The organism is Acidithrix ferrooxidans, from assembly GCF_000949295.1.
GTDB classification, from domain to species: domain Bacteria; phylum Actinomycetota; class Acidimicrobiia; order Acidimicrobiales; family Acidimicrobiaceae; genus Acidithrix; species Acidithrix ferrooxidans.
The window spans coordinates 1-46,883 of the sequence record NZ_JXYS01000066.1 but is presented as its reverse complement, the minus strand read 5'-3'; the positions used below and the strand labels follow the sequence as shown (position 1 = coordinate 46,883).

Annotated in this window: 38 protein-coding genes, 1 tRNA gene and 1 pseudogene; 16 read left to right on the top strand and 24 right to left on the bottom strand. The window is 47.4% G+C overall.

Going from position 1 to position 46,883, the window contains the following annotated elements; genetic code table 11:
- The 3 genes from AXFE_RS10030 to uvrB all read right to left on the bottom strand — a co-directional run.
- On the bottom strand, nucleotides 1-680 hold a 680-nt coding region (locus AXFE_RS10030), incomplete at its 3' end, for a transposase family protein (protein ID WP_160291815.1).
- A 434-nt stretch (nucleotides 681-1,114) separates the two neighbouring features.
- On the bottom strand, nucleotides 1,115-1,759 hold the full coding sequence (locus tag AXFE_RS10025; RefSeq protein WP_052605720.1) for a class I SAM-dependent methyltransferase: 645 nt from the start codon (nucleotides 1,757-1,759) through the stop codon (nucleotides 1,115-1,117).
- 151 nt (nucleotides 1,760-1,910) lie between these two features.
- A complete protein-coding gene (uvrB, locus tag AXFE_RS10020) occupies nucleotides 1,911-3,917 on the bottom strand; it encodes an excinuclease ABC subunit UvrB (protein WP_152626017.1) in 2,007 nt (668 codons plus the stop codon).
- A gap of 314 nt (nucleotides 3,918-4,231) precedes the next feature.
- Between uvrB and AXFE_RS10015 the strand changes: the two genes are divergently transcribed.
- Nucleotides 4,232-4,474, top strand: coding sequence for a DUF3039 domain-containing protein (locus AXFE_RS10015; protein ID WP_052605718.1), 243 nt, complete (start codon nucleotides 4,232-4,234; stop codon nucleotides 4,472-4,474).
- Nucleotides 4,475-4,856: 382 nt separating this feature from the next.
- On the opposite strand, the gene coaE is transcribed toward AXFE_RS10015, so the two are convergent.
- From coaE to AXFE_RS09995, 4 genes are all read right to left on the bottom strand, one after another.
- Nucleotides 4,857-5,462, bottom strand: coding sequence for a dephospho-CoA kinase (coaE, locus tag AXFE_RS10010; RefSeq protein WP_052605717.1), 606 nt, complete (start codon nucleotides 5,460-5,462; stop codon nucleotides 4,857-4,859).
- A gap of 188 nt (nucleotides 5,463-5,650) precedes the next feature.
- On the bottom strand, nucleotides 5,651-6,988 hold the full coding sequence (gene rpsA, locus AXFE_RS10005) for a 30S ribosomal protein S1 (RefSeq protein WP_082058648.1): 1,338 nt from the start codon (nucleotides 6,986-6,988) through the stop codon (nucleotides 5,651-5,653).
- A gap of 284 nt (nucleotides 6,989-7,272) precedes the next feature.
- On the bottom strand, nucleotides 7,273-9,957 hold the full coding sequence (polA, locus tag AXFE_RS10000; protein ID WP_052605716.1) for a DNA polymerase I: 2,685 nt from the start codon (nucleotides 9,955-9,957) through the stop codon (nucleotides 7,273-7,275).
- Between the two features lie 106 nt (nucleotides 9,958-10,063).
- Entirely contained in the window at nucleotides 10,064-10,693 is a 630-nt protein-coding gene (locus AXFE_RS09995) for an ANTAR domain-containing response regulator (RefSeq protein WP_052605715.1), read from the bottom strand.
- 1,419 nt (nucleotides 10,694-12,112) lie between these two features.
- Here AXFE_RS09995 and AXFE_RS09985 point away from each other — a divergent pair.
- Nucleotides 12,113-12,823 (top strand): MBL fold metallo-hydrolase, encoded by a 711-nt coding sequence (locus AXFE_RS09985; protein ID WP_052605713.1) that lies wholly within the window; start codon nucleotides 12,113-12,115, stop codon nucleotides 12,821-12,823.
- Nucleotides 12,824-13,468: 645 nt separating this feature from the next.
- Here AXFE_RS09985 and AXFE_RS09975 read toward each other — a convergent pair.
- A complete protein-coding gene (locus AXFE_RS09975; protein WP_052605711.1) occupies nucleotides 13,469-14,710 on the bottom strand; it encodes an enolase C-terminal domain-like protein in 1,242 nt (413 codons plus the stop codon).
- A 599-nt stretch (nucleotides 14,711-15,309) separates the two neighbouring features.
- Between AXFE_RS09975 and AXFE_RS09970 the strand changes: the two genes are divergently transcribed.
- The 4 genes and pseudogenes from AXFE_RS09970 (at nucleotide 15,310) to AXFE_RS09955 (ending at nucleotide 19,431) form a co-directional block, all read left to right on the top strand.
- Nucleotides 15,310-16,137 carry a phosphate ABC transporter ATP-binding protein gene (locus AXFE_RS09970; RefSeq protein ID WP_082058651.1) on the top strand — a complete coding sequence of 276 codons (828 nt, stop codon included), beginning with the start codon at nucleotides 15,310-15,312 and terminating at the stop codon, nucleotides 16,135-16,137.
- A 153-nt stretch (nucleotides 16,138-16,290) separates the two neighbouring features.
- Nucleotides 16,291-17,367: pseudogene (pstS, locus tag AXFE_RS09965) on the top strand (phosphate ABC transporter substrate-binding protein PstS); the annotation flags it as partial.
- A gap of 125 nt (nucleotides 17,368-17,492) precedes the next feature.
- A complete protein-coding gene (pstC, locus tag AXFE_RS09960; protein WP_082058647.1) occupies nucleotides 17,493-18,557 on the top strand; it encodes a phosphate ABC transporter permease subunit PstC in 1,065 nt (354 codons plus the stop codon).
- Nucleotides 18,558-18,561: 4 nt separating this feature from the next.
- On the top strand, nucleotides 18,562-19,431 hold the full coding sequence (locus tag AXFE_RS09955; protein WP_052605709.1) for a PstA family ABC transporter permease: 870 nt from the start codon (nucleotides 18,562-18,564) through the stop codon (nucleotides 19,429-19,431).
- A gap of 171 nt (nucleotides 19,432-19,602) precedes the next feature.
- On the opposite strand, the gene AXFE_RS09950 is transcribed toward AXFE_RS09955, so the two are convergent.
- The gene (locus AXFE_RS09950) at nucleotides 19,603-20,415 is read right to left on the bottom strand and encodes a flagellar brake protein (RefSeq protein WP_052605708.1); all 813 of its coding nucleotides are present in this window, start codon (nucleotides 20,413-20,415) and stop codon (nucleotides 19,603-19,605) included.
- 304 nt (nucleotides 20,416-20,719) lie between these two features.
- Here AXFE_RS09950 and AXFE_RS09945 point away from each other — a divergent pair, with 304 nt between their 5' ends.
- Entirely contained in the window at nucleotides 20,720-21,289 is a 570-nt protein-coding gene (locus AXFE_RS09945) for a maleylpyruvate isomerase N-terminal domain-containing protein (protein ID WP_052605707.1), read from the top strand.
- A 657-nt stretch (nucleotides 21,290-21,946) separates the two neighbouring features.
- Here the strand turns inward: AXFE_RS09945 and AXFE_RS09940 are convergent.
- Nucleotides 21,947-22,029: transfer RNA gene (locus tag AXFE_RS09940), tRNA-Leu, on the bottom strand.
- Nucleotides 22,030-22,644: 615 nt separating this feature from the next.
- On the opposite strand from AXFE_RS09940, the gene fabD reads away from it, so the two are divergent.
- The 6 genes from fabD to AXFE_RS09905 all read left to right on the top strand — a co-directional run bounded on the left by fabD (nucleotide 22,645) and on the right by AXFE_RS09905 (nucleotide 29,511).
- Complete coding sequence (fabD, locus tag AXFE_RS09935) at nucleotides 22,645-23,835, top strand: ACP S-malonyltransferase (RefSeq protein ID WP_268749156.1); 1,191 nt, start codon at nucleotides 22,645-22,647, stop codon at nucleotides 23,833-23,835.
- A gap of 2 nt (nucleotides 23,836-23,837) precedes the next feature.
- The gene (locus tag AXFE_RS09930) at nucleotides 23,838-24,770 is read left to right on the top strand and encodes a beta-ketoacyl-ACP synthase III (protein WP_052605705.1); all 933 of its coding nucleotides are present in this window, start codon (nucleotides 23,838-23,840) and stop codon (nucleotides 24,768-24,770) included.
- Entirely contained in the window at nucleotides 24,770-25,501 is a 732-nt protein-coding gene (gene fabG / locus AXFE_RS09925) for a 3-oxoacyl-ACP reductase FabG (protein ID WP_152626016.1), read from the top strand. The genes AXFE_RS09930 and fabG overlap by 1 nt, the downstream gene beginning before the upstream one ends.
- Before the next feature lie 73 nt (nucleotides 25,502-25,574).
- Entirely contained in the window at nucleotides 25,575-25,868 is a 294-nt protein-coding gene (locus tag AXFE_RS09920; RefSeq protein WP_283770449.1) for an acyl carrier protein, read from the top strand.
- Nucleotides 25,865-27,073 (top strand): beta-ketoacyl-[acyl-carrier-protein] synthase family protein, encoded by a 1,209-nt coding sequence (locus AXFE_RS09915; RefSeq protein WP_052605703.1) that lies wholly within the window; start codon nucleotides 25,865-25,867, stop codon nucleotides 27,071-27,073. The genes AXFE_RS09920 and AXFE_RS09915 overlap by 4 nt, the downstream gene beginning before the upstream one ends.
- Before the next feature lie 764 nt (nucleotides 27,074-27,837).
- Nucleotides 27,838-29,511 (top strand): ABC1 kinase family protein, encoded by a 1,674-nt coding sequence (locus AXFE_RS09905; protein WP_082058646.1) that lies wholly within the window; start codon nucleotides 27,838-27,840, stop codon nucleotides 29,509-29,511.
- A 399-nt stretch (nucleotides 29,512-29,910) separates the two neighbouring features.
- On the opposite strand, the gene AXFE_RS09900 is transcribed toward AXFE_RS09905, so the two are convergent.
- The 5 genes from AXFE_RS09900 to trpC all read right to left on the bottom strand — a co-directional run bounded on the left by AXFE_RS09900 (nucleotide 29,911) and on the right by trpC (nucleotide 33,842).
- Nucleotides 29,911-30,225, bottom strand: a complete 315-nt coding sequence (locus AXFE_RS09900) for a hypothetical protein (protein WP_152626015.1) — start codon at nucleotides 30,223-30,225, stop codon at nucleotides 29,911-29,913.
- Nucleotides 30,226-30,351: 126 nt separating this feature from the next.
- Nucleotides 30,352-31,113, bottom strand: a complete 762-nt coding sequence (trpA, locus tag AXFE_RS09895) for a tryptophan synthase subunit alpha (RefSeq protein WP_052605723.1) — start codon at nucleotides 31,111-31,113, stop codon at nucleotides 30,352-30,354.
- A 47-nt stretch (nucleotides 31,114-31,160) separates the two neighbouring features.
- A complete protein-coding gene (trpB, locus tag AXFE_RS09890; RefSeq protein WP_052605700.1) occupies nucleotides 31,161-32,351 on the bottom strand; it encodes a tryptophan synthase subunit beta in 1,191 nt (396 codons plus the stop codon).
- A complete protein-coding gene (locus tag AXFE_RS09885; RefSeq protein WP_082058645.1) occupies nucleotides 32,348-33,031 on the bottom strand; it encodes a phosphoribosylanthranilate isomerase in 684 nt (227 codons plus the stop codon). The genes trpB and AXFE_RS09885 overlap by 4 nt, the downstream gene beginning before the upstream one ends.
- 13 nt (nucleotides 33,032-33,044) lie before the next feature.
- A complete protein-coding gene (gene trpC, locus AXFE_RS09880) occupies nucleotides 33,045-33,842 on the bottom strand; it encodes an indole-3-glycerol phosphate synthase TrpC (protein WP_052605699.1) in 798 nt (265 codons plus the stop codon).
- A gap of 674 nt (nucleotides 33,843-34,516) precedes the next feature.
- Between trpC and AXFE_RS09870 the strand changes: the two genes are divergently transcribed.
- On the top strand, nucleotides 34,517-35,203 hold the full coding sequence (locus tag AXFE_RS09870) for a response regulator transcription factor (RefSeq protein WP_200891254.1): 687 nt from the start codon (nucleotides 34,517-34,519) through the stop codon (nucleotides 35,201-35,203).
- Between the two features lie 82 nt (nucleotides 35,204-35,285).
- Nucleotides 35,286-36,650, top strand: coding sequence for a HAMP domain-containing sensor histidine kinase (locus AXFE_RS09865; protein WP_052605697.1), 1,365 nt, complete (start codon nucleotides 35,286-35,288; stop codon nucleotides 36,648-36,650).
- A 33-nt stretch (nucleotides 36,651-36,683) separates the two neighbouring features.
- Here AXFE_RS09865 and AXFE_RS09860 read toward each other — a convergent pair whose 3' ends face one another.
- The 4 genes from AXFE_RS09860 to AXFE_RS09845 form a co-directional block, all read right to left on the bottom strand.
- Nucleotides 36,684-37,550, bottom strand: a complete 867-nt coding sequence (locus AXFE_RS09860) for a YgfZ/GcvT domain-containing protein (RefSeq protein WP_160291813.1) — start codon at nucleotides 37,548-37,550, stop codon at nucleotides 36,684-36,686.
- 551 nt (nucleotides 37,551-38,101) lie between these two features.
- Nucleotides 38,102-38,866 carry a 3-oxoacyl-ACP reductase gene (locus tag AXFE_RS09855; RefSeq protein WP_052605695.1) on the bottom strand — a complete coding sequence of 255 codons (765 nt, stop codon included), beginning with the start codon at nucleotides 38,864-38,866 and terminating at the stop codon, nucleotides 38,102-38,104.
- Nucleotides 38,867-39,011: 145 nt separating this feature from the next.
- A complete protein-coding gene (locus AXFE_RS09850; protein WP_052605694.1) occupies nucleotides 39,012-40,379 on the bottom strand; it encodes an aldehyde dehydrogenase family protein in 1,368 nt (455 codons plus the stop codon).
- A gap of 7 nt (nucleotides 40,380-40,386) precedes the next feature.
- Nucleotides 40,387-41,769, bottom strand: a complete 1,383-nt coding sequence (locus AXFE_RS09845; RefSeq protein WP_283770448.1) for a glutamine synthetase family protein — start codon at nucleotides 41,767-41,769, stop codon at nucleotides 40,387-40,389.
- Nucleotides 41,770-42,295: 526 nt separating this feature from the next.
- Between AXFE_RS09845 and AXFE_RS19995 the strand changes: the two genes are divergently transcribed.
- On the top strand, nucleotides 42,296-42,466 hold the full coding sequence (locus AXFE_RS19995) for a hypothetical protein (RefSeq protein WP_160291812.1): 171 nt from the start codon (nucleotides 42,296-42,298) through the stop codon (nucleotides 42,464-42,466).
- 872 nt (nucleotides 42,467-43,338) lie between these two features.
- Here AXFE_RS19995 and AXFE_RS09830 read toward each other — a convergent pair.
- The 5 genes from AXFE_RS09830 to AXFE_RS09810 all read right to left on the bottom strand — a co-directional run.
- Nucleotides 43,339-43,569, bottom strand: coding sequence for a hypothetical protein (locus AXFE_RS09830; RefSeq protein ID WP_052605691.1), 231 nt, complete (start codon nucleotides 43,567-43,569; stop codon nucleotides 43,339-43,341).
- A complete protein-coding gene (locus tag AXFE_RS09825) occupies nucleotides 43,566-44,069 on the bottom strand; it encodes a hypothetical protein (protein WP_152626013.1) in 504 nt (167 codons plus the stop codon). Before AXFE_RS09825 ends, AXFE_RS09830 begins: the two co-directional genes overlap by 4 nt.
- A 428-nt stretch (nucleotides 44,070-44,497) precedes the next feature.
- The gene (locus tag AXFE_RS19990; RefSeq protein ID WP_160291811.1) at nucleotides 44,498-44,653 is read right to left on the bottom strand and encodes a hypothetical protein; all 156 of its coding nucleotides are present in this window, start codon (nucleotides 44,651-44,653) and stop codon (nucleotides 44,498-44,500) included.
- A gap of 607 nt (nucleotides 44,654-45,260) precedes the next feature.
- Nucleotides 45,261-46,106 carry a hypothetical protein gene (locus AXFE_RS09815; protein ID WP_152626012.1) on the bottom strand — a complete coding sequence of 282 codons (846 nt, stop codon included), beginning with the start codon at nucleotides 46,104-46,106 and terminating at the stop codon, nucleotides 45,261-45,263.
- Nucleotides 46,107-46,233: 127 nt separating this feature from the next.
- On the bottom strand, nucleotides 46,234-46,883 hold a 650-nt coding region (locus AXFE_RS09810), incomplete at its 5' end, for an IS1634 family transposase (protein WP_160291810.1).

The window sequence follows — 46,883 nt, the reverse complement described above, 5'->3', positions numbered from 1 at the left end:
CCCCACTTGATATCATCACGCCACTCCTTGGACTGACTGGCTATCCACTTCTTTGGCTCCTTTCCCTCTCTACCAGGCACGACATCAAGAAGGGTTGGACTCGTAACGTCCACGATTGAGGTAGACCACTTCTGGGTCCGATAGCGACCCTCGCGACAAAACAAGGTCTCATCTAATCCGAGTGCACGAACCTTACCAAAGCGACTTGGATCCTCTACGAGGGGAGTCCCATAGGCAATGACAGCGTCATTGATCGTGTGCCAATCACAATCGAGCTCTCTGGCTACCGATGACACCGATCGACCATCTCTACCAACCACTCGGGTTGCGAATCTAGCTGCCCTATCGGTGAGCTTGAGTCTTGGAGCTGCGATCCTAGTGTCCACGTCACTCCACGACGGGGCGGAACAGTTCCCATCCTTGCACTCCCACCTGCGTTTGTGCCAGATGAGTCTGACGGCACGGCCAAAGCTTTGTAGATCAATCAGCTCTACTAGTGAGCCTCCCTTGGAATAACTCATCCCATTACATACTGGGCATTTTGGTCGTTCGCCTCGACACTCGATATGGACCCGAAGGGGTGTCTTTGAACCTTGGTCACCCAGATCCTCGATGCCAATCAAATTGACATCCATAAGATCGAGCAAGATCTCGGCAATTCGAATAGGATTTTCTTCCACAGGGGCCCTCCAGTGATGAGTTGTTGAACTATCCCATTCTGGCAGAGCCCCTGTGACCCTCCCAAACTCACCCCTGGTGCGTGGCTACACCTGACTAAATTCCCCACTTAAATCCGAAGTCCCTCTATCCTCATACAAACAGCTAAAAAATGTATAGCTCGAAGGATTTGGCTTCGGCAAAGGCCTAGGAGACACTTGCATAAGTGGATTGTTACCCGTTTTGGATTTTAAGGTCCGCACTTAATGCCCAACAAGGTATAGTACCTGCATTCTGAGTCAAAAAATGCCACCTGAAAGAGTCGAATTATGAATTGCGCAATTGCCTCCTAGTGACTCTGGTTAGGAAGATTCGTCTGAAGATAAACCAGTCACAAAATCTTCCTTCGAAGATATACCCCAACAGGCAAGGGCGATCTGAAAAAGCCTGAGACCTCCTAGGTCGTCATGGATCTTGAGAACGCCGACCAAATGCCATTCCCAGCGAGCGAGGTGACTCCGTTAAAATCGGCCCCAAGCGCTTTGTGGACATCGTATGGACTCAAATAAATAGGAGTTCGATCTGCGTTTGTAGAGACCCAAAAGAGGGCTCCACTCGGACGTAGTAGTCGCAAAACTTCGTCTCGAAAGAGAAATGAATTCTGAATCACAATTGAATCGAAGCTTTCGTCGCTAAATGGCAAACAACTGGCATCACAATTGATAACCGGCGGCGATTGAGTGGTCATTTTTAAAAGCATGGACAGAGATAAGTCGATACCAACTACCTCCCCGAAGAAATTACAGAGGAGTTCTAGATTAGATCCAGTGCCACATCCGATCTCCAAGCATCTTCCATTCAAATACTGAGCGCGGTTAAGTCCGTCCAAGAGGGCTTCAGTCCTTTCTGCGCCGCTCCTCTGACTCCAGTCTTCTGCCATTGAATCAAAGAGGTCGCCTACTTTTTTAGCACGCTCTTTCGTCCATCCATCCCTCTCAAAAGCGACCTGCCTGACAACTTTTCGCATCGGATGATCCATACCAACGCCAGGGTTCAGTGCATCAAGAGGTAACAGCGCTCTTTGAAGATAGATAAGAGACAAACCAAGACCTTCCGTAAAAATCGTAGCTAGGAAATTCTATCAACCCAGAATTTCAACTTCCAGGTAACCCGTTGATAAGTGGAATATCTAACAATTAGGACCACAAATCCAGCTACAAGAGTAGTGTCGATTCTTCTATGTTGCAATTTATTCAACCCACATCAGCGAGATACTTACGCAACTCTTTAATCTCATCTCTCAGTCTTCCGGCATATTCAAAACGAAGGTCGGCTGCGGCTTCGGCCATCTCGGCCTCTAGGGTTTGAACAAGCGCTACCACCTCATTCATATTCATAGTTGCATAGTCCGAGATACCCTTATTTCGTCTTGAATTAGATTTGGGAAGCGGAGCAGTCTTGGATGGTCTCAATTGGTCCAATATGTCTGTTACCGCTTTAGTGATTGTTACAGGGTTTATATTATGCTCTAGGTTGTAGGCCTGCTGGAGGGCCCTGCGACGCTCAGTCTCAGAGATAGCTCTCGTCATGGAATTTGTAATTGTATCCGCATACAAGATCACAAATCCCTCCGAATTCCTTGCAGCCCTCCCGATAGTCTGTATCAAAGCTGTCTCAGAGCGCAAAAACCCCTCCTTATCTGCATCGAGTATCGCAACCAAAGTAACCTCGGGCAGATCCAAACCCTCTCGAAGAAGGTTGATACCCACTAAAACGTCAAACTCACCAAGACGCAGGTCTCGAAGAATGGTCACCCTCTCAAGGGTGTCTATATTCGAGTGCAAATAACGAACCCTAAGCCCCTGTTCAAGAAGGTAATCGCTTAGATCCTCCGCCATCTTTTTCGTTAAAGTAGTCACGAGGATACGTTCATTTTTTTCAATTCGAACGCGAATCTCCGAAAGAAGGTCATCTATCTGATGCTGAGTAGGACGCACGACTACCTTAGGATCGAGCAGTCCAGTGGGCCTTACTATTTGCTGGACAACCTGACTGGATTGGGCGATCTCGTATTTCGAGGGCGTTGCAGACAAAAAGACGACCTGATTGATTCTCTCATAAAATTCATCAAACCTAAGCGGTCGATTGTCCAGAGCAGAAGGAAGCCGAAAACCAAACTCAACGAGGTTCTCTTTTCGACTTCTATCGCCTGCATATTGACCATGCAATTGTGGAATGCTAACGTGGGACTCGTCAATCACCAAAAGAAAGTCCTTGGGAAAGAAGTCCAACAGAGTAAAGGGAGGCTCTCCTGGCGATCGTCCGTCTAGGTGTCGCGAATAGTTCTCAATACCATTACAGAATCCGACTTCAGCCATCATCTCAAGGTCAAATTCAGTTCGCATCCTAAGTCTTTGCGCCTCAAGAAGCCTATTGGTACCCTCTAATTCCCGCAGGCGCTCGCCCAACTCGACTTCGATCGACGCGATGGCCCTTGTCATAGTCTCGTTACTAGCTACGTAGTGGGTAGCAGGAAAGACCACATACTCGGCGAGCTCCTCCGTAACCTCTCCGGTCAAAACGTCGTAACCCTGAATCCGCTCCAATTCGTCACCAAAAAACTCAAAGCGATAGGCCCTCTCTTCATAAGCTGGGTGAATCTCTAGTGTATCCCCCCTAACCCTAAACTTTCCGCGTACGAGATTTTGATCATTCCGGTCGTAGTGGATGTCGACAAGCCTTCGTAAAACACCTCTTAGTTCATAGCTCTCCCCGACCTGAAAGGCGAGCATCCTCTCCGAATATTCGATCGGGGATCCTAGGCCATAGATGCAGGAGACAGATGCCACTACAATCACATCTCGGCGCGTCAAAAGAGCAGAGGTAGCGGCGTGGCGCAATCGATCGATCTCATCATTTACAGAAGAATCCTTCTCGATATAGGTATCTGAGGAAGGTATGTAAGCCTCGGGCTGATAGTAGTCGTAATATGACACAAAGTATTCGACTCGATTATCTGGAAAAAACTCGCGAAACTCACTCGCCAATTGTGCAGCCAATGATTTATTAGGCGCAATCACTAGGGTCGGGCGCTGTACCGCCTCTATAGTCCAAGCTATAGTTGCACTTTTGCCCGAACCGGTAATTCCAAGAAGGGTTTGGAACCTCTCGCCGCGCTGAATTCCATCGCTTAGCTCGGCTATCGCCGTAGGCTGATCCCCTGCAGGCTGATAAGGAGAAACAACTTTGAATTTAGTCACAACATCAATCTAGGGCGCCATCCGAAACTACGATTCCCTTACCTATACCTTTAAAGCCGCAAAAGTTCCCACAAAAAAATGAACCACCCCAACGCCAACTCTTGCCGTTCCGACCAGATTAACAAAAACAACAGGGACTCCCTGCGTCAAACTTACCCTGGACCTGCAAACAATGAAAACTAGAGGCGAATTGATAGAAGTAGCCATTGACCTATCAACGAGGCGAGAGAGCCGGTGACAGGTTTTTTAGATCGACTCCAGCCAAAATCAACTATTGTAGCAGTAAAGATATATTGCGCAAGGGGATCTAATAAATGTCTCGAGTTGACGTACTTGAAGATACCAGAACAGACAATAACGATATCGACGAGAGGGACCGAATGGCCCATATCGTTCTACCTGCCTCAGCTGTTACCGAAGCTATCATCACGGGAAAGCCATGCACAGCCCTTTGTGGCAAGACCTGGGTCCCAACTCGAGATCCTCAAAAGTATCCACTATGTCCCACGTGCAAAGAAGTTGCTCAGGCCAAGGGCTGGAAGATACCAAGCAACTAAAGATTCGATCAGACAAGGTGTGCGATCAGAACATCGCCTCGATCATCTTGGTAGCGAAGTCTTCGAAACAGTAAAGCCATCTGGACTTTCATCCCTCAGTCATACCACCGAACATGAGGAAAAGCTTAAGCCAACAAGCATCACTTTGTCTGGCCATTTAATCTGACAAATATATAGACCAACAGACTTTGAGGTCTGTTTCACAAGAGATCCAAAAGGATCTGCAAAAATCGATAGAGGCTGAATTACAAACCTAAACTAGCACTTTTATAGCAAATTCAAAGATCTAATGTAGTTGGATATCGCAATTCAATTTAAATATCCAGATTCATGGATATTTATATTGAAAGCCAAATTAGAAGAGAATTGCTACTCCAGTACCTCAGGCAATATCTAATAGGTCGACCAGATCTTCAACCTGTCTCAAAAGATCTTCCTTGGTCGAAGAGTTATCTAGGACGTAATCTGCTACACCAAGGCGCACCTCCCGAGAAACTTGGGAATTTATCCTTGCAAGAGCCTCTTGCCTTGTAATATCGCGGTTGGCTACGATCCGCTCCAATGCAATAGCGGGATCACAATCTACCACTATTAGCGCTTCAAGACCGTATCTAGCTTTACCTCCTCCCTCGACCAAAAGAGGGATGTCAAGCAGGACTACGCCATCAGGATTACCAGCTCCAATTTTTCCAATTCTTCTCGCGATCTCCACTCCTATGGCTGGATGTGTGATGCTGTTCAAGAGCTGCAACTTATCCGAATCATAAAATACAATGGAGGCAAGCTTTGCCCGATCCAATGCACCACTGGCATCGAGGATAGAAGTGCCAAATTCCCCGACAATCTCAAGCAGGGCTGCCGTACCTGGTTCTACCACATAGCGTGCAATCTCATCGGCATCAATGACTTCAAAACCGCTCCTACCTAAATACGCAGCAACCGTCGACTTACCCGACCCTATACCACCAGTCAAACCAAAGATTCGCATAACTCTATCCTAACCAGCCCCAACAATGATACGAAGATGCGACATTGAACTAGCACTCCCACGATTCATCATGGCTATATAAAAAAATACTGTCCCAAACCAAGTGGTCTGAGACAGTATTTATAGTAATTTCCGTCAGTAATAGCTATCGAGCTGTCGCTTTGATAGGTAACTCCTGATGACAAATATTACTCTTGCGAATCCTCTTCTGAGCTCGCCGAGGTGCCCCGCTGGGACTCTAGGTCTGCAAGCCAAGCCTTTTGGGCTTCGGTTTCGGGTTCAAAGTCAACTGCTGAGTAGTCATAGGTACCAATAAAGTTACCATCGTCATCGTAGGCATGCTCACCGTAGATATCTTGATATTCAGCAGCCACTTCGCCACCATCTGCAGCTTGCTTGATGGAGATGCTAATTCGTCGACGTGCAAGATCGATATCGATGATCTTAATCCAAAGCTCTTCGCCAACTTCCACTACATGGTCAGGCGAGTCGACATGTTGGAAAGACATCTCTGAAATATGGACCAAACCTTCGATTCCTTCAGCAACCTGAATAAATGCACCAAAGGGAACCAGCTTAGTTACGCGACCATAAACCAATTCTCCAGGCTTATGTGCGCTTGCGAACTCTTCCCAAGGATCACGCTGAGTTGCCTTGAGGGAGAGCGAAATTCGCTCCTTGGATCGATCCACTTCAAGAATCTGAACGTCAATCTCATCGCCAACTTGTACTACCGAAGATGGATGGTCGACATGCTTCCATGAAAGTTCCGAGACGTGAACGAGGCCGTCCATTCCGCCAAGGTCCACAAAGACACCAAAGGCAACGATAGACGAAACCACACCTTTTCGAACGTCGCCAGGCTTGAGGTTGGCCAAGAACTCTTCGCGCTGCTCTTTCTGAGTCTCCTCTAACCATGCTCGACGTGAAAGAACAACGTTGTTTCGATTCTTATCCAGCTCGATGATCTTAGCTTCCATCATCTTGCCAATGTATGGAGTGAGGTCTCGTACTCGACGAAGCTCTACCAACGATGCCGGCAAGAAACCGCGAAGTCCGATGTCTACGATAAGTCCGCCCTTGACGACTTCGATTACCGCACCCTTGACTGAGCCATTCTTCTCCTTGACCTCTTCTATAGAGCCCCAAGCGCGCTCATACTGAGCTCGCTTCTTGGAGAGGATTAGACGACCTTCCTTGTCTTCCTTTTGGATGACAAGTGCCTCAACCTCGTCGCCAACTTTGACGACTTCAAATGGGTTGACGTCGTGACGGATCGAAAGTTCCCGCGCGGGGATAACACCCTCGGACTTGAAACCGATGTCGAGGAGAACCTCGTCTTTATCGACCCTTACAACTTTACCTTTGACGATATCTCCATCGTCAAAACGAACGATCGTTTGTGCAATCGCATCATCAAATGAGAGATCGCCGAGATCGTCTGCTACTATTACTCGCGGTGTGCCTTCGTCTTCAAGCTGAATTTCTTCAACTTCAACTTCTGGCGCGCTAACCGAATCGGACATGAATGTAGAACGCTTTCTTTACTTACAATTTTGAAAGCAAATCAAAAAAATGATTACGCTTCATCTCAAAGCATATCCACATTTATGATAAACCTCTACCACAATCTAAGTAATGAAGACATACTTTTTCCTCAAAGCATAATAATAGTTAATAATTACTTTATATTACCTAAACGAAATCAAACAATTAGAAGACATTTTTTGCAACGCCTCTTCGATCTATCTAAAAGTTGCCTTGCACGATCTTTTGATTGAAGTCCATTTCGGCAACTTCCTGTAGCGATTCATTTTGAATCCCCCCACTTGTCAACGATGTAGGAGTTGACCATCAGTGGGACCTTCAGGCTCGCCGCATTCTCCATCACGTCGACGACGACGTCTGCAACCTCTTGGGCAACTGGCGCTCTTACTTCCACCAAAACCTCATCGTGCACCTGAAGTATCAGACGTGCATTTTCGGGATCAAGGCTGGTGTCGAGGTTTACAATCGCAAGTTTGAAGATATCAGCTGCAAGCCCTTGAATTACAGAGTTCATGGCCTGACGCTCTGCCCCTTGACGTAGTCGCCCGTTTGGATTAGAAAGATCCGGAATACGTCTTTTGCGACCGAACTGGGTCTCGGTAAAGCCATTCTTGACGGCCTCTTTAACTACTGAATCCATATATTGGCGCAACTTTGGAAAAGCGCCGAAGAAGCTTTGCAAAATGGAATCGGCCTCCCCAACATCGATGTTCAAACGTGTTGCTAGGCCGTATGCCTCCATTCCATAGGCAAGGCCATAAGCGACCATCTTTGCTTTTGATCGTTGCGCGGAGGTTACCTGGCTCGAGGGGATACCAAATACACGAGATGCCAACTCGGTGTGAATATCTGTCCCCAATGAAAAAGCTTCCACCAGACCGGGATCTCCGCTCAGGTGCGCAATTACTCGCAACTCTATTTGTGAGTAATCCGCAACGATTAATTTGGTTGCTTGTGGCGCAACAAACGCAAATCTAAACTTCTTTCCCTCTTCGGAACGAATTGGTATATTGTGAAGGTTTGGATGATCCGAAGATAGTCGCCCAGTCCGGGCAACCATTTGATTAAAGGTTGCATGAATACGGTCATCACCTCCTACTTCAGCTAAAAGGCTCTCACCGTAAGTCGATCGTAGCTTTTCCACCTCTCGATATCGAATAATCAATTCGATGATTGGGTGGATACCTATCAGCTTCTCAAGCGTCGAGGCGTCAGTCGAAAAGCCCGTCTTTGTCTTTTTAGGTGGAGTTAGACCCAGATCCTCAAATAGAACTGATCCCAATTGCTTGGTTGAATTTACGTTGAAGGTCCTTCTTGCCATCGATTGTATTTGATTCGATAACTGCCTGGCCTGACGGATGAAATCGTCCTTGAGATCGCTCAAGTAGCCGCGATCGACCAACACACCTACCGCCTCCATCTTGGCTAGGACGACTAAAAGCGGATTTTCTATCGCATCAAGTAGCCAATCACTCTTGTCAGCTTCGATTAACCGTCGAATCTCCAAATCGGCGAGCGCAGCCATCGATGCGATCTGCATAGATGAAACATCATCTTTTAGCGTTGAGAAGAGATCTGGTATCAAATCTCCACTTCCTCCTTCAACCTGACGGATAGAAGCAACTATCTCAGGAGTAAAAGCCGCTAAAACCGAAAATGGGTCGTAGTCCCCCAGGGAACTATCGAGCAAATAAGCGCTCAGTCCTAAGTCCGCACCTATTTTTGGAGAAGTAAGCCCTATTGTAAATAGTCTTCGTAAAAACTCTTTGAGTCCAAAGCCAACAAGTGAAAGATCGCCCAAATCTCTAATAAGAGTCTCAAGGCAAAGACGTTCATCTTGGTACTCTAGCGCCACCTTGGTGGTGGCAATTTGGGCAGGTCCCTCTCTTTTTGCCAACCAGATAACATCAATCGAACTTCTTCCTGCCTCGCCTGTGTAGGTAACATCGATGCCAACGGCAAAATCATTCTGCGAAGATCCTATGTCTTTAAAAAACTCTTCACGGGTAACGTCTCTGATCTCTACTGTTGGTTCATTAGTATTGTCATGACCACTGGACAGGTGCCCAATATAGTCAAATGCACCAAGGGTGCGTGAATAAAGTTTCTTCGACTCGATTAGATCAAAAAATTCCTTAGCCTTAGAATCGTCTAGTGGCCCTAGCTCTAAATCCGCAAGCGACAAGGAAAGATCCAAATCTCCACGCAGGTGAGTAAGCTCAAGATTCAGGCGCAGGTTGTCGACGCCAGCCTCAATTGCACGAGAAATCTTGGGGGTCAACGCATCCAAGTTGCCCAAAAGCGAATCGAGTGTCTCGTAGGTAGTTGCCAACTTGGCAGCCGTCTTGTCCCCTACCCCGGCAACGCCCATTAGGTTATCTGAAGGGTCTCCTCGAAGAGCAGCTAGTAACGGATAATTTTTAGGGGTAGCGCCAACTTTTTCCATCACCCCTGCTTCATCGAGCAAGAGATAGTCGCTAACACCCCGACGATTATAAAGCACCTTGACGAATGGGTCTTCTACCAATTGATAGCTATCACGGTCGCCCGTTACAAGAATTGTTTCAATCGAAGCACCCTTGCCTAAATTACTCAGGGTCGCCAAAATGTCATCAGCTTCGAAGCCTGATTTAGAGACAACCGCTATTCCTAGCGAACCTATAGCCAAAGATAGAAGTTCCAACTGCTCAACTAGCGCTTCATGAGTTGGAGGCCTATGACCCTTATAGTTTGGATTTAACTCGTCGCGAAAGGTAGGCTCCGGCAAATCAAGTGCCACAGCCATATGCGATGGCTTCCAATTTTCCAGTAGACCGTCGAGCATGGACACTAGACCGTAAAGCGCATTCGTGCGTAAGCCAGAAGAGTTGTGCATGGTTTCAAATGGAATTGCAAAGAATGCGCGAAACGCGAGGCTGAATCCATCGACAACGACAAGTCTTTTCATATCTACGCCTTATTAAATCTGAGCCAATGAATGGGTGGAATAGGTATCAAATAGAAATGAACCCGCTAGGTTCACCCTTTGGCCGCGGATATATCTCTAGAGACCCTTATTGAGCCAGCGGGGTAAGCTCCCCAGAGATAACTTTGGTTGCGACCTCTGACATTCGCGCGCGGCTGTCCATAGCGGATCGCTGTATAAAGCTGAATGATTCCGGCTCGGTCATATCATAACGCTCCATCAGTATTCCTTTTGCACGATCGAGCAACTTTCGAAGTTCAAGCTGCGCGCTGAGTGAATCCGAGCGATCCGAAAGTGCTGCGATCTCCTCTTCAAGTGCCCGGGCCTGCGCGAACCGAGCGATTGCAATCTCAATCGCTGGAACCAAATCCGCTGGCTGAAATGGCTTAACTAAATATGCCAGAGCGCCAGCATCTCTCGCCTGTTCAATCAAGGCCCTCTGCGAGAAAGCAGTCAAAATAATTACCGGACAGATCTTATCTTCGCCCACTTCATGGGCAACCTGCAATCCATCGAGGCCCGGCATCTTGATATCCAAAATTGCGAAGTCGGGCTTTAGGGATCGGATCATTTCCAGTCCCTCATCTCCAGTACTTGCTGCGCCAACTACCTCGTACCCAAGCTCTTCAAGAGCTTCCTTCAGATCAAGCCGAATTATCGCTTCGTCTTCTGCGATTACCACACGAGCCATTTGAGCCTCCATTCGATCTCGATCCATCGACCAAAATCCACAAGTTTTGCGGCGACAAAACCGCTCAACTTCGAAAAAAGTTCCGGACAACTACTGCGTAGTATCCCAATACATCTAAAGAAGATAGTCTAGAACAAGGATAAATCCCTCAAACTACACTCAATGCCACATGTCGATGAACCTAGGTCAGAACTTCAAAAAGAGCTAATAATATCAAATAGTTCGCATGAGTCCGGGCATCTGCAAACTCGGCAAAGATTTCAGACTACCCCCAAGGTAAGTCAATATCTCCAAACAAGTCAACGAGTAATGGGCAAATCTAAAAAGGCTGATTGGAAAAGATTTGCCAGAAAAGGTGAGGTAAACCTCAATTAGCTCGCCCGGAGATCACCTTCGCCAGCGAAATGAAGGATCCAGGCGTAAAAAAGAGATCGACCTCGAACCAATCAAACTCGACCGTCTCTAACCAAAGTCAACCGCAACCCATCATCGTAACTTAGATGATCGATGATCTTTTACTCAAATCGAACCTTAACCTCAAACACATTTTGATAACACTTTAATTTTTATATGGTAATCAAATTTGAAAAACCACAAGGATTCTATCCTAAACCCCGCTGTCGGCGAACTAAAGATCTATTTGCAACAGCTCATCCATCCTTGTCTCGGGTGGACTCAGCGATCGCAATCAAAAGACCCAAAGCTGGATACCTCTCATCTGGTTGATCCACAGCCAATGCAAGCTTGACACCCATAATTTGCACTTCGTAACTATTACGAACAATTGCAAAATCCCATAGAGATAGCCGATCCAACCTAAAATAGCAAGTAGCAGCCGCAAAAAGAGATGACGATAAAGATCACGATGACTAGCAACAGGAGAACCACCCCCCCGTGAAAGCTCCGATAAGACCCCCGAAGCGATCTCTAGGCGGGGTGTGAATAGGTATACGGTTGATTAGAAAAAATACATCTTGATGCGAATACTCATGGTGAAATCAACCGAGCCAATTGCCAAAGAGTCCCATCGAAACTTGAACTTTGAAGTCGTCTTATAAAGGGGATCCTAGTCACCATGGTTTGCGAAGTTGTGGTAGCCAAGGAGACGACGGGGAACCTTTTAAACCTTAATTTGTCCTTTGCCGATAGCCAGAAACTTTCCCGTTCGATCCGAGATTATCAGTGCCGTGATCATCAGGGCCAAGAGCCGCCGAGATGTGACGCTAGATGGATCTAAGCACTGCAATTGTCGCATAAAAAAAAGAATTCAGTTCGATGAAACCAACAGATATCACATCCGTAGAACTTTATCAGAAGATGCCAGATTCAGCTTTGACCATCCGGCATAGTTGCAGTCCCAAATACATCAATCACTCAAAATTGAACGTGGCGTAGCTCATGTAAGCTTTCACCAAAGAAAGATCATCAAAAAAAGAAGATACAAAAATGGAACTTATACATGGAGCGCCACTGTGGCTGGCTGCAACCAACTTTTGGGTTATTCGATCCTCAACAAGCCAGAGGGAGTGCGTTCTAGTAGATGTTCCACCCGAGCCTGCAAAGGTAATCAAGTTCGTCAAAGACGCCAATCTCAAAGTAGTAGCCATCATAGCTACCCATGGCCATATCGACCACATTGGGGGAATTCCAACTGTTGTGGAGGAAAAAGAGTTCCTAGACGACTTGGATCATCAGAAAATCAGAGTGATAGCCCACAAAAATGACATAGAGTTAATCCGAGACCCGATAGGTTCATCAGCGATGCTTGGCCAAGCTCTTCTTCAAGCACGCCTGTCCACCAAAATTCCTGAATTGATCGAGTATCTAGACGACGATGTGACATTCTCTGGAGCTGGATTGTCTTTCGACGCCCTTCATACGCCTGGACACACACAAGGTTCGACGTGCTTTAAAGTCAAGGTTGAGGGTCTCCCGCCCCTCATATTCACCGGAGATCATCTCTTCGCGGGCTCAATTGGTAGAACTGACCTGCCAGGAGGTTCGCTCGATTCGCTAATGGAGTCTCTCGTGACCAAGATCCTGCCACTTTCAGACGATACCGTTGTGCTACCAGGCCATGGCCCCAGCACAACTATTGGCACAGAGCGCCTCACCAACCCTTATATCCAAGAGGCTATCCGCACTCATGGACGCTAGCAAAAATTAGTCTTCATGCCAAATGAATCTAAGTAAGCAGCTTGGCGCCTCTCTGAATTTAACGCCTTTGGCCGATTGACGTCGAAGAGACGCCAAGGACGATCTTCGCAATCCAGCTCTTGCAAGGTTGCTGATAGCTCGAAGATCATAATATCGACCCTTTGCGCTAAACCAATATTCAAAAACACTTTTACGTGAACCGCTCTACCATTGCGCTTAAAGACGACTCGGTTAGTCCACATAAGGGGTCATACGCGGCATGAGCTATCCTAATTGACGACATACATCTCAGGCGACATAAAGCTATTGGACTATTTAATTTTGGCCTAGAGCGCTTGGCGTTCCCAACGAAATCGCGATCTAGGAACTCGATCATTCGAGCGAACCCTAGTTTTCAGATGACAGACCTTGAATAAAAGGCCACAATGACTAGTAAAGAGTTTTGGAATACTCAACTGGGGCTCGATTAACATCTATTGGGATCCGCCAACGCAGAACTTGTTCAAGATCAATACGAAGGTTTTCCCGTCCGCCGAACGTCCAAACCCAACGGGCTGTATTTGATATCGCAGACTTTAATTTTATCGACTCCAAAAGAAGCACAAGACTATGGTGGAATTATCTTTATGCGGATGGCGCATCAACTCAAACAAATAAAAGAGACGTTGAAATACCGATTTGATCTTCATTTGGTAGAAATATGCCACAAAGACCCACTCCACCTGGGAGCGTTAGTCTCCCATCATCCATTCGAAGAGCACTTGGAAGCAATTCGCAATCAAAGTAATCACCGTCGGCGCCTAAGTCGCTCGCCTCAGTCGGCCTTAGAACTCGAATCAAATTCCCATTCAAACGACGAAGTATCGGACTATCGTACATACCCCCGATGTAGAAATTCTTACCAGCCAGAGCTAGCGCATTTGCCGACCTCACAACCTCAAGTATTGATCCCATTCGATCGAGCTTGAGTACCCCGATGTCAAAGTTAACGAGTTTGATATAGTCGCTGACCACAGGAAGCGAAGTCAAACAACCATCCAAGGCGACCCTTCCGCTCTTATTGGAGAGAGAGTCGGCAAGGTTGCTTAGAGAATCAAACTCATAGGGATCCTCAACGTAGGAAAAGCCGATATCGTAGATACTCTCCAGCAGAAATGGCTGGCGTAAACTACAGTTGGCATCAACCGATAGTTCTACAAAACCTTGATTGAGTTCACAAACCTTAGCAAGTGACCCCAATATCGATCCACCCTTGGATCCGTCAACCTTGACTTTGATTCGACGAAACCCTGACTCGATCAAAGCTAGATACTGGGAGTAGTCATAGGAATCATCCGCCTCGGCACCCTCCAGCCCAGATAGGGGCAGAAAACCAAGCGAGCCACCCTGGGGCTCCAGTTCAAAGTCCAAAAGGTCTCCGGAACGATCCACAAGAGCCCCGGCACCGACTCCATATTCAACCTCGCCATGATTCAAATATTGCGCGATAGTCTCAAGTGGACCAATACTATTTTGACGGGCATAAAGATCCAAAAGCGCCATCTCAATTGCGGCTATAGCGGGTCTGTTGCCTCTATAACTCTGCAGCAACCTACCTATAAAGTCGCCGACTGGAATAGTAATCTCCTTAGAGTTCGATTCGTAATAGCCCTTTGCCATCTCCAGAAACAACTCCACAGCCACAAATGCCCCATTGGTGAAGTCTGGGCCATAGCTGGGAAGTGCCAATGTTGGAGCTTCACCAAATCCGAGATGGCCACCGCCTTCCAAAGTCAGGATAACCCCCGATTTAAAGTTATCCCGATGGAGCGAAGAGCGGAGTTCTCTGTTGAATGGGATTTTGATGGTTACAACATCGGCATTTCGGACATTTACGTTTAGATCCATAAGATAACGATAGCCCTATATGAGGCGACAACCAAGGCCGCAATGATTGTCCAAAATTGTGATCATATTGGCTGATCACTTTGCGTGGATGATCATTTGGGTTACATACTGCTCTTATGCGAAAAATGGCTCATGTTAATAACCTGATTAATTCCAATCCTAACAGATCTCAGTGAAATACTCATCGATACGCGAATTCGCCTTCATCTATACTCAGCCCACTTACAAGCAAAAGAATACATTTCAAAATCATCAATCGTACTCATTTAAGATACAACCGTCCTATTAATACTAAAAAAGAGCCTCAAAATCCGATAATCCTGACAAAGGTTTCAGAAATTATCATTAATATCTCCCAGCGAAGTTAACCTACAATAGCAATTACTAAATACCTGTTCGTGATCTATTTATGGCTCTTTCATCCAACTTAGATTCCATCAGCATTACTAGAAAAGACCATAGGAGCTATCAATATTGCACATTAATAAATCCAAATAATCGTCCATGTTTACCCGGCGTTAACATTGCCTCGTTAAGTTCATAACCAAGGTTCGAAGAAATACTTGGAAACCAAATGGCATCACCTTGGTGAGGGGCAAATGAAAGACTTGGTTATAGACCGCGAAGAGGATCCGGGCAATAAGACCTCTCAAAGGACAGATGTCAGTACGTCGAGAACAATTCTCAACGTCCGACATCTTGATATTGGTTTCGGAGACAAGCATGTCATCCAAGATGTAAATTTAGCGATGCCTACAGGGTCAATCGTTTCCCTAATTGGACCAACAGGGTCAGGCAAAACTACGTTTTTACGAAGTGTAAACAGACTAAACGACAAAGTATCGGGCTTTTGGACCAAAGGCAGCATCAATCTCCTTGACCAAGAGGTCCTCTCCAAGGAGATCGACCTTCTAGAGTTACGCCGCCAAGTAGGAATGCTTTTTCAACGACCAAATCCTTTTCCAATGTCAATCAAGGATAACGTACTTGCCGGAATCAAAGCCCACAAAATGGCTCCGCGCGCTGCATACAAAGAGATCGTTCAAGACGCCCTTGAAAAGGTCGGCCTTTGGAAAGCCGTATATGATCGCTTGGATGATTCCCCTTTCAGACTCTCTGGAGGACAACAACAATTATTGTGCTTGGCAAGAAGTCTTGCCGTGCAACCAAAAGTCCTGCTGCTAGACGAACCCACGTCTGCGCTTGACCCGATCTCTGTGGAAGCCGTAGAAAATCTATTTTCCAAGCTCGTCCCAGAGATCACCTTCATCGTTGTGACACATTCCTTGGCTCAAGCCAAACGAATCTCTGATTACACGATGTTCTTTTTCGACGGAAAGTTAATGGAATCTGGAGTGACTTCGGAGATATTCGAAAACCCTCAGATGCCAGAGACCCAATTTTACATCTCCGGACGTATCGGGTAAACAAAAACGTCGATCTAGACAAAAACCACTCTATTGAAAGGAAACGGCATGTTGCCGAAAAAACCTCTATTACTCGCTGGCATCTTTCTGTCAGGCGGGTTGGTCGCATCAGCTTGCGGTAGCTCCTAGTCATCGTCGTCAAACTCGTCGAGCGTTACCACAGCAGCAGCTACGACCGCCGCCCCGTCAGCCTCAACAACTACTGCACCGAACTTTGCATCAGGAGAAAATCCACCGACTGCAAAGGTTGCAATACAAGAGACCGGTTCCACTCTACTTTATCCACTCTTTAACCTTTGGGCACCCGACTATCAAAAGCAATTTCCTAACATTACAATAACTACTGCGGGAACGGGATCTGGGACCGGAATAGCAGATGCTGCTTCAGCCACTGTCGACATAGGTGCCTCGGATGCATATCTCTCCTCCACCCAAACTACCAAGAGTCCAACACTGGTAAATATCCCCCTAGCTATCTCGGCTCAGGAGATCGTCTACAACATCCCTGGAGTAACGACACAACTTGATCTAAGCGGATCGGTCATTTCAAAGATCTATCAGGGCAAGATTCAATATTGGGACGACCCGGCCATCAAAGCCCTAAATCCCTCGGCGACATTGCCACACCTAGCAATCATCCCCGTTCACAGAATTGATGGCTCAGGTGATACCTTCATATTTACGCAATATCTCTCAGCTGTCGATCCAAGCGGATGGGGAAGTAGCGTATCCTATGGAACCACGGTGCCATGGCCAGCCGTATCGACTGCTCTATCAGCAAATGGGAACGGTGGAATGGTGACCACATGCGGCGCCACTAAGGGTTGCATTGCATATGTCGGTGTTAGCTTTGCATCGTCTGCTCAGAAAGCCAACCTTACCATGGCAGCCATTTCAAATGCCGCCGGAAAATATGTAGTCCCAACCCCAACTTCCATTCAAGCTGAAGCCCAAAGCTTCATCGCCAAGGTGCCTAGCAACGAAGCGATCTCGCTTATTTACGGCCCAGGGACAGCGTCTTATCCGATAATCAACTTTGAATACGCGATAGTAAATACAGCACAAACCGATGCGAACAAAGCAGCCACCATCAGATCCGTACTTACCTGGGCGATCGATCCAAGTCATGGGAATGCCGCCTCGTATCTAAGCCAGGTCAATTTCCAACCTCTGCCATCGTCCGTAGCTGCTCTTTCTCTTGCGCAAATTAACAAGATCCAAGCTGGCTAAAAAATAATCCGCTAGAAATCATTCGAATATTTCCAAGCGGCTGTACAAAACAAACGACCTGACTTCCATGTCAGGTCGTTTGTCGAAGAATTAAATACAATCCACCAATTAGACGAGGACTACAAATGGCCACATCTGTTGTTGAAGACGCTTTGGCAAATTCACCCGACGATCACGGAAAATTCATTCCGGCTAAGTTGGGGCGATGGAGTCCGATTACGGTCATTAGTGCACTATCTACCTGCGTACCACTTTTGGTTTTAATTGGGATTTTAACGATTCTCTTCAAGAAGGCATACCCGGCGATCAAGTACAACGGTGGCGGCTTTCTGATTGGTCGCAATTGGCGACCTGGTAACTTCTATGCAAATCCAGTGACTACTAATGGGGTTCAACACCCGTTACTTGCAAGTTATGGTGCGCTTCCTTTGATTATTGGTACCCTCGAATCGTCAGTAATAGCCCTGATCTTCGCCATCCCCTTGTCTGTTGGCGCTGCGGTCATTGTGGCCAAAAAGCTTCACCCAAGACTTAGAGGATTTGTCGGAGCATTCCTCGAGCTTCTCGCAGGCATTCCAAGTGTAGTTTTTGGACTGTGGGGTGCCTTAACTCTCGGTCCTCTACTTTCGCGTGACATCTATCCAGTCATCGCGTCCCACGCCCCCAATATCTTCATACTAAAATACTTCAGAGGTAGCACTGGCGCCGGTGAGGGGCTTTTGACATCATCTTTAATTTTAGGAATAATGATTATTCCTATTATCGCATCGACTACCAGAGATTTGATAGCTCAAGTTCCCAGGCTCGCCGAAGAAGGTGCATTTGCCCTTGGCATGACGGAGTGGGAAGTAACAAGAAAAGTTACCTTTCCTTGGATATCCGCCGGTGTTATCGGCGCTACCGTTTTGGGCTTTGCGAGAGCCCTTGGAGAGACCATGGCGGTAGCTATGGTCTCAGGAGTGGTGCTAGGTTCGTATCCCACGAATATCTACGGCACGTTCACGACCATCGCGGCCACAATTGTAAGTCAGCTTGACTCAGCCCTGACCGACGCAACCGGACTAGCGGTTGAGACATTGGCCGAGGCGGCATTAATTCTGATGCTCATAACACTTCTTGCCAATGTAGGCGCACGCCTACTCGTGAGGCGAGTCGCATCAACGTCGCTACCGATTGGAAGAGGAGTCTAAAAAATTGAGCCAGGATACTTCACGCCACAGTGGAAATCGCAAACTTATCAACCTGGCGGTCATAGTCTTATGTTCTATCGCGCTTGTCTTGGTGATTGCACCTTCGATTTGGATCGTCCTTCAGGTGATCATTCGTGCACTACCACACTTCTCATGGAGCGTCATAACGCAAAACGGGGTAGGTTTGGGAGGCGGCCTAAAGAATGAAATCGTTGGAACGGCTACCATTACCACTGGGGTGATGGTGGTCGCTGGCTCAATTGGAATCCTCTCTGGTATCTATCTCTCACAATTTGCAAAAGGTCGAACCGCTGTAATTCTACGTTCGTCATCTGAAGTTTTAGCTGGAATACCCTCGATCGTCATTGGCTACATTGGATACACGGCCCTAGTGGTTGGACTTCACTGGGGCTTTTCCCTAGGAGCTGGACTATTGACACTTTCGGCAATGGTCGTACCATATATCGCCAAGACGACTGAGGTAGCGCTGCGTCAGGTCCCGACAGCCTACATAGAAGGTGCAGAAGCCCTAGGATTCAAACCGACTCGAATCCTAACAAGAATTTCACTCAAAACTGCCCTTCCAGGGATTGCAACTGGTCTGATAGTCGCTCTAGCAATTTCAATTGGAGAGACGGCTCCCCTTCTGTACACAGCCGGATACTCACAAAATCTACCAAAGCTAGCCCTCACCCACTCTCCTCTGGGATATTTAACCTATGCAGTGTGGACCTTCTACAACCAACCAACCGTAGCGGCCCAAAGGCTCTCTTTCGACGCGGCAATGTTACTTGTGATCTTCGTCCTTGCTTTAATCGCGATATCTCGACTGATTGTCGCTTTTACTCAACGCCATTCTGAGGCAAAAAGGTAGTCACGTCATCTCTTATTTGGCGACAACTAGCAAGACCCGGACCATACCCTTTGGGCTTTGTTATATTTATTTGCTCGCTCAGTTGGCCATGTTGCAAACTATTCATCGGACCATTCGTCAGGCTCCAATCGACAAGACTCTTTTGGTGAAGATCAAAGCCATGGTGCTAAGTCAATTGAACACGGAAAAACGATTGAACGCTCCAAATACTGTCTTATTGAAGTCACGATAATCAGTCGATACAGCTATCGAAGAGAGTGTCCCCTCTTTGAAGATATCCCAATATTCGTCCTCTTCAGGATTAGAGTTACTGGGGGTCGACCCGCCATCATTGTCAGAGAAGCTAGCTCGTTTGCCAAGTTGAGGATTCTGGGCAACTTGAGTTCTAAAGACATATCTGCAAATCTTGGAGGCATTTGAGTCAGAGATGCTGTCAAATTCAAAACCATAAGTTTGATCAGGAAAACGACTTTTCAGACGTCCGTACACCGTTAGAGTAGTTCCTTCAATTAAAAAAGAAATCCTAATTCGCTCGTTATCCCGTATCCCATGAGACGTCTTAATCCGCATCCCACCTTGTGAAATATCAATAGCCACAGCCGTAAAATTAGCGATAGCTCTATCATCTTCTAGAACAAATATCGAAACTCCAAGGACAGTTGAGACTCGAACGAACTCTCGCCGCTGAAGAACAGCGCCCGGATTCAAAAGCCGCACCGAAAGAAGTTTTGGAGATGGATCTTCATTATTTTCCACCACAAATGGTGCTCCAAAGAGGCCAAAACGAACCTTACGATAGAGCACCCCTTTGGAATTTAGACGAAAGCTCTTGGGCGTCTCAAGTATCAACCGGGCCACTCGATCTGACATGTACAACAACGTCGCCGGCAAAGCCGAAGCGGGTACCGAAAAAGCTCCCTCTAAAGACTGAGGCGTTGTCGACGCATCCAGAAAGATTCTGGTTCCCTCTCTAAGCAAAGTCACACTATCTCTCCAACAGATTAAGACGAAGTTCGATGTCTTGCTATCCACTGTCCTACGTGCATCGCATCACCATCACTATCGACACCAAGCACAAAAAGCTTAAACCGATCTAACACGAAAACAATTGGCAAATGCGCTGACAGATATATCTACACAGCAAATGTAGTGATATAAGTCGGCATCAGCTCAACATTCATAAGGAAACCCTATGAAACAAATATTCGACCAATGTTTTAAAGGCTACGGATAATTACTAAAAAATCTAGGCAATTCCATCACGGACTATGAATGGTAAAATTACTCCATGGAACCAAATCGAATACTAGTGCTCGCAACTGAAGCATTTAGGGAGCGGCTTTTAACCATCGAAGATGTCGACCTTACCAACCCGACACCGTGGCCGGGCTGGAACGTTCAAGACCTACTGATACACGTTACCCAAGGGTCAAGAATTGCGGCGTACCTAGCTCAAGGTGCTTCAAATCAAAAGGTAGAGGCATTACCCACCTTGCCCACCATCACCGATGATCTATTCCTGGAGTGTCTCGAATCTCTCGATGAACAACGAGAGTCCCTCGAAGAATGCTGGCCTCAAGACAGAGTAGTTGAGCATCCCGAAGGGGATATTTCGATCGAAACTTTAATCTTATTGAGGTCTTGCGACCTAACAATTCACGCCTGGGATCTAGCTCGAACACTTAGGACCTATGAGGATCTCAACCAAGAACTAACCGATTGCGTCTACGAATCTTCACTATTCATAAAAAACGAACTCAAACGAACAGGCTGCTTCGGGCCTAACCAAATCGCTGAGATAGACAGCTCAAAGAGATCACTCGAACGCCTCCTTGAACTTTCAGGTAGAAATCCCTAGCCGTCTGCGACCGCGGAATATAGATCAAGTACAACCGAAGAGCTATTGTTCCGACTGTAAGCAGCAACAGGGTCTGGATCCAGAAGGCGCGACGCATGCATCAATCTAACTAATAAGGGCCAAATACCAAATAATTATGGCAATCGATCTCCAAAGTCGGCTCCAAGCGAAATTTACACTCGCCACTTCAGCTAATTCTTTGATCCGATCACAGATGCTCCATAATCGGTTATTGTACGCTTTCACACACCTGTGTTATTAGGGCGACTTCTGAATTGAACAGTAGTAAGGCCAACGGGCACATCACCACAATAGGAAAGTCGCAATAAAAGCGTGACAGTCCTTTCTAGCCACAGTCCGGGCTAAACACAGTTCCAATCGGAAATGAGTTACTAAGGATGCTGATTATCGCTCAAAGAAAGACCTATCTCTCTTTGTCAATAGAGCATGTACTGTGTGGAAGAATAAAATATGATCGTAACCATTTCGGGCCTTGGGCGACCGACTTGCTCGGATAACCGATTACAAATGCGGAAACAGAGATCCAACTACAATTTGCGTTCAAATAATCGGCTGGCTTATCAGCATATCGCGTGCCGTGCGCCATGCACGATTGCAAATAGCTTCCAAATCGTTTGCACCAAACCATATCGTGAGTACCCGGAGCGGGATTCGAACCCGCACGCCCTTGCGAGCAAAGGATTTTGAGTCCTTCGTGTCTACCATTCCACCACCCGGGCAAAGTGTAACAAATATCTTACAGGTGCTTGCCCACCAAAGTACGTCTCAAATTAAAAAAACCACTTCATTGACTAAAAAGACCTTGAATCACTTGATCCAAAAAACGACCACTAAAAGAATTTCGAAGCATACATCTGCTTTTACCGGTTGATCCTTGATGCTAATTCCATCAATTTGTAACCTTTGTGTCTTCTTCGGAGTCTATATATGTATGCATTTGAAAGAATTGGTCAAATGTATAAGGTTTAAATTCGAAGAGAGCCCACCAAATGGGCGTAACTCAACTAACAAAGAGATTGCTTCGCCCAAATACAGATGGGTGAGCACCGAGACAAGGACGAAGAATAACTCGATAATTTAATTTCACCCAATGTTGCAGCCGAGCCGCAAACGTGGCAGTCGCTCTGATCAAAAGCATCGAAGGCTAACTCACAGAGGCTCAAGTCGTTTGTATAACTTTGCTAGACGCCTTGGCTCCCATAACATATTATCAACAAACTGTCAAGGCATCTAGGCAATAAAAATCAAGTTACCGATGGTACTAAAGCAGCAACGCCTAGAATTAATAGGAATATGTTTCACGAAATTAAACGTGCAGCAATGAAAGGCACCAAGTGATAGCGTTCACTTTTCCAGGACAAGGTTCCCAAAAACCTGGCATGGGAGCTCCGTGGGTTGACCATCCTTCATGGGAGGTCGTGGCCGATGCGTCTGAAGCAACCAATCGAGATATAGCCTCGTTACTTTTGTACGCTGACCAGCAGACGCTTGCTCAAACTCGCAACACTCAACTCGTCACCTATACAATGTCGATGCTTGTGCTTGATGCTATCGAGAGAACCGGAGTCACTCCTTCAATTTGCGCCGGTCACTCACTAGGAGAATACTGCGCACTTGTCGCCGCAGGTGCCCTTCCATTTGACACGGGTGCAAAACTGGTCGGCGAGCGAGCCGAAGCCATGCAAAATGCAGCTGAAGAGAATCCGGGTGCAATGGCAGCACTTTTAGGAATCGATGACGACGGCGCAGAAAAGGCATGCGATGCAGCCGGAGGCGAAGTTTGGGTAGCCAACTACAACGCTCCAGGCCAAGTCGTACTCTCTGGAAGGCGCGACGCCCTCGAACGTGCCATCGATATTGCACGTGAAATTGGCGCCAAAAAAGCCTTAGTTCTACCTGTAAATGGTGCCTTTCATACCCCATATATGGAGCACGCGAGACAACGTCTTCGCAGAGCACTTTTAGATTCCCGTTTCTACGACGCCGAAGTACCCGTAGTCGCCAATGTCGATGCGTTTCCGTATCGACGTGCAGCAGACTGGATACGGCTTCTCGCGCAACAACTAACATCGCCTGTTATGTGGACTAGGTCACTAGCCAAACTTCGAGACCTAGGTACAACGTTGCTTGTTGAAATTGGTCCAGGTAACGTATTGACTGGCCTTGCTAAACGAGCCGCTCCAGACGTAACTGGCATCTCGGTTCAGACCCCTAACGACCTCGATAAATTGATCATGGCAGTCGAGGCAAACGCTCGCACCGCAGTACCTAACGAGATGGTATTAGGCGAACATCTTTATGCATCTGAACGAATAGTTGTCTCTCCTAACGCAGGAGTATTTTCACTGTCTCACGAGATTGGACTCAAAGATCGAGTCTCAGTTGGAAATAGCCTCGGAGAGGTAAACAGCGAGGCCGTTAGATCGCCATTTACCGGCATTCTAAGCGGATATCTCGCCTCAGATGGTGAAAGAGTAACTACAGGACAGCCAATCGCTTGGCTACGAACCGCATTGGATAACTAAACGTGTTTTATGGATCAAAGATTGTAGGGTGGGGTTCTGCGCTTCCCGACACCGTCGTGACAAACGCCGACTTTGAGGCTCGCCTCGAAACCAACGATGCTTGGATAACCGAACGAACGGGCATCAAAGAGCGTCGATTTGGAGGCACCACATCCTCGCTCGCAATCGAAGCTTCACAGAAAGCATTGGCGAATGCCGGACTAGAACCTAAAGATATCGATCTTTTGATTCTTTCTACGACAACCCCGGAGCAGACTATTCCTGCGACCTCAGCGACAGTGCAAGCAGAGCTCGGCCTCAATTGCGGAGCCTTTGATGTCAACGCGGCATGCGCGGGCTTTGTCTATGCTATGGTCCTAGCCAACTCAATGATTGCAACTGGAGTCAAGCGGATTCTTGTCGTTGGATCGGATACCCTGAGTCGAATAACAGACCAGGAAGACCGCTCAACAGCAGTACTCTTTGCGGACGGCGCTGGCGCTGTAATCATGGAGCGTACAGAGTTACAAGACAATGCCTTTTTGGGATGGGACTTAGGTGTCGATGGAAGTCTCGTGCCTATCCTTTACTGTGATCACGGCGGATACATGAAGATGGAAGGGCGTGAAGTCTACAAGAAGGCAGTTCTAGCCATGGTTGCGTCTTCCAAGCAAGCCTTGGAGCGTGCAGGAATCGCAGCCTCAGATGTATCCCTCGTCGTACCTCATCAAGCAAACCTGCGAATCATAGAAGCGGCAACCAATCGCCTCGGAATCCCGATTGAAAAAACCGCGATAGTTTTAGATAAAACTGGCAATACCTCCTCCGGTAGCATTCCATTAGCCTTGGTTGCAGCCGCTGAGATGGGACGACTTCAAAATGGTGACCATGTTCTCTTCTGCGGCTTTGGAGCCGGAATGACCTGGGCTGCAGCAGTGATACGGTGGGTGGTTTAGTGCAAGAGTCAAGGTGTGTATTTATCACCGGTGGCGCAACTGGAATTGGAGCAGCCACCTCTGAGGTACTTCTTGAGAGAGGATACAAGGTAGCGGTCACCTATCGATCTCGCCACAGTAGTGAAAATCTAACCAAATACGGAGATCGATTCATGGAGGTCTCCTGCGACGTCTCAGATAGCGACTCTATAGATTCCGCTATCGATCAAGTTGAAGCCAAATTCGGTAAGATCGAGATTCTAATCGTAAATGCAGGTATCACAGAAGACACTCTCTTACTTAGGATGTCCCACGACGCATGGGATTCTGTAATCGAAACCAACCTGACCGGAGCCTTTAGACTCACGAAAAAAGTTCTACCATCGATGGTTCGAGCCAGATTTGGTAGAATTGTTTTTGTCTCATCGGTAATCGCAGGGATGGGGGGACCTGGTCAAGCCAACTATGCCGCATCAAAAGCAGGTCTGAGCGGCTTTGCTAGATCTCTAGCTCGAGAAGTGGCAAGCAGAAATATTACGGCCAATGTCATTGCGCCCGGCGCCGTTGCTACGGCAATGACAGCCAATCTGAGCCAAAAGCGCATGGATGAGATGACTTCATCAATTCCAATGCAAAGAGTTGCGGAGCCTTCGGACATATCAGGAGCCATAGCGTTTCTCGTATCGGAAGAAGCTGCGTACATTACCGGGGTGATATTGCCTGTTGACGGAGGACTATCGATGGGCTTTTAGTCCATCGCCGCCAGATCCGCTATCATTTATCGGAAGGAATGCCACTACCTTGGCATAAAAAGGGATAAGCCAGATGGCGGATTCTCATGGGAAACAACAACAACAAAAGAAGGAAGTTGCGAAGATGGACGACGCTAAGGCTTTTGAGCAGTTCAAGGAGTGCGCAGTCAAGGTTCTCGGCGTAAGCCCAGACAAAGTAGTCATGGAAGCAAATTTTGCTGAGGACCTAGACGCTGACAGTCTTGATATCGTAGAGTTGGTTATGGAGTTGGAAGATTCTTTTTCCATAAAGGTGGAGGAGTCTGAACTCGAAGGTGTCGACACAGTTGGTGGCGCCTTCAATTTAGTAAAAGGCAAAATTGCATGAAGATAGCGTGGACACAAGCCGGTCAAAGCATTGAAGCGCCATACCAGGTCGCAATCACTGGTGTTGGCGTCGTGTCCTCAGTCGGTACTGGCAAGGAGGCATTCTGGAATGGAATCAACCAACCCGAATACTCCGGTTCACGACTGATTCCCGATTTCGATCCATCTGTTTATATGGGTGTTAAAGACGCACGTCGTGCCGATAGATACAACCAGATGGGACTCGCTGCTTCGATACTAGCAATGCAAGACACGGGTTCTCTAGAGGTCGACCCGGCCAGAGCTGGCGTATGGATGGGAACCGGCGTAGGAGGGCTCACCACCCTCGAGGCGCAGATAGTTATCTGCCACACTCGCGGAGCAGACAGGGTAACACCTTTCCTAGTTCCAATGATGATGGCAAATTCCAATGCGGCAACCATTTCGATGAAGTTTGGATTTACAAACACCTGTCAAACAACCGCAACTGCGTGTGCGGCTGGAACCCAGGCAATTGGCAATGCTGCTAGGGAGATTGCGACCGGACGTGCAACCGTCATGCTGGCTGGTGGCGCTGAAGTTGCAAGTACACCAACTGCTGTTGCTGGCTTCGCAAATATGACTGCGGCCTCCTCAAGTGGAATATCTAGGCCCTTCGACACCGAGCGTGATGGCTTTTTGATGGCCGAAGGCGCTGGGGTTGTGGTCTTGGAAGAGCTTGGTCACGCAATTGCCCGTGGTGCTCATATCTATGGAATCGTATCTGGATATGGTTCAAATGCGGATGCCCACCATATTACCGCTCCCGCTCCCCATGGAGTTGGCGCGGCCGGATGCATGGAGCTCGCCCTAGCTGATGCGGGGCTAGCTCCTGAGCAAATTGGCCACGTGAATGCTCACGGCACCTCAACTCAGTTGAATGACCGTGGCGAAGCCGAAGCAATTGCAAAGGTCTTTGGACAATCTCGACCGCCAGTCACCTCCATCAAAGGTGCGCTGGGCCACTCACTTGGTGCCGCTGGTGCAATTGAAGCCATCGCTTCATGTCTCACCTTTGAGCACGGGATGATTCCACCAACGGCAAATACTAAAAATGTTGACCCTGAAATCGATATTGATGTCGTGATTGGGAGTGCACGGAGTCTGCCAGACGGGGCAATCATTTCAAACTCATTTGGCTTTGGCGGCCATAACGGCAGCTTGATCTTTTCGAAATATGAAGGATAGCTCGTAGCTAGAATCACAATAACTCCGTAATAACAAGTCTGATGATTTTGATTACCTGCTTTCAGGCCAAAACCCCATAGAGAAACTCTCATTTATGGGGTTTTGGCCTTTAACCGCGGCAGTAGTAGCTATAAAATTTCGCTAAACTCGCTACTTTCGCGATCAACTACTACTTACTCCACGGCGATTCCGGAGCTTTCAAGCGCAAATAAACATCTCAATATGACAAGTGCCCAAAGAGGACGATCGATAAAACCACCTCGATAAAAAATTCGGGCTTATCATTAATCGATCTATCATCAATGTCAATTTTTAATGAGCATTAGAAGACTTACCGATTTGAGTCATGCGCACGCAATCAAAAATAACTACTGACCCAAATAGTGCAATCAAATGGTCAGTAGAAGTCAAACCATCCATGAAGACAAGTGATCAACTCTGCTTATCCAGTTACATTTTTGCCTTGAGCCATTTTGGGTATCAATCTCGATGTGACGACAGCAATCAAAAGGTAAACGAATCCAAGATAAAGATGGCGGAATCACTCGATTTGAGCAAAATTAAACAAAACTGAGCAACTCAGTTAGATAGCACTGCGGTACGAGGCGACACCCAACAAGAACTCCGAGATAGCGTTGGCCATGAAGATCCAAAGTGGTGCACGTAAAAACAATTCCTTAATCGATAGGGTAAAATTGCCAATTCAAAGCTCCTAAAAGGACTTTCATACCAATAATCTGCAAGCCTTGGTAAGGTTTAACTCTGTGGAATCACAAAATATAGATGCAGCAACAAACGTAGAAGAGGCCAGCCAAATCCAGGCACCTTCTGATTATTCGATAGGATCATTTTCTAAAAACGGACCATGGGTAGTCGACCTCGACCATTATCTCTGGCTTGGAGGTATAGATCGGCTAAGGCGCCGAAGCCAGGAATCCGTACCACGCCTTTTGGCCCGAAAAAAGCTTCCTCCCACCTCCCGAGTAGTCAAAGTAGGCACCTCGATAGCGATAGCGCTAGTCATGTGGAAACTCAAAGAAAAGCCCAAAGGGAATCCCATCTCAAGGATTGGACTTTCTAGGCGACTAAAGGTCTCCTTTGAAGCACTCGGTCCGACTTACGTTAAACTCGGTCAAATTATCTCGTCAGGTGAAGGAATTTTTCCCGAGGAGCTTGTAACTGAATTCAAAGAACTCCGTGATAGAGTGCGCCCAGAACCATTCGAGATTGTCAGAAAGACAGTTGAAGAGGACCTTGGCGCAGAGCTCGAAGAGGTATTTCTAGAGTTTGAAGAAAAGCCAATAGCTTCAGCATCTATCGCCCAAGTCCACCTGGGTCGCCTTCGCTCGGGAGAACAAGTCGTGGTAAAAGTCCAGCGAAGTACCGTTGGCGACCTGGTCACACGCGACCTTGCAGCGATGGCATGGTTTGCACCCGCACTCATTGGTCGAATTCCAGTCTCAGCGCTAGCAAACCCCCCTGCTCTCGTTGAACTATTTGCTGAGACCATCGTCGAAGAGTTGGACTTTCGTTTAGAGGCGGCCAACATGTTAGATGTAGCCAGACTGCTCGCCGAGACTGATCAGCGAGCCATCGTTGTTCCAAGACCCCACCGTCGGTATGTTACGCGCCGGGTCCTAGTTATGGAACGTCTAGAAGGCTTTGCCTGGGACGACGCAATCGGAATGCGCAATGCGGGAATCGACACTTCAGCGGTTCTCAGGGCCGCCCTTGTCGGTTTCATGGAAGGTGCCATGCTCTTTGGAATCTTCCATGGAGACCTTCATGGAGGCAATCTTCTGGTTCAAAAAGATGGTACTGTTGGACTACTTGACTATGGAATAACCGGACGGCTTAGCGAGGAAAAACGACTGGCATTTCTACGGCTGCTTATGGGCGGTACGGTAAACGACGTTAGAATGCAAACCAGCGCCCTGCGCGACCTAGGAGCCCTACCAATAGATACCGATATCGAATTGGTAATAGCAGATCTGGGGCTTGATCGTCCCACCAAAGACCCGACTTCAATGTCTCCAGAAGAGCTTACCAAAGAGATCCGTGAGCTTACCAAAGCACTTTTAGGTTATGGGGCAAAGTTGCCTAAGGAGCTAATGCTCTTTATAAAAAACATGATATTCCTAGACTCATCAATCGCGAAGCTCGCCCCCGATGTCGATCTATTCTCTGAGATCACATATTTAGCTGCTTACTTTGCAACCAAGCATGGGGCTCGAATCGCAGCTGACGTGGGAGTAGACCTTCGTGAAGTGCCTGTCGATCTCGAAGGAGTCAAAAACTCACTGGGCCTCGAACAGCAAACAAACGCCATTACCTATCGTGAACTCCGAGAACGAAGAGAGATCATCCGAAGCCGAATGGAAGAAAATGCCCAACGATCACAGCGAAAATCGAAGTTTTTACCGAAGAAAAAGCACTAGGGTCACCGAAGTAAAAAATTAAATAACCACGGCGCAGCAGCGATCAGCAAATAGGTTCTTCTGCGCCATCTAGTTATTGCGCTATCCAAGCAAAAAACAATACGATCGAATTTTGGGAATTTTCCACTAGCTTTAGGTCCAAACCGCCTCGATAAAGCATCGACCGCCAAGGAGCTGAGTTAGTCATGCAGGGTCGCTCTAGGCGATGGGCTCCAATATCCGCCATCTAGAGGCGAAATTTCATTTGGAGGGACCATTGGAGCATCGATCAATCGTCAACATAGGTACATGCTCAATTAAATGTAGCCATTGAAGGTAGCGAAGCCCGTCATTTGCCCGAGACAATCTCTCCAATACCCAGAGAGATTGCTCGACATCTCAAGCCGCCAAACATATGACCTAATTCGATCCTTGGCCTTGGCGAAAGATCATATAGTTAGGGCGCGGCCGAGCATGGGCATGAAAGTGATCGGGGATCTGTCGTCGAATCTTATCTATGAAAAATTCACGCTCACCAAAATAAGAACTGGCCGCTTTTGTTAACTTTTCGATCAGGTCATCAAGCAGCTCTTCTGACAGATCAACACTGTGTTCTCGTAGAACAACCATTGGAACGTCGCAGGATTCACACAGCGCCACGAAGCAAATATCGTCTTCATAGAGCCAAGGCGTAATCTTTATCGCTTGGCAAAGCTCACAATCCGGGAATGTCATTTTTACCACCTCGCTCGGAAAGTTCACAAGAGAAATACCATCTAGGACAATTCGAGATCTCAACTCTATCTAAAATTGTCCAAGATTTTTTATATACAAGCTAAAAGCATTGAGAGGAGTTAACACCTAAAGGTCATCTAGGCCGGAGCGCAACGAGGAGATAAAGGCATAGGCACCATTTGGTCCCTCGCCATCGAGTAGTCGCTTGACCAAGGCAGACCCCACTATCACACCGTCACTAACTTGAGCAACTTCTTTCGCCTGCTGAGGAGTAGATATGCCGATCCCAACCAGGACGACCCGATCTGTAATAGCCTTTAGGGAAGATGCAACCTTCGAGGCACTCTCTGCAAGGCTAGCTCGAATTCCGGTAACGCCCATCAACCCAACACCATATACAAAGCCACGGCTAGCGCTGGCAATCTCCTGGCTACGCGAGATAGACGAAGTAGGCGCGACTAAAAGAATATTTGCTATCCCTATCGACTCTGCATAGTCTGACCACTTGTGTGACTCTTCCAACGGTAGGTCCGGAAAGATAGTTCCAGTTACTCCGCCCATCGAGAGCCACCCGCCAAAACGTTCAAATCCACTGTGAAAGACAAGGTTGCAATAGGTCATGGCAATCAACGGAACGTCGATATCCAACTTCTCCAATTGAGCAAAGATGGAAGCTGGAGTCACCCCTCGATCGAGCGCTTGCTGGGATGCTGCTTGAATAATCGGCCCATCCATAATGGGATCTGAAAATGGAATTCCGATCTCGATCGCGTCAGCTCCAGCCTCAGCGATAGCCTGAATAGTCTCTAACCAGCTGTCGTCATAGCCCCCTGTCACATATGGCACGAGGATCTTACGACCTTTTGCTCGCTGGCTTCTTAGCCTCACCTCAAGACTACAAGAGGTTTCATTCTCTATCAAAATCTCACCCAAATCTATTGAAAATAACCAAGCATATGTGCAACGGTCTCAGCATCTTTATCGCCTCGACCAGACATCGTCAAAAGCACACTGGAGCCAAATGGAATCGCCTTACCAGCCTCTCTGACGATATAGGCCAGGCCATGAGCTGGTTCTAATGCCGGAATAATTCCCTCGGAACGTGCAAGTAGCTGAAAGGCACTTAGGACCTCTTCATCATTCACACTCTCATATTGTGCGCGTCCAATAGCACTCAAATAGGAGTGCTCGGGGCCTACACCGGGATAGTCCAAACCCGCCGAAACTGAATGAGCCTCCTGTAGCTGACCAAATTCATCTTGTAAGAACTGGGAACGCATTCCATGGATAACACCCGGCACACCACGGCCCACTGCAGCTCCACCAGCTGGTTCAACACCTATAAGAGCCGACCGAGATTCAACAAAGGCGTGGAAGGTGCCTGCTGCGTTGGAGCCTCCCCCAACGCACGCTATTACAAAATCTGGATCATTGCCAATTAGCGCATTGATCTGCGGTCGAGCCTCTTCGCCTATAATCTTTTGGAACTGTCTTACCATATAGGGATATGGATGCGGCCCCATAACTGAACCAATGCAATAGTGGGTATCTTCTACACATGCAACCCATTCGCGCATTGCCTCATTAATCGCATCCTTCAGCGTCCTAGATCCCGAAGTGACAGCAACGACCTCCGAGCCCAACAACTTCATCCTAAACACATTGAGCGCTTGACGTTCGGTATCTAATTCGCCCATATAAACGGTGCATTTAAGGCCAAGTAGCGCCGCTGCTGTGGCGGTAGCAACGCCGTGTTGGCCGGCCCCAGTCTCTGCAATAATTCTGGTCTTACCCATACGCTTGGTCAAAAGGGCTTGACCGATCACATTATTTATCTTGTGGCTACCCGTGTGATTTAGGTCTTCCCTCTTCAAATAAAGTTCTATTCCAAGAGAGCGTGAAAGGTTGTTACACTTTGTGACCGGAGATGGTCGCCCACCGTAACTATTGAGAATCGACAGGTATGTGGCCATAAACTCTGGATCAGCCCATGCCTCATTAAATGTCCGCTCGAGTTCCACGACTGCATGGTTTAAAGACTCAGGGATATATCGACCGCCAAAGTCCCCGAAGCGGCCATCAAAATCTCCACTAATTGCTTTTGGATCCTGGCTAAGATTTGTCAAAGGTGTTCCTCCCAATTGAAGATCGGCGAACTTGAAGTAGCACTTATGCTATCGCCAAGCGGGTCCCTATCTAGAGTCACAAATGCAGACTTCGCATTTGAAATAAAAGCGCGAAGCGCAACGGGGTCTTTCTTTCCAGGAGCGGACTCTACCCCACTTGAGACGTCAACCCCATATGGTCTAACCGTGGTAATAGCCTCTCGAACATTTTCGCTATTTAGTCCACCTGCCAAAATAATCCTTTTGGGCATGTGTTCTGCCTCAATGATCGACCAATCAAAGGCCTTTCCTGATCCAGGCTGTGCACTATCGACTAAAAGTGCATCTACTGGATAGCGAAAAAAAGATCTAATCGACATTCCATCTGCCGGAAGCGCCTTGATGAGGTAGTTGAGCCTCAATCGCAGCGATAACACGGTCTCGACACTCTCGTTTCCATGCAGTTGAGCACCGCCCAGCCCAACCGAATGAACTATTCTGACCAACTCATCTGGATCCTCGTTTACAAATACACCGATAGTCAAAATTTCACTTGGCAAGCGTTTGATAATATCGCGCGCAACATTGACAGAGACCATCCGGGGAGAGGGTGCAAAGATAAAGCCAAGGGCATCGGCTCCAAGCGCAACCGCCAAAAGGGCATCTTCCTCATTTGTGATACCACATATCTTGATAAACATTTCCGACAACGCCCTAACTTGGTTGGCCACTTAAAACAAATTCGGCAGTGCTATTCCTAGGAGACCCCGAGCGAACAAGTGATTCACCAATTAAAGCTGCATCAAAACCGGCCGCCAAAAGCTCGCTCATCTGCATCGGTGTGGAGACGCCAGATTCAGCCACCTTGATAGCCGACGATCCAATTAGTGGAGCAAGACGACTTGCAAGATAGGTGTCGATCGAAAAATCTCTCAAATTACGCTGATTTATTCCGATAATTTGGGCCCCGATGGCCAGTGCTATCTCAATCTCGGCCTCATCGTGCGTCTCTACTAAAACATCCAACCCAACTTCGAGAGCACAAGAATGTAGGTCTCTAAGCTCATTGGCCTCTAAACCAGCGACGATCAAAAGAACTGCGCTGGCACCGTGAATCTTCGCATCGTAGATATCTCTTTCATCTACAGTAAAGTCCTTGCGCAATATAGCAATCGGCAATGAAGAAGCTACGACATCTAGGTCATCCAAAGAACCACTGAAGAACTCACGATCGGTTAGAACTGAAATTGCCCTAGCTCCGCCTTGGCTATACATGGTCGCAAGAGCTAGTGGATCTCTGATTTCATTTAGTTCCCCCCGTGAGGGCGATCGCCTCTTACACTCTGCAATTACAGATACACCCAGATCTTGCCGGAGGGCACCCGCCAGAGACGGTGGAGCCTTTATTTCCAAAGCTTGATCACGGAGATCTCTTCGATCACGACGATCAGCCTTTGATCGATCTCGATGCCATTGCATTATCTTTTCTAAGTATGTGCCTTCAACGCCCACTTACGATCAGATCTACCTTTGTCTTTAAAACTTTAATTTCCAAAATGGGTTGCACCCAAGGCTAGCCAGACCAAAGCACTAAACCTCCCAAGAAGAGCCAAATGCGAGGATTGGCTGTATTCTGCCCATCTATCAATTCCATGGATCAATCTCTAGAGAGGTATGCATCCTTACATTTTATGAGAATCGTCTCGAAATCGAAAGATGTGGCAATTCGAATAGATCCTACAAGGGGCGCGACTGCCAAACTGAAAAGCCTTGCGTTGTCTATAAATCGCTAAAAGCCTAGAAGGTGGCCCATTAGGTTGGCGTACCCGAATCATTTGAACTCTTTGATTTTGAGCGAAAAATACTTTAGACGAGAGACACATAAGGGTCGTGGAGGATTTATCCAGGATTCCGCTTATGTGGGCAAAGGCAAAAAACTAATAACTGAAATAGAGCTATTTAAGGTACGACTATTGATTTGTATCTATTTGACTACAATTAACTCCAAATCAAAAGCACCGATCTAGCGACTCTTAAATTCCAATTATATAAACGCCCTAAAGGAAGTCACGATCCAAAAAGCTCATCAGATATCCTAAAAGTCACTGATGAACCTCATTGATCATATTTTCCTAAACATCTCCATCTAGTTTAAGTGACAGGCAAGACCATCAAGGCGGAACCAATTGACAAATAGCCAAAATGTGCTAACGATTGCAATCATCGAAGACGATCCCGATATCGCTGACCTTTTAAACAGCTATCTTCGAAAAGAAGGCTACCGAGCCCTAATAGCCGGTGACGCCCATTCCGCTCGCCAACTAATCGAAACCGCAAGCCCATCGCTGATCTTATTGGATCTTGGTCTACCAGGTGGAGTAGATGGCCTTGAATTGCTCAAGGAGATTAGAGGTAAATCCCAGGTGCCAATAATGGTGGTCACGGCTCGAGATGGCGAGATCGACCGAATTTTAGGACTTGAGCTAGGAGCAGACGACTATGTCGCCAAACCGTTTTCACCTCGGGAAGTAATCGCACGCATAAAGGCGATACTGCGGCGAACCGATACCTCCACGCCAGCACCCACACCACAGATGGAGGCTGGAAATATCAAAATTGACACCTTCGCACACCGTGTTACATGTAGCGGCATTGAGGTTGCTCTTACCACTAAGGAATTTGAGCTCCTGCGATACTTGGTACTGAATCGCAAGATTGCCCTGAATCGAGATCAGATTCTCGAGGCAGTTTGGGGTGTCGAGTGGTTTGGAGATGAGCGCACGATCGACGTTCATATTCGACAGTTGCGCAAAAAATTCAAAGACGAGTTGAATTTAGTGACCCTATGGGGAGTTGGATACAGGCTCGAGTGAATCAAGATCACCACTAAGGACTGTAGCTCGCAACGAACAAAGATATTTACGAAGATCAATAAGATGAAAGGTCACCTAGAAAATGCGACATCGACTAGCACTAACTATATCATTGGTAGTACTAGTGGCTCTCATCGTTGCGGGAACCGGAGTTGTCCTAATCCTAAGGGCCCAAGTCCAGCATGGAGCGGTCGTTCAACTAAGCAAAGAGGTTGAGACGATCGCCAACCAAGCAAATATTGCAAATGCTCAAATCCTAAGGTTGATCCGGATCGCAGCCGCTTTGGACGGCGCCAAATTAATTCCAATCAACCAAACCACCGGGATGCCCCTCTTCAACCTACCGCGGCCACTGATCGCCTCGATATTTTCGCCAACAAAAATCCTTGGAGGCTATGGCCAAAGTGGAGTCTTTAGAAACTTTGCATACGCGGCACTACCAATTCATACCGGTGTCGGCTCGCCACAATCTAGGTTAAACCTCTTAGTTATCACCCGTGCGATTCCGCCAATTCATACCGCAATCATCTTCCTAGCGATCACCATGCTGACTGCCATCCTTATCGCAATAGTTGCAGCTGAGGCGCTGACCTTCAGATTGACAAAACCAATACTTGGAGTAATCGCCACAACCTCCAAAATCGCCAAAGGAGACTTTGAGGCTCGCATTCCAGATGACCCGCAGAGATTTAAAGAACTTGACCTTCTGATCGAGTCGATCAATACGATGGCGCAAGATCTAGCGGAATCAAAGGATGCTCAAAGTCAATTTCTCCTTGCGATTTCACATGATCTTAGAACGCCTCTGACATCGATCAAAGGTTACGCAGAAGGGATTATAGATAGTGCGGTAGAGCCCAACGACGGTGCCAAGACGATTCTAAACCAGGCAAACCGCCTAAGCCGCCTCGTAGGAGATCTACTAGATCTAGCAAAGCTCCAGGCCAACACCTTCTCACTCTCCATTCAAAAGATTGACCCCAAGATGATTGCCGACCAGGTAGCAAGGGTTCTTGGGGACAAAGCAAGGCGAAGTCAGATCGACTTTAAATACCTTCCCTTTTCAACTTCATCCGATCTTGAGATCCAAGGCGATCCAGATCGATTGATTCAAATTCTGACCAACATCGGTGATAACGCCTACAAGTTTGCAGCCACGCGCATAGCACTTACATGTTCGATACAAGACAACGAGATAAGAATCACTATCGCAGACGATGGTCCAGGAATTTCAGAAACCGCCAAAGAGGCAATTTTCAAACGCCCTTACCAAGCTGGAGATACTAAAGCAAGAGAGGTTGGCTCGGGCTTTGGCCTTCTGATTGCATCGCGACTGGCACAAAACATGAACGGTAGGATCTCTTATAAATCTCCCTTTGTAGAAAATAGCTCCGGAACGGCTATGACGGTTGCCTTTGATCGATCAGATTTAAATCTGGACCTCTAATTTCAACAACAAAGACTCGATGGAAGCGCTAGTTCAAAAGATCGCAGCTACTTTGACTTCCTTGGCCGTTTCGCCCAGGAAGGTTAGATTATCTGTCACAAAAGCTCTAGTGACCCTCATAAAGCCGACGGTCTCATAGCTAGAGAGATCATCTAGAACGATCTTGGGATTCAATTTAGCCAACTCTAAAAGATCGTGGGAAACCGCCGCTATTGAGGTAACAAAGCCTACGCCTTTAGAGTTCTGAAATACCTCCGCACCAAGTTCATCACTAAATCCAGTCCCTGCAAAGGCCATTACCAACGATGGCGCCTTCGCCCCTCTCGAATCCACCCTCTCAACTAACTCTTGGCCCGTATAGCAACCTTTAGTAAATGAGGCATAGCGACCAAGCTCACCAATTGAATTAGGAAGTGCCCCTAAAGCTATATCTCTGATGGAAACCGGCCAATTCGAGATCGCACAAAGGCCGATGTAGCTCGGGTCAATAGCGCCATCGAGAACCGATTCCTCGTCTCGATATGGTCGCGCCTTTTGGTAATATCCGGGAAGTGATCCGCTGGTGGCAATTGCGCTCTCTGAAAATGAGTCGTCGGTATCAACTACCAAATTAAGCCAACTATCTACTTCGATCGTTGCCTTAGTTCGAATCAAAAACATCCGCAATCGCACTAGCACTGCCTCCAATGCGGCAGCCGGAACTATTAGGACAAATTCATCTTTGCTAATCCTATGGATTTCAGCCAAGGATACCAGATGGCCATTTGGCTCAAGAAGTAGAGTTGGTGAGGTCTCCCCGACTCCCAGTTCCAAGATATCGGCCGATAGTTGCGAATGAAGATATTTGGCAGCATCGGCTCCCGAAATATTTAGAGAAACCGCGACATTAAAAAACAACATAACTATCAGAATTCCTATTTTTCGATGATCGAGACCTCTCGATACCACCAAAGTAACGAGGAGATAATGCAAAAGAGACGGATGCGTGCTATCTACAACGCTTAAGTTCTGAAAATAATTCATTCCTCAAATGATCAGCCAACGCCAAAGCCGCCGCACCGGAGTTGTCCTGTTTGATGGGCCAAAAATATCGGGCCAAAAATCCAACAATCTAGCGCTATCTCTCGAGCCAGCGAAGATGTGATTCGCTCCCGTCGATGCCTACGAAGCATAAATCCATCATCGATCTAAGGACCAATGTGCTACCCCAAAGCTACCATCGCCAAGTTGGCTGCCATCACCAACTTGGCGAGCCTCAAATCGAAAATAGCACATAAGTGTTCTCGTGGTAGCGGCCCTTTGAATCAAAAAAATCATCTCACCTTGCAAATCGTAACGACCACTCAAAGGGCCGACATGGCATAAATCTTATGAAAAATATTCAAGGCTCGATTGAAAACGATCCAATAGAAGCTACAGAACCCGAGGCTGATGATTGCTCGAGATATGATCTAAAGCGGCGTCACATAGGCACCGGTCAGGCCTCCATCCACCAAAAAGTTCGAAGCGGTCATAAAGGATGCGTCGTCCGAAGCCAGGAAGGCGACGGCAGCGGCGACTTCGCTCGCCTCTCCAAAGCGTCCCATCGGGATATGCACAAGGCGTCGTTGAGCTCGCTCAGGATCCTTAGCGAATAGCTCTTGAAGTAATGGGGTGTTGATCGGTCCAGGGCTAATTGCATTCACCCGAACACCAGATCTCGCAAATTGAACCCCGAGTTCACGCGTCATCGCCAAAACTCCACCCTTTGAAGCTGTGTAAGAGATCTGCGACGTCGCTGCACCCAAAGTTGCGACAAAGGATGCGGTATTGATAATGCTTCCCTTTTTCGCCGCCAACATATGAGGTAGCACCGCTTTGCAGCAAAGAAAGACCGACTTGAGGTTGACATCTTGCACACGCTGATAGGCGTCGATTGAGGTATCAAGGATTGAATCGTCATCGGGAGGAGAGATCCCGGCGTTATTAAAGGCTATATCGATTCGACCAAATCGATCTATAACTTGCCCGACCATGGCATCAACGCTCGCAGGATCAGCTACATCGGTCTCAATCGCCAATGCACCAAAATCTGAGGCCACCTTGAGTGCGCTAGTGATGTCAAAATCTGCAACCACCACCTTTGCCCCCTCCGAGACAAACCTCTCAAGAGTAGCCTTTCCTATCCCAGAGGCACCGCCAGTAATTATTGCGACTCGATCTTCTAAACGACGCATTCCCTAAAATCTCCTTCTCAATGCGGCCTGAACTTAGCCAGAGCCACCAAATCGTTACTAAAACTACTTATTTGACCCAAAAAATTAGCTGCTGCTATCGCCTTGGGGCGGCAACCAACCACTCCTGTGCCTCTTTGCCAAGGGGTTATATCTCAGTGCTTATAAAGACATTTTTAACTTCACAGAACGAATCGGGCGCATCCGGTCCAAGCTCACGGCCAAGCCCCGACATCTTATATCCCCCAAATGGCGTAGAGTAACGTACCGATGAATGCGAGTTGACCGAAAGGTTCCCACTTTGTACACCCCGAGCAACTCGAAGGCCACGTCCAAGGTTGGACGTCCAGATGGAACCCGAAAGGCCATAGTCTGAATCATTTGCGAGCGCTATCGCCTCTTGCTCATCTTTGAACTTAGTAACCGTTACCACCGGACCGAAGATCTCCTCGCGAAATAGGCGATGCGACGGATCAATACCGCCGATAACAGTGGGTGGGTACCAAAACCCCGGCCCCTCAGGAGCACTACCCTTGAACAAAACTAACGACTCATCGACATATGAACGCACAGATTCTCTGTGTGATGCCGTAATCAACGGACCCATCTGTGATGTTTCGAGACTAGGATCCTCGACCCTCACCCCTTTGACCGCCTCTTCAAAACGCTCCATAAACTTGTCATATATGCTCTCTTGTACCAACAGCCGAGAACGAGCACAACAATCTTGACCAGCATTATCAAATACCGAAGAAGGGGCAGATGCAGCCGCTTTGTCAAGGTCAGCATCGTCAAAGATAATGTTGGCACTCTTTCCACCCAACTCCAAGGTGACGCGTTTGATTTGATCGGCCGCCAGTCTCTGTATGCGACTTCCAACTGCGCTCGATCCAGTAAAGACAATCTTACGTATTGCTCGGTCTAAAACCATAGTTTCGCCAACGTCGCTCCCAGAGCCGGTCACCACTTGAAAAACGTCCTCTGGGATGCCAGCTTCAAGGGCGAGTTCCCCCAATCGGATAGCAGTCAGTGGAGTCACCTCTGCTGGCTTCAATACGACAGTGCACCCAGCTGCTAGAGCGGGCCCAAAGCCCCATGATGCAATCGGCATGGGAAAGTTCCACGGCACAATTATCCCCACAGGGCCAATTGGCTCTTTGAAAGTAATGTCAATACCTTGAGCCACAGGAATCTCACGACCTCCAAGGCGCTCTACGGACCCTGAATAATAGGCAAGAACGTCAGCTACATTGTTGGCTTCCCAAATTGCATTAGAGATAGTGTGGCCAGAATTTGCCACCTCAATATCGGCCAATTCCTTGACGTGGGATCGAACGGTCTCGGAGAAATTGCGCAGTAACGCAGCCCTCTGAGATGGTGGCACCAACTTCCAAGAAGCGAACGCCGAAGTTGAGCGCTCTATTGCCCTCGAAGTTTGTTCGGGGGTATTTCGAACAACCTGGCTGATTTGAGATTCATTTGACGGATTTACAACGTCAAAAAGAGAACTAGACATTTGTCAACTACATCCTTTCGAAACTTCTGAATCGTTCCCAGTCGGTCACGGAACGATTAAAAGCATCCAATTCGACCTTGGCCATATTGGCATAGTGGTCAACAACATCATCGCCAAAGCTGGCGCGATTGAAGGCGGAGGATGAAAAGTCATCCAGCGCACTTCTGAGCGTATCTGAGACTCTGGGAAGATCACCATCATAGGCACTCTTAGGATAAGGCTCCTCCAGCGTCATGCCCGAGTCAACACCATCAAGGCCACTAGCGATCATTGCTGCAATAACTAGATAGGGGTTTGCATCCCCACCGGGCAGGCGGTTCTCATATCTCAGACCAGGGCCACGTCCGACAAGACGTATGGAGCATGTTCGATTATCGATACCCCAAGCAATGGCCGTCGGCGCGAAGGATCCTTCCACGAAGCGTTTATAGGAATTTATATTGGGGGCCATAAAGAGAGTCGTCTCTCGCATGTGCGCCAACTGGCCTGCGATGAAGGCGCTTCCAAAGTTGGAAAGCTTCTTAGGATCAATAGGATCAACCATTGTTAGCGAGTCATCAAGACCACGTATCGACAGGTGGGTATGACAAGAAGATCCTTCCCGCTCGTTGAACTTGGCCATAAAGGTTATCGACTTCTTACGTGCCGCTGCGATCTCCTTGGCACCCAACTTGTAGACAACGTGATTATCCGCAGTCCTAAGTGCGTCACTATAGCGAAAAGCAATCTCGTGCTGGCCTAGATTACACTCGCCCTTAACCGACTCGACCTCCATGTTCGCACCGGTCATTCCAAGGCGGATCTCGCGAAGCAGACCATCTATCCTTGAGACCCCCAAGAGGGAGTAGTCGACATTGTACTTATTTGCGGGCTTGAGATTTCGATAACCTTCCTCCCAAGCCTCTTCGTAGGAGTTCTCAAAGACGATGAACTCCAGTTCAGTTCCGACAAGTGCCCTAAGTCCACGATCGGCTAGACGCTTGAGTTGCGCCTTTAGAATTGACCGGGGAGCCTGCCTCAGAATCGAACCGTCTTCCCACACCACATCGGCTTGAACCATCGCGGTATTTTGTTGCCAAGGAATATAGCGAAGGGTAGACATGTCGCAGGTCATCACCAAGTCTCCATAGCCACTCTCCCACGAGCTTATCTCATACCCAGATACCGTATTCATGTCGACGTCACAGGCAAGAAGGTAGGAGCAACCCTCGGTTCCGTTCGCGACAACCTCAGAAAGAAAAAAGGAGGCAGATAGCTTCTTTCCCACCAACCTTCCCTGCATATCCGTAAACGCAACGATAATGGTGTCTATCTCACCTTGTTCGATATCAGACCGAAGTCGTTCATAGGTAAGGCTACGATCACCTAAATTCAAATCGGGATAAGGCACAACTTCTCCTTAGTAAAATCTCACTGTCGACTCAACGCCTATTAGTTGATCAAAGCTACCAAATGAATGCTAAAGCTAGTGCGCGATTTACGACAAGTATCTAAAAAATTAACCCTATCTCCAGGCACCATATGAAGAGCATGATTTCAGGTAGCAGACAGCCATAAAGGTTTTTTCTTGTGATCATTCTGGAGAAAAGATACCGCCACTAGCGTTCAAAGGAAACATGGCGACAATGTGACACCTCATCATAGATTTACGCTCCAACGACTCACTGACTGACTAACTGACTGACTGCCAATGCCGAAAAGTTGGTACTTCAGTTGGAGCTGATACCACACAAAGCTAATCAACCTTAATCAACTTTACCTTGTTCCTAAGAGTCTCCCAGGCGGTCTACTTGCTATCGTTGCTAGCTGAAGTCCCTGCTCGTCAGAGTGCTACCTGAGGGAGGAAGTGATGATCCAACGCGTAATTGGCCCAATGGAGGTGCAGGTTCAATGGAAACCACTCCCACCAAACAGCCATGGCCAACCAAGATTGTGATCAAGGCACAGCCAAGGAGACGCGTTGGAAGATAGTCGCAGTGGACCCACAGGGATCGACCGGCATTACAGTACCTGGATTACTTAGATATAGGCTTCGGGCAAAGAGATGGAAGGCCGACCCTAAGGCCGGCCGATTTGCCGAGTGGTAGTAGCAATGATCCTGTGAGACCACCCGGGCGAATAAACCATTCTTGTCGTTGGCTAGTCAACACTCGAGCGTGAGAAATTCTACATTTACGATGGTGGAACTTGTATAATGAGTAAAGTTGACGAAGAGCCTTTTGTGGGTCTAGTTGCGAAAGCTTGGACAAGTCGTTGCGGCCGTTGCTGATAAGCATTCGCTCAGCTAGATAATTTAGGTCCCATTTTCCCATCGGCTTTAGCGCCATGGTGAATGCCCGTCTCTCGGGCGGCTCCACAAAATAACGCACTGTAGAGGTGTCGCACAAAACTACTATCTACAATTACAGATCTACCAGGGTACCGATATCTAGCACTACAAGGCAACCCGAATCTCGCAACTCTCGGTACTTTGGTTTTAAAAGGAGCTCGCTTTTACCTGGTCCCCGTGGTGCTGCGGTGAAAAATTCGCGAAACAAAGAGTTCCAAGGATCCCAGAGGAATTCCTGCCTCTTTACCTTGCCTGCTGCGCCAGATCACTTTATATCCTTTAGGGAGCGAATCCTCAGGTACCGGCCGAAATACATTTTCAAACACCAGCAAGTACAAACCCCATAAAACGATAACTCTGACCGATTTCATAGGGATGTTTAAGTAAAGAAGCATAAAAAACGGGAAGGTCACCATTGCCAGGATTATGCGTCGGATATGAGGATCGTTCCGCATGAATTTACGGACGCCTTTGAAATTCATTGTCCGCCCTCTCTCATATATCTATCGAGCTGAATGTGCAGGTTGAGCACCTACGAGCCCAATCCATTCAGCTTGGAATTGATTTTGCGGATCTCCACTCCCTTGACGACAAGCACAGCTCCGACCGTTGTATCTGTAGGTTTTTAGATTAAATCTCATCTTCTTGAGTCGCCTTAAGTGCCTGCAGTTCACCTTTGACTCTGTGATAGAGAATGCCGTACGTCACGATCGTGACAACTAAGTCGAGAAGAATCTCTAACTGAAATCCGTGACCAACATGGTAAAAAATAAGCACCAACGCAGTAGATCCAAAGAAGACAAGGAAAATCCACAATCCAAGTTCTTTGCCGACGCGAAACACATTCACCTTCGCCATCATGGTCTCGCCGTATGCGCAGGACTCGCTAGAGATCCAATAGCCATAATCCAACCCCATGCACCAGTCTCAGATGCACAGCCCACAGCGAATTGAACTCCTGCTGTCTGAATCTCGCTGGAACCCAACGCTATCACTCCAAAGCCTGCGAAAAGACATGCCCCACCAGCTTCCACAAGCAGCTTGACCAACGGAACGTCCGATGCGCAAAAACTTACCGGACCGAACCTAGCCAAATCGTAGTTAGTTTCTGTGCAAAGGTGCAGATTATTTGGACCGTAAGTCGCAGGACCACTGAAATATGTAGTTCCGCCTCCGCCTATAAGTAAGTTCGGTTTGGGAAGTGGGATCGAAGAAAGTTGGGATGCGCTTGCTGCTAGGGGTGCCGATACGAAGGTCGCTGCACTAGATAGAACCGCCAATGCCCCCAAACCAACTGCGATCCTTCCTGTTATTCTTTTAATACCCACCGTAAACATCCCCTCTTTGTTATTAGCTATCATGCTGATAGCGTTCGTCAATACGGCTGGTAGAGCGAGTTCACCTATCGTGGATAAGCCCTTGATTTATTGATTCTGCCATAAAGCATCCCCATGGTTACCACCACATTCGAAGCTAACCTCCGTAGTCATAGAACACTAGGAGTAACGCTAGCTAATTATTTTGGGCTCGGCATCTGCCCAAAAGATGATTTTTCGGTTTTTCGGGTGTAATTTTTTAGCAGATTACTCACAAAAGATACTTAGATTGTGGTCTTTCCGGCTTATAAAACACCCAAAGAAATGATAGATGTAGCGAAATCGATGTGGCGAACAACTTTCTCCAAGTGTAAGCATTGCGAGCTTCCTTGCAAATACTTAGCCATTGGGAAAAAGTCTGACTTAGCAGACCTAAAAGGTACCAATCTAATTGTCCGGGCAGAATGTGATTTCTAAATCAGGTGGCTGTCTCGCATTGGGGACAATAGGCCAGAATCCATAAAGGCATTTTGGTCAATTAGCAGTAGCGGCTTCGAAAAGCCCGTAGTCAAAGGCACCTTAGAGATCTCTTTGTCTAGTTCTTGTTGTAGGCCGAAATTCAAAGCCACCCGTCACCGCCTCGTTTGATCCTTGAAACGGTAACAGATCAAACAGCGGTGAGATTTGTTGGAGCAAAATAAATATTTATAATTCAAATTCAATGGTACATTCTGGCAATCGGTTACTATAATTCCAGCTCAGAGATGTTTACTAATTCACGATTGATCTCGACAATATTAGCTTTAGCAACTTAAGATTCTTGTGCTCATGTGGCACCTTCACACTCGTTTGTGCCAAAAACACGCAATAATCACGCCTTTGTTGAACATCTTTTCATCATCAATACTCTCCACTCTCACCGACACTTGCTTGGCTTTAGATGTATCAAATACACCATTTGAAGTTCAAGATAATCTCATCTGCCTATTCATGAACGCAACAATCTAACTAGCAATTGATGAACCATTTAAAGCCGATCGCCTCTAAAGCGACTTCATAAATAGGGAATTTCAACCCCTAGTCACAGTCAAATCCGAAATGCCCCTCCTATTGGTCGGAGTTACTAATCCATCAGAGTTACTTAGCGGTTTTGTAGTACGAGTGACCTATGCAAGCCTTAGCAGAGCCGACAAAATAACTCTCGAGGTAGCCGACAGCGACCACCTCGAGCTCAGATTAGTCACAAAATGCGATACGGCTAATGGTAGAAAAAGTGCACAGATACAGGTCGTGGTTGAAACCTACAGCCGGGAAGAGGACTGACTGAACGGGACTACCGGTGTCAACCCTGACGACCTCGTCACCGCTTTCAATCTCCAAAATTACCATTTGTGCGATATTTCGCTCCAGATCATAGTCATCGCTTACCACCAACCCCTCGTCTCTGAGGTAGACCATATGGCCACCGTGATTTTGGGAACGGCTCCATCTCTGAGTCATATTTCCCAAGTCATCAAAGTCGAAGGCCGTAACAATGCCATTTCCGGAGTCATATCCAACTGCGATCCGACGTTCAAAATCTACAAGCGGAGGATTGGCCACAACACCCTTGGACAGGTCACTAATTCGCCCCGATGTAACTTGGCCCGATACCAAATCCACTCGAAACAATCGGACCTCACTTGACAAAGTTCCAACACCTATAAGGGTGCCGTTATAGCGATAGGAATCATCTCCGTTATCTAAAAACCAGGCACTAGAGTCCCCCACAACCACATCCCAAGCTGATCCTTGACTCTCGGTGGTCTTATATAAAGGCAAAAACTCCGAGTCCAACTCCAATTTGCCTCGAAATCGAACCCGCATCAAGGTCCGATCGCCAGCAACATAGATATCGTTAGCGACTGAACTTATTCTGGCTATCGATGGCTCTGAGAGTTCGATCTCATCCAACATCTCAAGACTATCTGGCTCCAGAACCACTAAATGCGACGGCATCTGCTCTGATTTTTCAAGGACATTACCCGGACGAGAGCCGGCAAAATCCTTAGTGGCTATAGTTCCATCCTCGAGAATTACCAATCCATTGTACGGTTTGACTCTGGGTAGCTCTTTCGAGGCGAGAAGGAGCAATTCTGAACTTAGCCCATCTTTCCGAAAATCAACCTATTCTCCCAGCTAGTTGAGTATGTGGTCTTACGTTGGGACACTACAAATGCGTCGCAATGGTCTTTATCCGTTTAAGGGGATCACTAACTCCTAAGAGACGGTAGATCTCTTTGTGAACCGGCTCAGAAACACCACTAGTGCGGATGTGATAGACAACGCCTTTATCTGATGTAAGAACTATGGTGGCTCGGCGGTGACTGTTGAGTTGCTCTTTAATGGTTGACCATCTTCTCTTATCGTTATTTTGCCTCAAGGTCAGCTCAATGGCACTAAGGAGGTGATAGGCAAGTACTGAGATGAAGAGGTGAGCAGCAGTTCGGCTAGCTAGTTGATGATAGACCGGTCGAAGTCCAAGATCACTCTTGAGGGATCTAAAGGCATCTTCTACTTTAGTGAGAGTCGTATAGATATTCCAGATCTCACCTGCATCTAGCTCGCTATGGCTGGTGTCTATGACGTAGGCTCCTTGGAGATTATCATCTTTGGCTTTAGTGGGTTTTTCTGTAATAGTGAGATTGATTACTTTGTCAAAGCGTCTCTTTTTGATGATCTTGCCATGGTCTTGATGATATTCAAGGGATATCTCGTATTTGGAAGCAATACTTGGGTACTTGGCCTTGATGCGTCCGATACGCTCTGAGACAACTGTGGTCTTAGATATAGAACCCTTTGTGATTGAGGTATTCAACG

Coding starts and splice junctions, on each gene's coding strand:
- AXFE_RS10015 (WP_052605718.1), top strand. CDS start 4,232: ATGTCTCGAGTTGACGTACTTGAAGATACCAGAACAGACAATAACGAT.
- coaE (WP_052605717.1), bottom strand. CDS start 5,462: ATGCGAATCTTTGGTTTGACTGGTGGTATAGGGTCGGGTAAGTCGACG.
- rpsA (WP_082058648.1), bottom strand. CDS start 6,988: ATGTCCGATTCGGTTAGCGCGCCAGAAGTTGAAGTTGAAGAAATTCAG.
- polA (WP_052605716.1), bottom strand. CDS start 9,957: ATGAAAAGACTTGTCGTTGTCGATGGATTCAGCCTCGCGTTTCGCGCA.
- AXFE_RS09995 (WP_052605715.1), bottom strand. CDS start 10,693: ATGGATCGAGATCGAATGGAGGCTCAAATGGCTCGTGTGGTAATCGCA.
- AXFE_RS09985 (WP_052605713.1), top strand. CDS start 12,113: ATGGAACTTATACATGGAGCGCCACTGTGGCTGGCTGCAACCAACTTT.
- AXFE_RS09975 (WP_052605711.1), bottom strand. CDS start 14,710: ATGGATCTAAACGTAAATGTCCGAAATGCCGATGTTGTAACCATCAAA.
- AXFE_RS09970 (WP_082058651.1), top strand. CDS start 15,310: ATGAAAGACTTGGTTATAGACCGCGAAGAGGATCCGGGCAATAAGACC.
- pstC (WP_082058647.1), top strand. CDS start 17,493: ATGGCCACATCTGTTGTTGAAGACGCTTTGGCAAATTCACCCGACGAT.
- AXFE_RS09945 (WP_052605707.1), top strand. CDS start 20,720: ATGGAACCAAATCGAATACTAGTGCTCGCAACTGAAGCATTTAGGGAG.
- AXFE_RS09920 (WP_283770449.1), top strand. CDS start 25,575: ATGGCGGATTCTCATGGGAAACAACAACAACAAAAGAAGGAAGTTGCG.
- AXFE_RS09915 (WP_052605703.1), top strand. CDS start 25,865: ATGAAGATAGCGTGGACACAAGCCGGTCAAAGCATTGAAGCGCCATAC.
- AXFE_RS09900 (WP_152626015.1), bottom strand. CDS start 30,225: ATGACATTCCCGGATTGTGAGCTTTGCCAAGCGATAAAGATTACGCCT.
- AXFE_RS09885 (WP_082058645.1), bottom strand. CDS start 33,031: ATGTTTATCAAGATATGTGGTATCACAAATGAGGAAGATGCCCTTTTG.
- AXFE_RS09865 (WP_052605697.1), top strand. CDS start 35,286: ATGCGACATCGACTAGCACTAACTATATCATTGGTAGTACTAGTGGCT.
- AXFE_RS09860 (WP_160291813.1), bottom strand. CDS start 37,550: ATGTTGTTTTTTAATGTCGCGGTTTCTCTAAATATTTCGGGAGCCGAT.
- AXFE_RS09855 (WP_052605695.1), bottom strand. CDS start 38,866: ATGCGTCGTTTAGAAGATCGAGTCGCAATAATTACTGGCGGTGCCTCT.
- AXFE_RS09850 (WP_052605694.1), bottom strand. CDS start 40,379: ATGTCTAGTTCTCTTTTTGACGTTGTAAATCCGTCAAATGAATCTCAA.
- AXFE_RS19995 (WP_160291812.1), top strand. CDS start 42,296: ATGGCCAACCAAGATTGTGATCAAGGCACAGCCAAGGAGACGCGTTGG.
- AXFE_RS09830 (WP_052605691.1), bottom strand. CDS start 43,569: ATGATGGCGAAGGTGAATGTGTTTCGCGTCGGCAAAGAACTTGGATTG.
- AXFE_RS09825 (WP_152626013.1), bottom strand. CDS start 44,069: ATGATAGCTAATAACAAAGAGGGGATGTTTACGGTGGGTATTAAAAGA.